Annotated in this window: 70 protein-coding genes (2 of these 70 cut by a window edge); 14 read left to right on the forward strand and 56 right to left on the reverse strand. The window is 41.8% G+C overall.

The features are described from left to right. The 3 genes from dapF to ACY8D0_RS18065 all read right to left on the reverse strand — a co-directional run. Positions 1–394 carry the beginning of a diaminopimelate epimerase gene (dapF, locus tag ACY8D0_RS18055; protein WP_462411889.1) on the reverse strand. Its footprint begins 590 nt before the window's first position, so 394 of the gene's 984 nt are visible here — the first part of the coding sequence; its start codon is at positions 392–394; its stop codon lies beyond the left edge, outside the window. A 79-nt stretch (positions 395–473) separates the two neighbouring features. Next, positions 474–1,256 (reverse strand): hypothetical protein, encoded by a 783-nt coding sequence (locus ACY8D0_RS18060; protein ID WP_462411890.1) that lies wholly within the window; start codon positions 1,254–1,256, stop codon positions 474–476. 354 nt (positions 1,257–1,610) lie between these two features. Continuing rightward, positions 1,611–2,465 carry a patatin-like phospholipase family protein gene (locus ACY8D0_RS18065; protein ID WP_462411891.1) on the reverse strand — a complete coding sequence of 285 codons (855 nt, stop codon included), beginning with the start codon at positions 2,463–2,465 and terminating at the stop codon, positions 1,611–1,613. Positions 2,466–2,864: 399 nt separating this feature from the next. Between ACY8D0_RS18065 and ACY8D0_RS18070 the strand changes: the two genes are divergently transcribed. After that, a complete protein-coding gene (locus ACY8D0_RS18070) occupies positions 2,865–3,425 on the forward strand; it encodes a GNAT family N-acetyltransferase (protein ID WP_462411892.1) in 561 nt (186 codons plus the stop codon). Positions 3,426–3,467: 42 nt separating this feature from the next. Here ACY8D0_RS18070 and ACY8D0_RS18075 read toward each other — a convergent pair whose 3' ends face one another. Both ACY8D0_RS18075 and ACY8D0_RS18080 read right to left on the reverse strand, forming a co-directional pair. After that, positions 3,468–3,626 (reverse strand): hypothetical protein, encoded by a 159-nt coding sequence (locus ACY8D0_RS18075; protein ID WP_462411893.1) that lies wholly within the window; start codon positions 3,624–3,626, stop codon positions 3,468–3,470. Between the two features lie 103 nt (positions 3,627–3,729). Then, positions 3,730–4,503 (reverse strand): SDR family oxidoreductase, encoded by a 774-nt coding sequence (locus ACY8D0_RS18080; protein ID WP_462411894.1) that lies wholly within the window; start codon positions 4,501–4,503, stop codon positions 3,730–3,732. 183 nt (positions 4,504–4,686) lie between these two features. On the opposite strand from ACY8D0_RS18080, the gene ACY8D0_RS18085 reads away from it, so the two are divergent. The 5 genes from ACY8D0_RS18085 (at position 4,687) to ACY8D0_RS18105 (ending at position 6,615) form a co-directional block, all read left to right on the forward strand. Beyond that, positions 4,687–4,929, forward strand: coding sequence for a spore germination protein (locus tag ACY8D0_RS18085; protein WP_462411895.1), 243 nt, complete (start codon positions 4,687–4,689; stop codon positions 4,927–4,929). A gap of 18 nt (positions 4,930–4,947) precedes the next feature. Next, complete coding sequence (locus ACY8D0_RS18090; protein WP_462411896.1) at positions 4,948–5,190, forward strand: spore germination protein; 243 nt, start codon at positions 4,948–4,950, stop codon at positions 5,188–5,190. 21 nt (positions 5,191–5,211) lie between these two features. Continuing rightward, positions 5,212–5,688, forward strand: a complete 477-nt coding sequence (locus ACY8D0_RS18095) for an Hsp20/alpha crystallin family protein (RefSeq protein WP_462411897.1) — start codon at positions 5,212–5,214, stop codon at positions 5,686–5,688. Between the two features lie 75 nt (positions 5,689–5,763). Then, positions 5,764–6,225 carry an Hsp20/alpha crystallin family protein gene (locus ACY8D0_RS18100; RefSeq protein ID WP_462411898.1) on the forward strand — a complete coding sequence of 154 codons (462 nt, stop codon included), beginning with the start codon at positions 5,764–5,766 and terminating at the stop codon, positions 6,223–6,225. A 9-nt stretch (positions 6,226–6,234) separates the two neighbouring features. After that, the gene (locus ACY8D0_RS18105; protein WP_462411899.1) at positions 6,235–6,615 is read left to right on the forward strand and encodes a hypothetical protein; all 381 of its coding nucleotides are present in this window, start codon (positions 6,235–6,237) and stop codon (positions 6,613–6,615) included. A gap of 92 nt (positions 6,616–6,707) precedes the next feature. On the opposite strand, the gene ACY8D0_RS18110 is transcribed toward ACY8D0_RS18105, so the two are convergent. Continuing rightward, positions 6,708–7,154, reverse strand: coding sequence for a FixH family protein (locus ACY8D0_RS18110; RefSeq protein ID WP_462411900.1), 447 nt, complete (start codon positions 7,152–7,154; stop codon positions 6,708–6,710). A 144-nt stretch (positions 7,155–7,298) separates the two neighbouring features. Here ACY8D0_RS18110 and ACY8D0_RS18115 point away from each other — a divergent pair, with 144 nt between their 5' ends. After that, positions 7,299–7,544, forward strand: coding sequence for a DNA alkylation repair protein (locus ACY8D0_RS18115; protein WP_462411901.1), 246 nt, complete (start codon positions 7,299–7,301; stop codon positions 7,542–7,544). A gap of 169 nt (positions 7,545–7,713) precedes the next feature. Here the strand turns inward: ACY8D0_RS18115 and ACY8D0_RS18120 are convergent, their stop codons facing one another. The 3 genes from ACY8D0_RS18120 to deoD form a co-directional block, all read right to left on the reverse strand. After that, positions 7,714–8,535, reverse strand: coding sequence for a hypothetical protein (locus ACY8D0_RS18120; RefSeq protein WP_462411902.1), 822 nt, complete (start codon positions 8,533–8,535; stop codon positions 7,714–7,716). Between the two features lie 153 nt (positions 8,536–8,688). Continuing rightward, complete coding sequence (locus ACY8D0_RS18125; protein ID WP_462412497.1) at positions 8,689–10,152, reverse strand: lmo1851 family serine protease; 1,464 nt, start codon at positions 10,150–10,152, stop codon at positions 8,689–8,691. A gap of 214 nt (positions 10,153–10,366) precedes the next feature. After that, positions 10,367–11,074, reverse strand: a complete 708-nt coding sequence (deoD, locus tag ACY8D0_RS18130; RefSeq protein WP_462411903.1) for a purine-nucleoside phosphorylase — start codon at positions 11,072–11,074, stop codon at positions 10,367–10,369. Between the two features lie 226 nt (positions 11,075–11,300). Between deoD and ACY8D0_RS18135 the strand changes: the two genes are divergently transcribed. Beyond that, entirely contained in the window at positions 11,301–11,429 is a 129-nt protein-coding gene (locus ACY8D0_RS18135) for a hypothetical protein (RefSeq protein WP_462411904.1), read from the forward strand. A gap of 84 nt (positions 11,430–11,513) precedes the next feature. On the opposite strand, the gene ACY8D0_RS18140 is transcribed toward ACY8D0_RS18135, so the two are convergent. From ACY8D0_RS18140 to ACY8D0_RS18160, 5 genes are all read right to left on the reverse strand, one after another. Then, positions 11,514–11,834 (reverse strand): YodL domain-containing protein, encoded by a 321-nt coding sequence (locus ACY8D0_RS18140; protein WP_462411905.1) that lies wholly within the window; start codon positions 11,832–11,834, stop codon positions 11,514–11,516. A gap of 117 nt (positions 11,835–11,951) precedes the next feature. Then, entirely contained in the window at positions 11,952–12,722 is a 771-nt protein-coding gene (locus ACY8D0_RS18145) for a sporulation protein (protein ID WP_462411906.1), read from the reverse strand. After that, complete coding sequence (locus tag ACY8D0_RS18150) at positions 12,709–13,530, reverse strand: serine/threonine protein kinase (RefSeq protein WP_462411907.1); 822 nt, start codon at positions 13,528–13,530, stop codon at positions 12,709–12,711. The genes ACY8D0_RS18145 and ACY8D0_RS18150 overlap by 14 nt, the downstream gene beginning before the upstream one ends. Before the next feature lie 11 nt (positions 13,531–13,541). Further along, positions 13,542–13,724 carry a hypothetical protein gene (locus ACY8D0_RS18155; protein ID WP_462411908.1) on the reverse strand — a complete coding sequence of 61 codons (183 nt, stop codon included), beginning with the start codon at positions 13,722–13,724 and terminating at the stop codon, positions 13,542–13,544. Between the two features lie 155 nt (positions 13,725–13,879). Next, positions 13,880–14,053: a YozD family protein gene (locus ACY8D0_RS18160; RefSeq protein ID WP_462411909.1), complete on the reverse strand. Its 174-nt coding sequence runs from the start codon at positions 14,051–14,053 to the stop codon at positions 13,880–13,882. 163 nt (positions 14,054–14,216) lie between these two features. On the opposite strand from ACY8D0_RS18160, the gene ACY8D0_RS18165 reads away from it, so the two are divergent. Beyond that, positions 14,217–14,384, forward strand: a complete 168-nt coding sequence (locus ACY8D0_RS18165) for a hypothetical protein (protein ID WP_462411910.1) — start codon at positions 14,217–14,219, stop codon at positions 14,382–14,384. Between the two features lie 2 nt (positions 14,385–14,386). On the opposite strand, the gene ACY8D0_RS18170 is transcribed toward ACY8D0_RS18165, so the two are convergent. The 10 genes from ACY8D0_RS18170 to ACY8D0_RS18215 all read right to left on the reverse strand — a co-directional run bounded on the left by ACY8D0_RS18170 (position 14,387) and on the right by ACY8D0_RS18215 (position 23,754). After that, positions 14,387–15,082, reverse strand: a complete 696-nt coding sequence (locus ACY8D0_RS18170) for a hypothetical protein (RefSeq protein ID WP_462411911.1) — start codon at positions 15,080–15,082, stop codon at positions 14,387–14,389. 127 nt (positions 15,083–15,209) lie between these two features. Continuing rightward, positions 15,210–15,437 carry a YozE family protein gene (locus ACY8D0_RS18175; protein ID WP_462411912.1) on the reverse strand — a complete coding sequence of 76 codons (228 nt, stop codon included), beginning with the start codon at positions 15,435–15,437 and terminating at the stop codon, positions 15,210–15,212. Between the two features lie 101 nt (positions 15,438–15,538). Continuing rightward, on the reverse strand, positions 15,539–15,823 hold the full coding sequence (locus ACY8D0_RS18180) for a YokU family protein (protein WP_462411913.1): 285 nt from the start codon (positions 15,821–15,823) through the stop codon (positions 15,539–15,541). Between the two features lies 1 nt (position 15,824). Then, the gene (gene kamA, locus ACY8D0_RS18185) at positions 15,825–17,240 is read right to left on the reverse strand and encodes a lysine 2,3-aminomutase (RefSeq protein ID WP_462411914.1); all 1,416 of its coding nucleotides are present in this window, start codon (positions 17,238–17,240) and stop codon (positions 15,825–15,827) included. A 147-nt stretch (positions 17,241–17,387) separates the two neighbouring features. Continuing rightward, entirely contained in the window at positions 17,388–18,776 is a 1,389-nt protein-coding gene (locus ACY8D0_RS18190) for a sigma-54 interaction domain-containing protein (protein ID WP_462411915.1), read from the reverse strand. Between the two features lie 60 nt (positions 18,777–18,836). After that, complete coding sequence (ablB, locus tag ACY8D0_RS18195) at positions 18,837–19,688, reverse strand: putative beta-lysine N-acetyltransferase (RefSeq protein WP_462411916.1); 852 nt, start codon at positions 19,686–19,688, stop codon at positions 18,837–18,839. A gap of 68 nt (positions 19,689–19,756) precedes the next feature. Further along, a complete protein-coding gene (locus ACY8D0_RS18200) occupies positions 19,757–21,022 on the reverse strand; it encodes a peptidase (RefSeq protein ID WP_462411917.1) in 1,266 nt (421 codons plus the stop codon). A 33-nt stretch (positions 21,023–21,055) separates the two neighbouring features. After that, complete coding sequence (locus ACY8D0_RS18205) at positions 21,056–21,721, reverse strand: 3-oxoacid CoA-transferase subunit B (protein WP_462411918.1); 666 nt, start codon at positions 21,719–21,721, stop codon at positions 21,056–21,058. Continuing rightward, positions 21,706–22,398, reverse strand: coding sequence for a CoA transferase subunit A (locus tag ACY8D0_RS18210; RefSeq protein ID WP_462411919.1), 693 nt, complete (start codon positions 22,396–22,398; stop codon positions 21,706–21,708). The genes ACY8D0_RS18205 and ACY8D0_RS18210 overlap by 16 nt, the downstream gene beginning before the upstream one ends. Next, the gene (locus ACY8D0_RS18215; RefSeq protein WP_462411920.1) at positions 22,399–23,754 is read right to left on the reverse strand and encodes an aspartate aminotransferase family protein; all 1,356 of its coding nucleotides are present in this window, start codon (positions 23,752–23,754) and stop codon (positions 22,399–22,401) included. Positions 23,755–23,952: 198 nt separating this feature from the next. Between ACY8D0_RS18215 and ACY8D0_RS18220 the strand changes: the two genes are divergently transcribed. After that, positions 23,953–25,314 carry a TrkH family potassium uptake protein gene (locus tag ACY8D0_RS18220; RefSeq protein WP_462411921.1) on the forward strand — a complete coding sequence of 454 codons (1,362 nt, stop codon included), beginning with the start codon at positions 23,953–23,955 and terminating at the stop codon, positions 25,312–25,314. Between the two features lie 35 nt (positions 25,315–25,349). On the opposite strand, the gene ACY8D0_RS18225 is transcribed toward ACY8D0_RS18220, so the two are convergent. Continuing rightward, positions 25,350–25,523 carry a YjcZ family sporulation protein gene (locus ACY8D0_RS18225; protein ID WP_462411922.1) on the reverse strand — a complete coding sequence of 58 codons (174 nt, stop codon included), beginning with the start codon at positions 25,521–25,523 and terminating at the stop codon, positions 25,350–25,352. A 121-nt stretch (positions 25,524–25,644) separates the two neighbouring features. On the opposite strand from ACY8D0_RS18225, the gene ACY8D0_RS18230 reads away from it, so the two are divergent. Further along, positions 25,645–26,256, forward strand: coding sequence for a DUF502 domain-containing protein (locus ACY8D0_RS18230; RefSeq protein WP_462411923.1), 612 nt, complete (start codon positions 25,645–25,647; stop codon positions 26,254–26,256). Between the two features lie 8 nt (positions 26,257–26,264). Here the strand turns inward: ACY8D0_RS18230 and msrB are convergent, their stop codons facing one another. The 5 genes from msrB to ACY8D0_RS18255 form a co-directional block, all read right to left on the reverse strand. After that, on the reverse strand, positions 26,265–26,705 hold the full coding sequence (msrB, locus tag ACY8D0_RS18235; RefSeq protein ID WP_462411924.1) for a peptide-methionine (R)-S-oxide reductase MsrB: 441 nt from the start codon (positions 26,703–26,705) through the stop codon (positions 26,265–26,267). After that, the gene (msrA, locus tag ACY8D0_RS18240) at positions 26,695–27,240 is read right to left on the reverse strand and encodes a peptide-methionine (S)-S-oxide reductase MsrA (protein WP_462411925.1); all 546 of its coding nucleotides are present in this window, start codon (positions 27,238–27,240) and stop codon (positions 26,695–26,697) included. Before msrA ends, msrB begins: the two co-directional genes overlap by 11 nt. Positions 27,241–27,387: 147 nt before the next feature. Then, entirely contained in the window at positions 27,388–27,966 is a 579-nt protein-coding gene (locus ACY8D0_RS18245; RefSeq protein ID WP_462411926.1) for a YpmS family protein, read from the reverse strand. Positions 27,967–27,971: 5 nt separating this feature from the next. After that, positions 27,972–28,796 (reverse strand): SGNH/GDSL hydrolase family protein, encoded by an 825-nt coding sequence (locus ACY8D0_RS18250; protein WP_462411927.1) that lies wholly within the window; start codon positions 28,794–28,796, stop codon positions 27,972–27,974. Between the two features lie 110 nt (positions 28,797–28,906). After that, positions 28,907–29,485 (reverse strand): SCO family protein, encoded by a 579-nt coding sequence (locus ACY8D0_RS18255; RefSeq protein ID WP_462411928.1) that lies wholly within the window; start codon positions 29,483–29,485, stop codon positions 28,907–28,909. A 165-nt stretch (positions 29,486–29,650) separates the two neighbouring features. On the opposite strand from ACY8D0_RS18255, the gene ACY8D0_RS18260 reads away from it, so the two are divergent. After that, the gene (locus tag ACY8D0_RS18260; protein ID WP_462411929.1) at positions 29,651–30,544 is read left to right on the forward strand and encodes an MBL fold metallo-hydrolase; all 894 of its coding nucleotides are present in this window, start codon (positions 29,651–29,653) and stop codon (positions 30,542–30,544) included. A gap of 37 nt (positions 30,545–30,581) precedes the next feature. Here ACY8D0_RS18260 and hypE read toward each other — a convergent pair whose 3' ends face one another. From hypE to tatA, 13 genes are all read right to left on the reverse strand, one after another. Next, positions 30,582–31,583, reverse strand: coding sequence for a hydrogenase expression/formation protein HypE (hypE, locus tag ACY8D0_RS18265; protein ID WP_462411930.1), 1,002 nt, complete (start codon positions 31,581–31,583; stop codon positions 30,582–30,584). Further along, entirely contained in the window at positions 31,583–32,695 is a 1,113-nt protein-coding gene (gene hypD / locus ACY8D0_RS18270) for a hydrogenase formation protein HypD (RefSeq protein ID WP_462412498.1), read from the reverse strand. The genes hypE and hypD overlap by 1 nt, the downstream gene beginning before the upstream one ends. Next, positions 32,667–32,903 (reverse strand): HypC/HybG/HupF family hydrogenase formation chaperone, encoded by a 237-nt coding sequence (locus ACY8D0_RS18275; RefSeq protein WP_462411931.1) that lies wholly within the window; start codon positions 32,901–32,903, stop codon positions 32,667–32,669. The genes hypD and ACY8D0_RS18275 overlap by 29 nt, the downstream gene beginning before the upstream one ends. Beyond that, positions 32,894–35,185, reverse strand: a complete 2,292-nt coding sequence (hypF, locus tag ACY8D0_RS18280; RefSeq protein ID WP_462411932.1) for a carbamoyltransferase HypF — start codon at positions 35,183–35,185, stop codon at positions 32,894–32,896. The genes ACY8D0_RS18275 and hypF overlap by 10 nt, the downstream gene beginning before the upstream one ends. After that, the gene (gene hypB, locus ACY8D0_RS18285; RefSeq protein WP_462411933.1) at positions 35,170–35,829 is read right to left on the reverse strand and encodes a hydrogenase nickel incorporation protein HypB; all 660 of its coding nucleotides are present in this window, start codon (positions 35,827–35,829) and stop codon (positions 35,170–35,172) included. Before hypB ends, hypF begins: the two co-directional genes overlap by 16 nt. Beyond that, entirely contained in the window at positions 35,826–36,185 is a 360-nt protein-coding gene (locus tag ACY8D0_RS18290; protein WP_462411934.1) for a hydrogenase maturation nickel metallochaperone HypA/HybF, read from the reverse strand. Before ACY8D0_RS18290 ends, hypB begins: the two co-directional genes overlap by 4 nt. Continuing rightward, positions 36,178–36,621, reverse strand: coding sequence for a hypothetical protein (locus ACY8D0_RS18295; protein ID WP_462411935.1), 444 nt, complete (start codon positions 36,619–36,621; stop codon positions 36,178–36,180). The genes ACY8D0_RS18290 and ACY8D0_RS18295 overlap by 8 nt, the downstream gene beginning before the upstream one ends. Then, positions 36,618–37,106: a HyaD/HybD family hydrogenase maturation endopeptidase gene (locus ACY8D0_RS18300; RefSeq protein WP_462411936.1), complete on the reverse strand. Its 489-nt coding sequence runs from the start codon at positions 37,104–37,106 to the stop codon at positions 36,618–36,620. Before ACY8D0_RS18300 ends, ACY8D0_RS18295 begins: the two co-directional genes overlap by 4 nt. Further along, the gene (gene cybH / locus ACY8D0_RS18305) at positions 37,096–37,779 is read right to left on the reverse strand and encodes a Ni/Fe-hydrogenase, b-type cytochrome subunit (protein WP_462412499.1); all 684 of its coding nucleotides are present in this window, start codon (positions 37,777–37,779) and stop codon (positions 37,096–37,098) included. Before cybH ends, ACY8D0_RS18300 begins: the two co-directional genes overlap by 11 nt. Positions 37,780–37,901: 122 nt before the next feature. Further along, the gene (locus tag ACY8D0_RS18310) at positions 37,902–39,623 is read right to left on the reverse strand and encodes a nickel-dependent hydrogenase large subunit (RefSeq protein WP_462411937.1); all 1,722 of its coding nucleotides are present in this window, start codon (positions 39,621–39,623) and stop codon (positions 37,902–37,904) included. Continuing rightward, the gene (locus ACY8D0_RS18315) at positions 39,620–40,696 is read right to left on the reverse strand and encodes a hydrogenase small subunit (protein WP_462411938.1); all 1,077 of its coding nucleotides are present in this window, start codon (positions 40,694–40,696) and stop codon (positions 39,620–39,622) included. Before ACY8D0_RS18315 ends, ACY8D0_RS18310 begins: the two co-directional genes overlap by 4 nt. Before the next feature lie 193 nt (positions 40,697–40,889). Continuing rightward, complete coding sequence (gene tatC / locus ACY8D0_RS18320) at positions 40,890–41,627, reverse strand: twin-arginine translocase subunit TatC (protein WP_462411939.1); 738 nt, start codon at positions 41,625–41,627, stop codon at positions 40,890–40,892. Between the two features lie 200 nt (positions 41,628–41,827). Then, the gene (gene tatA / locus ACY8D0_RS18325; protein WP_462411940.1) at positions 41,828–42,022 is read right to left on the reverse strand and encodes a twin-arginine translocase TatA/TatE family subunit; all 195 of its coding nucleotides are present in this window, start codon (positions 42,020–42,022) and stop codon (positions 41,828–41,830) included. Between the two features lie 322 nt (positions 42,023–42,344). Between tatA and ACY8D0_RS18330 the strand changes: the two genes are divergently transcribed. Continuing rightward, entirely contained in the window at positions 42,345–42,566 is a 222-nt protein-coding gene (locus ACY8D0_RS18330; protein ID WP_462411941.1) for a hypothetical protein, read from the forward strand. Positions 42,567–42,613: 47 nt separating this feature from the next. Here ACY8D0_RS18330 and ACY8D0_RS18335 read toward each other — a convergent pair whose 3' ends face one another. The 6 genes from ACY8D0_RS18335 to ACY8D0_RS18360 all read right to left on the reverse strand — a co-directional run bounded on the left by ACY8D0_RS18335 (position 42,614) and on the right by ACY8D0_RS18360 (position 48,120). Continuing rightward, the gene (locus tag ACY8D0_RS18335) at positions 42,614–43,117 is read right to left on the reverse strand and encodes a dihydrofolate reductase (protein ID WP_462411942.1); all 504 of its coding nucleotides are present in this window, start codon (positions 43,115–43,117) and stop codon (positions 42,614–42,616) included. Next, the gene (locus ACY8D0_RS18340) at positions 43,114–43,908 is read right to left on the reverse strand and encodes a thymidylate synthase (protein ID WP_462411943.1); all 795 of its coding nucleotides are present in this window, start codon (positions 43,906–43,908) and stop codon (positions 43,114–43,116) included. The genes ACY8D0_RS18335 and ACY8D0_RS18340 overlap by 4 nt, the downstream gene beginning before the upstream one ends. Positions 43,909–44,075: 167 nt before the next feature. Next, complete coding sequence (locus ACY8D0_RS18345) at positions 44,076–44,654, reverse strand: TerD family protein (protein WP_462411944.1); 579 nt, start codon at positions 44,652–44,654, stop codon at positions 44,076–44,078. 66 nt (positions 44,655–44,720) lie between these two features. Then, positions 44,721–45,332, reverse strand: a complete 612-nt coding sequence (locus ACY8D0_RS18350) for a TerD family protein (RefSeq protein WP_462411945.1) — start codon at positions 45,330–45,332, stop codon at positions 44,721–44,723. 40 nt (positions 45,333–45,372) lie between these two features. Continuing rightward, positions 45,373–46,473 carry a toxic anion resistance protein gene (locus ACY8D0_RS18355; RefSeq protein ID WP_462411946.1) on the reverse strand — a complete coding sequence of 367 codons (1,101 nt, stop codon included), beginning with the start codon at positions 46,471–46,473 and terminating at the stop codon, positions 45,373–45,375. A gap of 3 nt (positions 46,474–46,476) precedes the next feature. Further along, the gene (locus tag ACY8D0_RS18360) at positions 46,477–48,120 is read right to left on the reverse strand and encodes a YceG family protein (RefSeq protein WP_462411947.1); all 1,644 of its coding nucleotides are present in this window, start codon (positions 48,118–48,120) and stop codon (positions 46,477–46,479) included. Between the two features lie 215 nt (positions 48,121–48,335). On the opposite strand from ACY8D0_RS18360, the gene ACY8D0_RS18365 reads away from it, so the two are divergent. After that, positions 48,336–48,581 (forward strand): hypothetical protein, encoded by a 246-nt coding sequence (locus tag ACY8D0_RS18365; RefSeq protein ID WP_462411948.1) that lies wholly within the window; start codon positions 48,336–48,338, stop codon positions 48,579–48,581. On the opposite strand, the gene ACY8D0_RS18370 is transcribed toward ACY8D0_RS18365, so the two are convergent. The 7 genes from ACY8D0_RS18370 to ACY8D0_RS18400 all read right to left on the reverse strand — a co-directional run. Continuing rightward, on the reverse strand, positions 48,578–49,378 hold the full coding sequence (locus ACY8D0_RS18370; RefSeq protein WP_462411949.1) for an HAD family hydrolase: 801 nt from the start codon (positions 49,376–49,378) through the stop codon (positions 48,578–48,580). The genes ACY8D0_RS18365 and ACY8D0_RS18370 overlap by 4 nt on opposite strands. After that, positions 49,375–50,496, reverse strand: coding sequence for a cysteine protease StiP family protein (locus tag ACY8D0_RS18375; RefSeq protein ID WP_462411950.1), 1,122 nt, complete (start codon positions 50,494–50,496; stop codon positions 49,375–49,377). The genes ACY8D0_RS18370 and ACY8D0_RS18375 overlap by 4 nt, the downstream gene beginning before the upstream one ends. Before the next feature lie 6 nt (positions 50,497–50,502). Next, positions 50,503–51,852, reverse strand: coding sequence for a phosphoribosyltransferase family protein (locus tag ACY8D0_RS18380; RefSeq protein WP_462411951.1), 1,350 nt, complete (start codon positions 51,850–51,852; stop codon positions 50,503–50,505). After that, on the reverse strand, positions 51,794–52,990 hold the full coding sequence (locus ACY8D0_RS18385; RefSeq protein WP_462411952.1) for an HpcH/HpaI aldolase/citrate lyase family protein: 1,197 nt from the start codon (positions 52,988–52,990) through the stop codon (positions 51,794–51,796). The genes ACY8D0_RS18380 and ACY8D0_RS18385 overlap by 59 nt, the downstream gene beginning before the upstream one ends. 240 nt (positions 52,991–53,230) lie before the next feature. Next, positions 53,231–54,004, reverse strand: coding sequence for a TerC family protein (locus tag ACY8D0_RS18390; protein WP_462411953.1), 774 nt, complete (start codon positions 54,002–54,004; stop codon positions 53,231–53,233). 76 nt (positions 54,005–54,080) lie between these two features. After that, the gene (locus ACY8D0_RS18395; RefSeq protein WP_462411954.1) at positions 54,081–54,662 is read right to left on the reverse strand and encodes a TerD family protein; all 582 of its coding nucleotides are present in this window, start codon (positions 54,660–54,662) and stop codon (positions 54,081–54,083) included. Between the two features lie 96 nt (positions 54,663–54,758). Next, positions 54,759–55,036, reverse strand: the final stretch of a protein-coding gene (locus ACY8D0_RS18400; protein ID WP_462411955.1) for a YpjP family protein. The gene runs 316 nt beyond the window's last position; 278 of the gene's 594 nt are visible here — the last part of the coding sequence; its start codon lies off the right edge, out of view — the gene reads right to left on this strand; its stop codon occupies positions 54,759–54,761.

Raw genomic sequence — 55,036 nt, forward strand, 5'->3', positions numbered from 1 at the left:
GTTCGAACAACACCGGGGATATTTCCACCTGATAGGTTTGGATATTCGGGTAAAGCTCCTGATACCTGCTCACTTTTAAGTCAGCTTTCATGGTTTCAACCACTGCATGGTCAAGCCCTTTCCATTCACAAATATAGCGGGCAGCCAACCGCAGTCCGTTTCCGCACATTGAGGCTTCCGATCCGTCCGCATTAAATACACGCATTTTTCCGTCTGCCCGTCCACTGTTCATAATAAATAAAACTCCATCCGCCCCCAAGGAAGTTTCCCGGTTACAGATTAGTTTTGCGAGTTCCGCCCTTTCTGTTTCCGTAAATGTATAGCCAGTTGTGATTTCATCTACTAAAAAGAAATCATTTCCTGATCCATGTCCCTTAATGATGTCAAGTTTCACCCTAAAAACCTCCGAACCGTATTTTAAATAGTCTAGTTAATGATACCAAACAAACAGGCTTTGGGAAACAAATTTAGCCCTATCTTTCGACAAAATACTCTTGAATTAAAAAAGCCATTCCCAGCAGCTTTTCAGACTCAGATAAATCGCCACTTAAGGAAAGGACCGGCGTATTCGGTTCCGGAAACAACGGACTCCATTCCAATGGCATCCATCCCCGTCTCAACCTGGCAACTTCCCGATTGTTTTCATTTAACACTTGTTCATCCATAAACATGGTTGAACCTTCCACAGAACCAATCACTTTACGATCTTGGTCCACCAGCTGCCCCCTTACCTTTTTCCGTAATTTTTTTTTCTTAAAGGAACCACGGAAAACCATATTCCTGTCATAGACTTTAATATCGCCAGCCTGAAGTTGAAACAAACCAATGGATTCTTCCTGGTTGTTGAAAAGTGCATAGGTTTTCGGTGTCCTCCATTTCATGAACCTCTTTAGCTGAATTTTCTTTATTGAACCGGCTAATACCCCGTCAGGGAAATACAGCTGCAGTTTAGGGTACTGGCAATTTTGATATAAAACCAAAAGCTGCTGTGCCTCAAATAAAGAGCGTTCCGTTTCTTCCGGGATCATGTTTTTTTTGATATTCCTGACAATTCGTATCGACTGCCTTATGCGAAAAAGATAGATATGAAAACAGAATATGCTATAAAAGAGAAATGGGATCGCAAGCTTCATAATATCCGGTTCGTTAAAAAAAGCGAAATTGCCTCCTACTATTAATAGGGAGGGAAATAACGCCGCGATACTATCATTCAGACTTATTTTGGCTGCATCCCTATAAAAGTCGTTTATTTTCATCTGGAAATCTCCTTATCAATTCCTCTTATATTACTCTATTAACTTTTAGTTTAAAAAATGATAGAAGTTTACTTAAAATAATGGCTCTGTTTAAACTGGCTGTTGATTTTCACTCCAGCACTCAGCAAACCCGGAGGCGTGCCGGGATCCTCCTCGAAGCTAGAAGCACCAGGGGGGTCTTCCCCTCCCCTACTTTCGCAGGACACAGAAAACACTACCTCGAATCCGCCCACGCACGAAGAAAAAGCGAAAATGTTTTTGAGGAGACGAGCTTATCCGCTCCAATCAATAGAGTGAAAAAGTATCAACATTATCTTAAAAAAAGCCAAAAAAAAAGAAGAGTCTCCTCTTCTTTTAAGAATGAATAAAATTAACTATCTTGTCCTTTATTGCCTGGGCATCTTTATAGCCTTGATTATACAAATCCTCCAACTTCTCAGGATTTCTCTCCATTCTTCCCACCATCAACGGCTCAGTCGGGCGAATGATCAGAACATGCCCTTTTCGTTCTTCTTCCTCAAGGTAGGCGAGTGTTTGATTATACACCTGATAACGTTGCTTCAAAGCTTCTTGCAGTCCTTTATATTCTGGATATTTACGTCTGACAAGAAAGTGGAATTTAGATGGTTTTTTCCGATAATCCATATTTCTAGTCAGGATTACTATATTTTTGGAAAAGCCATCCTGTTGTGCTTTTTTGATGGGGATTGGATCACTGATGCCGCCGTCAAGCAAGATTCTATTTTGGAACCGAACCTCAGGGGCAATAAACGGAAGTGAACTGGAAGCGCGCAATACTGCCAATAAATCGTTGTTGTAATCCTTCTTTTTGAAGTATACTGGCTGTCCTGTCAGGCAGTCGGTAGTACCAACCACAAACTCAGTCGTATTATGGTAAAAAGCATCATAATCATAAGGAACATGCTGATTCGGGATTTCATCAAAAATAAAATCCATGCCAAAAAATTGCCGCTGTTTGAAATAGTTCTTCCATGATATATATCTGGGGTCAGATGCATATTTTATATTAACCGTTTTATTTCTCCCTTTTTGCTTGGATAAATACGATGCGGCGTTGCAGGCTCCTGCAGAAACACCAATGACATAAGGGAAAAAAAGTTCTTCTTCTAAGAAGAATTCGAGAATGCCTGCAGTGTAAACCCCACGCATCCCTCCTCCTTCTAAAACCAGTCCGATTTGTCCTGCCATTCCTTTCCGTCCTTCCTTTTGATTCTTGATAATAGACAATTATAGGCTATTTCTGATACCTTTGAAAACTAAATTGATTTTAGGAATGGAATTGTTGAATGATGTTGAAAAATGGAAAAAACTTTACTGAAAACTTCACGAAATAACTATTTTCTTTTTTGCTTTTTTCTTGTATGATACTTTAGGTAACTATATTTCAAGCGTTCTTTTGGAGGTTTACAACTGTATAACCGTGATAGATAAAAAATAAATAGGGAAGGCAAATGGTGCGCCACCAGGTTACCTGGTTCTAGTGGGTTCGATTCCCACCCCGAAATTTTTTTCGACTTTCAAAAAAAATTTCGAGGGTGGGCCGTTTCTCTTTATGTGGAATGGTATGCCCTAAATGGAGGGATATTCATGCTCAAGAAACGGGACCTATATGACAGCCGTGAATTGTACGAACTAATGACGCATCCAGATGTCTTCCCTTTTGTACGTCAAAAAGCTTATTCCATTGAAGAGTTTTTCTTTATTACTAAGCAGACGATTGAAGCAGAAGAACAAGGACAATTAATTTCCCGGACGATTCTTGATGAGTGGGGTGCACCAATTGGCACCATCAGTTTATTTGATATCGTCGACAATGCTGGCTTTTTAGGAACCTGGCTTGGTAAACCATATCATGGCAAAGGGTACAATCAAGCGGCGAAAGCAGCTTTTTTCCAAGAGCTGTTTTACGAAATCGGGATTGAAACGGTGTTTATGCGGATTCGGAAGGAAAACATTCGGTCAATAAAAGCAGCTGAAAAATTGCCTTATGCAATTAAAGCCAATGAATCTAGGAAATCACTTTATGAACAATTAAATGCAAATGAAGAGATATATGATTTATATGAAATTCCTAAAGATTTATATACTTTACACTTGCAGTGGAATGCCTCTGGGGATGCAGCTGAAACACATCGATTAGAAGCATAAAAGCAATCGGTCAACCTCCGATTGCTTTTTTAATGTCTATTTTTATTCGATTGGGCTTTGTTCACCCATTTCTCCAACCCCACTTGTTCCCATTTGGAGCAAAAATTCATCCAGTTCATCATTGGTCAGAGTTTCAAAGCGGCCATCATGAAAAAATACTTGGGTTTGATTGGGATTAATCCGATTGAGGTTAAAACTCATATTATTTGCTCCTTTCCTTCATGTTTACTTCATATTATCAACGGAAAGAAGTGAATTCATACAAGTAAATTTAACAGTTCAAAAATTTAAAAAAGATTAAAAACTAGATTTTAAAAACCTTTCCCAATACATCGGTTCCGCCAGTACAAGGGATAACGCTTCCGGTAATCAAATCAGAACGCTCATCTATTAAAAAGGCAATGATCCGGGCAATGTCCTCGCCAGTTCCCTCTCTGTTTACGGCCGAATTGTCTTTTAAGGCCATCACAGCTTCTTTTATATTTTTCTCCTTCCAGTCATTTGTAATATCACCTGGACACACCATATTGGCTGTGATACCATATTGTGCTTCCTCGATTGCAATGGTCCTTGTCAACGAGACCAACCCTGTCTTCGCTGCGGCAAACGCCGACCGGTATACCCAACCGGGAGAGGTCTCCACCCGGTCATAGCCCATGGTGATAATCCTTCCCCATTTTTGCCGCCGCATCTCAGGAATAACAAGCTTTGACAAATAAAAAACAGCACTTAAATTCCCTTGAATCAGATAATTCCATTCCTCAAAAGTATAATCAGCCATCATTTTTCTTTCATGTATGTATGGTCCTGCATTGTGAATTAGCACATCTATCGTTTTATATGCAGTAAGGGTTTCATTTACAATTCGGATACAATCGTCCTGATTGGCCACATCCCCTTGGATGGCAATGTTTTGGGTGCCGTAGCAGTTTGATAATTCTTTTGCCAACGAAATGGCCTCGGATTCGCTATGACGATAATTAATCACAAGTTGATAGCCTTTTTCCGCTAGATACATGGCCGTTTTTTTTCCAAGCCCTGAGGCTCCCCCTGTCACCAGCGCCGTTTTGAGTTTCATAGCCATCACCTCTCAATTTAAAATTAAGCCTTTGATTTCTATGTTAAAAACTTTCGAATCTATATGCAAACATTTTCATTCTACTCAAATCGACACTTTGTCCGACTGACTGCCTTATAATTAATTAACCTATGGGCCGTTATTTGCATAGTATGAGTTAACAAACGAAAAGGATGTGACAGGATGCAGACTGTAATAAATATTTTCTGCTTGAAAATTAACAGCGTATCTAATAATGGGTCTGTCAACATCGGAGAAGCACTTCATAATGCTCATACTGCCAACTCCAAATCGCAAGGACAAAATTCTTCTTACGGCGATTTTGCTCCACCAACTGCCGCCATGGAAAATGTCTTTATAGATCCGGATATGAATGATATGGGTGATATCGCCAATCCGTCGAATGTCCTTTCCAATACTGTTTAGAAGGGACCGAGTAAAGAGATGCCTTTTCAAATAAATATTTTTAATATCAAAACCAACGCTATAAGCAATAATGCCAATATATCCTTGGGTCCTTCTGTACAGAATAGCCATACTGCGAATCAAAAATGGATCGGAACAAATTTAGCATTTGGGGACTTGGCACCAAGTGCAGCAGGATCTTTGAATACCTACACCGATTTAGATATTAGTGATCAAGACCAAATCGCAAACCCATCCTCTCCAATTGCCAATCAATTTTAGCTTCTAGAAAGGGTGAAGCAAGTGTTCCCATGGAATCTGTTTCCTTTTAATAAAGATATGAAGGAAACTTTACAGAAAATGAAGCCGGATGAAATTGATAAATATGTTCAGGACATTATAGGCAAAGTGCTCCCGTCCAATATGGGCGGCATGATGAACCCACAGGAAGTATTCCGAGGCTTCGCATCCCAGCCAGATCAAGCTTCAACCGGTTCTGGCAAGTTACATTCCGCTGCTTTTGAAACACATGATTATGTATATGTTCGAACCTCCATTAAAGATGAATCATGGATTAAAAAGCTAAAGCTTTACCATACTTCCAATCAGCTGATTCTCGAACATATTCCAGAGGAAGGGGATAAGCACACGATTACACTGCCGGCGATTGTTAAAAAGAAAGGAGCCACAGCCAATTTTAAAGACGGAGTTTTGGAAGTAAAGATCCCCAAAAACATCGATATGCAATATTCCCAAATTGACGTAACAGAAATCCTCTGAACGTCATTTTTTTTGCATTTTTTTCCATGCGGATAATATGATGAACTAACGGTTGATGAAAGAGGAGTGAACAAGATGGACCTCGATAAATATAAAAAGTGGATGGAAGCTGCCCAGCAGTTCCAATCGGATACTTTTTGGAATAACATTTTCGATAGTCCCAATGTGAAAAACCCGCCTTTAGCCCCCCTAAAAATGTCTGACATAATTCCAAAATGCGATTTATATGAAAGTGGGGATGTACTAATTGCCGAGATTGAGCTCCCGGGGGCAGCCAAAGAGTCTCTCCACATTTCCGTTCAAACGCAGCTTCTCACAGTCAACGGTGAATTCAAATCTCTTCAGTTGAATCATAAGTATCATTTAAAGGAGCGGCCTAATCACCAATTTAAGAAACAACTGACACTCCCCTATCCGATTGATGCCCAAAACGTTAAGTCAGAACTTCGCAATGGTATTTTAACTGTTGTCATGCCAATTAGATTGGACGACGCTGAAACGATTCCAATTCAGTTCGATAACTCAACAACAGAATAGAGGGGTTATATGCGTGTTTGGTTTCGATTTTTCACCAGGAACAACGTCCTTGGAACAAAAATGGCAGAGCTGGAAAAAAAACTGGCGGTTCTCGAAACAAAGGTTAACACCCTTAAAAAAGAGGAAGCCCAGCCACCCGTCAAGGACCCAGACCCCATCCCCTCGATTCACGTGAATAATTTAACGGTTGAAAAAATCATTATTGAACACTTGGATTATGCCAATAACTTTGGGCAATTAGGAATAAAGGAACTGACAGGTAAATTAAATATCGGCTCAAGCTATGAAGGTGATTTTTCCAAGGAATTTGATAAAAAAGTGAATGAATTGGTTCAGAATAAGCTGGGCAATGAGCCGAAAGTAAACTTGAAGCCAAAGAAAGAATCATGAAGAGGCTGACTCCTCTCCTAGCAACTTCCCCCTTAGGAGTCAGTCTCTTTTTCAATTTCACTATTTAGAGGCAGGTTTTATTGCCCGTGTCCCTACATATCCATGTCATCCATGGAATCATTTGATTGATTATCTTCAGGTTCGCTCGGCGCCCCTATCGTAAACTCTTTTTTCGGCATGGTATGCATATCCCTTGCTGTGACATGTGAAATGATATAATAGGTTCCATCTTGCGGGAAGGACTTCTCAAGCCGGTATAATCCATTTTTAGCATGCGCCACTTTTATTTTTTCATGGTTTTCATCCTTCGACCGCCAAATTTCAAATACAACCTCATCCGCATCGGTAACGGCCTCGTTTCCTTGGGTGACTTTTGCCTCAAATGTAACCGTTTCGTTTGCATGCGCTTTGTCAGGGGTAATTGACAGTTCCACATTCACTATATCAGGAATGTCGTTTTTTGGGTCTTCATTCTTGCTGCAGGCAGCCATTAGGCAAAACAATAATAGAGTCATAATACTCAAAAGTACTTTCTTCACTTCTCTCAACCCCTTGCTTTATTTTTCTTTCTTCATATACGAGGCTACTAAATCCATAAATTAGCTGTTCTCATATGCATTGTTACATAATTAGCATCACTATTGCAAAAGATATATTTTACTAATATAAGAAAGGAGATTACTATGTCTACCCCCTATAGATGTCCCAACTGTAAGACCAATCGAAGCCGTTTTAATCTAATCCAACAAGTATCCCATTCAGTGAAGCTTGACCCCCGGTCAGGAGAAGTCATCCGGGAGTATGCCGGGAACGATTTAGAACCCTTTCACCTGCCATACCAAGGTCCTGAATACCGCATCCAATGCGGCGCATGCGGATTAATTGAAGATGAGCGAACGTTTATCAAGTTTGGCGAACAGCCAATTTGAAATTCCTTCCCTCCATATAAAGAAAACTCGCCGATTGGCGAGCCAAAAGAGGCGAAGACTAAGGCGTAGCGACACTTATGTCGGATAGAAAGGTTTTATGCTTTCCAATCGGTCCCAAAAATAACACCTTTACTTGGAGACAGTCTCTAGTAAAGGTGTTTTCATATGCCTAAGGCCATTGATTTTCTTTTAAAAAGGAAAGCGAATCTATTTTCCATGCACCCCAAGGTGAAAATCGCACTAAATGCATGTTTCCCTTATACGAAGTGGGACCTTTATTTTTTATATACCAATCGACTTCCACAGGAACATCAAGAGATAGTTCGGATGACAGGTCTTCAGGTGGGAGGTACTCCATTCTTGTGATACGGACATTGTCCACTTTCTTTAAAATGGGCTTCCAGTTTATCTTTTGTAACGATGCCTCTGAAGTAATTTGAAGGTCCTGTTGTTTAAAGCCGGCAATATAGGCATGAATAACTTCATATGGATCGGCCTTGCTAAAATAATCACCCAATTTTCCAGAGGCTTTATAGATCATCAGCATATGGGAAAGATCCATCTTATTCGTCCGATGAGTAGTACTGCCATAGAAATGAATACAAAAGTGACCGGGAAAATTATTCTTTAGAGCTCCTGCGCCGTGTGGCATCCCGTGCATAGAAGCGGCAATTCTCTGTTTTTTGTGGATGACAAGGATAGCTCTTCGCTTCCAGCTCCATTTTCCACCGTATATTTCCTTCATGATTTTTGTATCTTGTGCCGTAATTGGCTGAACATCAGCATGATGACTGCCCGCGCGCCGCTGTACATTAAATTTTTTCCCTGTTTCAAGGTCTTTTACAATAAACTTCGTATACTTAGGCAAAATTTGATCGACCCGATTCCAATCAAGCATTTCAATCTTATAGCGGTAATCTGCTTGCACTTGTAAGGAATGGCCATTCAGGAGGAAAAAGAAGAGCAACAGTAAAGGCAGCGTTTTTTTCACGTGAATTCCTCCAGTAAGTAAAATTGCCACATCAATAATTAAAGATTTACCTTTACCCAGGAAATTCATGCAACGAACAACGATTTTTCCCCATGAAAAGGCCCGATTCATTTGGAATCGGGCCTAATATTTCCCATCCGTTGAAGAGGATGCTTATTTCATTTCTTCTTTCAGAACCTCAACTGCTTTTTGCAGCTGGGTATCATTTGATTGTATTTTTTCTCTTAAAAGTTCCATTAATTTCATAGTGCTATCGCCTTTTAATATACCATCTGCCGGAAGCCCATTGGCCGTTTGAAAGGCCATAACAGCCTCTTTTGTTTTATCATCGAAGAATCCATCTTCACGTCCAGGGTCATACCCTATGGCTTTCAGCATTTTTTGGGCCGTCTGTACCTCTGTAGAGGAACTGGACAAGGTGAGTTCCTTATCCGGATTAATGATGGAAAGTGTTGCATACTCTGGCAACGCTACCTCCACATCCGGCTTGATTCCTTTTTTATGAATCCAATTGCTATTCGGTGTCAGCCACTTGGCGATTGTGAATTTGAGATTTGACCCATCGGAAAAGTTCGATGCTGTTTGAACAGTTCCTTTTCCAAACGACTTTTCACCTATCAGCTTCACACCGGCTGATTCCCTTAACGCCGCCGCAGTGATTTCCGATGCACTGGCACTGCCTTTATCAATCAATACAACCAACGGCAAATTGGGATTTCCTTCATTACTCGAGGCAATTTCCTTGATCTTCCCATTCCGGTCTTCTTCTTTTACAATGACCTTTCCTTTAGGGACAAACATACTGGAAATGCTGACTGCCTGATCCAATAATCCGCCTGGATTTTGTCTCAAGTCTAAAACAAGCCCTTTCATCCCTTGATTTTGCATGTCGTTTAACGTTTTGACCAATTCTTTTGCTGTATTAGTAGAAAAGCTGGTGATTTGTACCTTGGCAATCCCGTCTTCCACCATTTCCCCATAAACCGTCTCAATCGGAATTTCATCCCGAACGATGGGCACTGTTAGCGGCGCACTTGTGCCCGCCCGTTGAATTGATAGTTCAACTTTTGTCCCCTTTTTGCCGCGAATGATGGTTACAGCCTCCGTCGAGGTCATTCCCTGTAAGCTCTTGCCATCCACGGAAAGAATGATATCATCCGGTTTTAAGCCTGCCTTTTCAGCAGGGGAACCTTTGATGGGCGATACAATCACAATATGTCCATCTTTTTCTTGTATTTCTGCGCCAATTCCTTCAAATGAAGAGGATATGGTGCTGTTGAAGCTCTTTGCCTCATCTACGCTCATATAATCAGAATACGGGTCATCCAAAGATTCCACCATACCATTGATGGCCCCGTTAATAAGCTTCTTATCGTTAACCTTCTTGAAATAATCGTTATTGAGCGTATCATACGCCTCGTATAATTTTTTAAATTCACTGCGTTCACCACTTACAGTGACTACCTTTTCGTCCCCAAAAGACAGAGCGACTGCCGTAATCCCGGCAGATAAGAAAACAATTAGAAACAGAAGCATAATAAAGTGGAATTTTTTCAACCGTATATAACTGGACTTAGCTTCTGTCGTTTGTTCTTGAGCTCGTTTTTCCTGTTCCATTTTCTCTTCTTCCAACGCCTTCACCACTTTCATTCACAAAAAAATTAAGATAAGAGCCTGCTGTATTGTGTGGTCATAGTAAAAGCAACACAAGTTTTATTACAAGCCATTTATTGCCCTTAGTGTTTAGAATAACATCTTTTTAATAAAATTAACAAAGAAAAGTTAACAGAAACGAAAAGTAAAAAAAACCACTTCCAAATGGAAGAGGTTCTCATGATTCCTTTACAGCAGCCTCCAATGCCACCTTAATCATGTCATTAAAGGTTGACTGGCGCTCCTCGGCAGTTGTTTCTTCCCCAGTGAGGATGTGGTCACTGACGGTCAAAACGGTTAACGCCTTCCTGCCAAATTTAGCAGCCAGAGTATATAAAGCGGCCGTCTCCATTTCAACTGCAAGAATTTGATATTTGGCCCATTTTTCAAGTTCGGCATTATCATTATAAAAAGAGTCTGCTGTAAACACGTTCCCTACTTTTAAATTGAGGCCCTTGGCAACTCCGGCCTCATAGGCTTTTCTTAGCAATTCAAAGTTAGCGATTGGAGCATAATCAACATGTCCAAAAGTCAATCGGTTCATATTGGAATCTGTCGAACTTGCCATGGCCAAAATGACATCACGAACTTTGACATCCTTTTGAATCGCACCGCATGTCCCTACACGAATCAAGGTTTGCGCATTGTAACTATTGATCAATTCATTGACATAAATTGAGATGGAAGGAACACCCATCCCAGTTCCTTGGACGGAAATCCTTTTTCCTTTATACGTACCAGTGAATCCGTACATATTACGGATCTCGTTATAACAGTAGGCTTCCTCTAAAAAGTTCTCAGCAATATATTTAGCGCGTAATGGATCTCCAGGAAGAAGGACCGTTTCTGCTATTTCATTGTCTTTTGCGCCAATATGTACACTCATTTCATAAATCCCCCCATATCATATGTACTTTTACTATTTTGTACCATAGCCACTATACCATAAACATTTTTTTGCGCCAAACTGTTAATCAAAAAAGACATGTTATTTTTAAATTGTGGGACTCTATATTTAAACTCAATTGGTTTCATGAGTTGCCGTAAATTTAGCTGAAAATAATTTGTCACTTACCATAAAGGACAAGTATATAGTTGAGGAGGAGTTAAACATGGGAAAAAAACATCGCAGTCGTATTAATGCACCAAAGAAGAATAATCACATACCACCTGAGGCGATTATTGCGGAACAGGAAGCCCATGGAAAAGAATATTCAGCAAGCGGCGGACGCAAACGTTAGTCAGGAGTAGCATAGCATTATTTCAAAAAAAAGAAGTCTGGCCCATCCCAATGGGTGCCAGACTTCTTTGTATCATGATTCTAATTACTTATGGTTAGGAAAAAGGACAATCCGATTTATTTGGACCCATCCGCCTGGCTGCAGTTGGTAATAATACTGGCCTCCCCTGCCCTCATCGATCAATACAATATCCCCTGTCGAAAGGAACCGTCCTTTGTAACTAACCGGGATTCTATCCGTAACATTAAACCGACTGAAGGTTTCCCGCAAGCAATGTTCACGGTTGGACGCTTGAACCATTGTCCGGTAAACCTGTTTATGCCCTTTCTTTTCGCGCTGTTTTGGAGTTTGGAAGATCGTCACATCATATTGAATGGCACTTTTTCTAGTTATCGCTTTGATCATAAAAACCCTCCAATTAGTAGAATTAATTGTCTATTCTAATAATTGGAGACAGACATTGTCGAATCCTCCAAAGAAATAACACTATTTTTGTCGAAACTTAAAAATGTTGAAAAATGGTTAGGAATACCTTTGGATGAGACTATGAATTTTTTGCTGCATGGCAGGAATATCGGCACTGGATACGGTCATCCTTACATTTGTCTCATCAACACCCAATGCTTCAGAGAATAGACCGGCTAACCCTCTTGCTCTGCGGTCCACTTGCACCATCAAGTCTAGCGTACCTGTTCCCGCCGGGAAAAACACGACTTCCAGCTCATCCAGACGGCCGCGAAATGGGCCGGAAACCGGAACGAATTCAAATTCCTGGACAAATGGCAGCCTGCCGCGAAGACGTCTGGGAGCCTCCTCGCAATCTGCCTCACGCATCCTGAAGCCAAGGCTGTCGATTGCATGAAACACAGCAGACATTAACGGATTGGGCATTACTTTTATATAATCCTTATCACTCGGATCAGCACCGCCTTTAATATCAAGACCAGTGGTAATCCACACCTTAGACCTTCCAATCGATAAAGGGGTATCATAGGGAAGTCCAAAAGTAAACGGAATTTCCTTTGCTTCATTGGTGCGAATGACAAATGGCGTTGTCAACCTAAACCGGTCAATGACAGTATTTACTGAGTATTTTCGATCATCAGACTCCCTTAAGTAGGTGGTGTTAAGGTTCAGATAAATTTCATCGACTTGCTGGTCCACTTTACCGCCTCTTATCGACACCAAACCCTTAACAATCTCGCCGGGCATATACGAATCCTTTTCGAGTTTCGTATCCACTTTAGCAGCTCCAATTCCAACGCTTGCAAAAACTTTGTTAAAAAACGACATTATATTTCCCCCTTACTAGTGATATAACCTTTTCAATATCGGCTTTGACCTCGAGAAAATCTGGATAGGCCGGTTCGATTTGCAATAGGCGCCTGATTATCCGCTTTGCTTCCGGACAGATTTCCAACTCTTCTTCCCAACTCATTTTCTGCTTGTGAGCAGGAATTTCGAAGTTAGAATAGAGTAAAAACAATAAAAAATGCCCTAGCCCATAAAAGTCTGCCTGGTAGTTTATTTGTTTGCGTATATGGTTTTGCCGTTTCTTCGTTATATGCTTATCGTTCATACTTCTGGCAAGACCCAAATCAATCAAGCGGATTTGCGAATTGCTTAACAGGACATTGGGAATCCTGATATCTCTATGAATGATGTTACGTTCATGTAGAAATCCAATTAAATCTATCAATTCATTGGCAATCAAAAACACGTCCAACTCCGAGATTTTCCATCCATCGTCAAAAATAAGCTGCTCAAAGTTCTTTCCGTCAATAAATTCCATCGTAAAATAAGGGATTTTTTGGTGAACTCCTCCCTCAAAATACTTGGGGAGTCCAGGATGGTTAAATAGTTTTAACAGGAACTGCTCCATTGAAAACCCTTTTCTGCCGGATTTGGTTATTCTCTTATGAAGCCGCAGTGCCTTTAGTACCAAATTTTGACCGCTTAGGCGGTCAAAAACCAAGTAACTGAATCCGTAACCTCCCGCTCCCAGCAGATGTAATACCTGGTAACGGCCGTTTATTAATTCCCCCTTTTTAAAGGGTTGTTCAAACAAATGGCAAAAAAATAGAAGCAGCCTATTAATCATGGCGATGAAAATTAACTGCTAAAAAAGCTGGAAATAAAACTGCTGCTTTTATGTTTCTTTTTATAATGATGATGTCCAAGATGATTGTACTTATGGGAATGATGTTTCTTCCAAGCATCACTCGATGATCCATAATGATGGTTGTGGTGAAGCTTGCTCTTAATAATGGATTTTAAAAATTTTTTTAACATCATATAGCCCCTTTCTTCTTTGTTCATATATACGAAGGGGTGAACGAAAGGTTTCTCCTTTAGGGAAAAATATTTTCAAAAAACATAAAAAAACGAGCCGTTGCCCGTTTTTTAACCCATCTATGGAAGGAGACGACAATTTCCAAGTTAGCAAAGTGTTAGTCTTCCTCAACTTCCTCATCAATGATGCATTTTTCAATTAAATATTCGAAAGTGATGTCTGCCAGTTCCTCCAATTCTTCTTCACTAGGAACGTAACCCCTTTTTACCAACTCATGAAAGAAAAATTCCGCAATCTCTTCGGTATCAATAAATACTTCAATTTCTCTCAAGTAATCGCCCCCTTTATACAGAATGTATGAGCGGCATTCATTTTTCATGCCAGTTTCTTTGACATGCCGCTCATTGTGCAAACTTTTTATTTTTCCTATAGAACAAGGTTATTTTTGTTTTCAGACAAGCATAGGATGATAAAAAAATATTCCCTGAGGTGAAATGATGTCTAATTTGCATTTAAAATTTGAGGCATGGGTCGAAGATGTTAATAAGGAAAATAGCGTAACCATCCAAATCTTTGAAAATATCATCAATAAAATGTTTATCTTGATAAAATGGGCTGGAGTTCCCTATCTTTTTTACTTGCTGCTTCAACTGTTCAATTGAACCTATACATGACTTTTGCCATCATTGCTGGTAAGCCTTTCCAGTTTCTTAAGTATGACCCGCATGACTTGATAATATTCTTGATCATGAAATAATTCATATAGAATTCGATAGTCATTGAAAATATCCAATAAATGGTCGATTAGCTGCTTCTTTTCTTTAATCCGATTTATTTCTTCCATTTCTACTTTTTTAAGCATGTTATTGTGCTTTGGGCTTACTTTGTTTGTGTCTTGTTTGTTTACTAAGTATAACAAACCGAGCTTTTGTATAAATGTGTCGGCACTCTCGGCATCCGCCACGAGTGTCAGCTCTTCCTCGCCAACTTCAAGCCATTCCCCGTCACTAACCCGTGACAGTTCATAAATAACGTCTTCCCATGCATCTTCTTTGTACCGCCAAATCTCCGTACGATACCCAATCACCTTAAATAGGTCTGCCCCATATCCACTTACTTGGACAAGGTCACCTATAAAAAATTTATATTCAATATCGATTTGTTCCTGTTCCATTACTTTACCTTCATATTCAGATAACAATTGTAATGCTGATTCATTAAATAAACCTTGGCCCTTATTGACTTCATACACATAATCTGACTCAAGCCACTTTACATCGGTGACCTTACCAACTGTCCCATATATGGTAATGACGACCGTATCGCCAATATTATATTTAGGTTTTTTCCTTCCTGCCATGTCCTCCCCTCCTTTAATTTTAGTCAGGATAATTGATTACAATAGTATATGCGGGGAGTTCATTTAAGCGCACGGCATTTTACCAAAAGAAAAATCGCCTCTGTTAAGAGACGATTTCCCTTTTTGTTTATTCTCCTGATTCTGACTGAATGTATAACTGCCATGCTTCATCAAAAATGGTCATAGACTCTAGATAATCACCGTTAAGTTCAAGGTAGGAACTCAGTCCATGATAGTCATCTGAATACTTTGGAAAACTGTGATCCTCATAGGCATGGTTGGCAAAGACACTAATGGCATCTTTTGGCTCGGGATGCCGATATTTCATTAAAAAGTGGTAGAATGATTTTCTCAATTACTAGCGCCTCACTAAGAACAATTCTATTAATGTTTCTACTATAGACGATATGGATGCAATCGTCCAGCCTAACCGTTGTGTTGGATGGAGCCAAATAATCACGTTGAAAAGTCAAAATAATTTTTCTTCAATAATCTTGGTATGGCCATCAGTTCAGGAAAGCTAATGGCTTTGCCAATTTTCCTGCAATCTATCAGGAACAATTGATCCTCTATTTCCTTTACAATCTTCTCACTTTGATACACCATCGAACAATCAGAACATGTCAATGTGGGCGTATCCGTTATTTCGATGGCACGGAGTCCATCCGGCAATTCCCAAAAGACAGCACCCGTTCCCATGGTAATATTTTTACTATTGCACCATTCGCAGTTCTGGTTCAACTCAACTCCCCCCATCCTTTGATTCCTCTTTCGTTTGTTTTTGAACAAGCGCCTGGTATTTCTTTTCCTTTAATTCGTCCCGCTTGCTTCGTTTATCCTTTAACGTTTGATGCTCTGGATTTTGATTATATTCCTTGCGGCGGTTTAGCCGTGTTAATCCCTCTGGAACCAGGTTAAACTGCTGGTCATTCATAATACCGGCGATCCCGTTTACCGATTTGTGACGGTCCATGTCAGGATAAACTTCTTTAAAATAGTCCTCTGCCCTTCCAGGAACATAATTTTCCGGCTCAGGATAGGAAGTGATGACTCCTTCGAAATTTCTCAACACCACTTTTTCGGGACTTTGAGAAATGAGATAGTTCGGCTGCAGGGCAATTTTTCCGCCGCCTCCCGGTGCGTCCACCACAAATGTCGGGACAGCATAGCCGCTCGTATGTCCGCGCAGTCCTTCGATAATTTCTAGGCCTTTTGAGACTGGCGCACGGAAATGGCCAATTCCCTCAGACAAATCACATTGGTAGATATAATAAGGGCGGACACGAATCTTGACCAAATCGTGCATTAGTTGTTTCATAATCGGGACACTATCATTAATGCCGGCTAAAATAACTGACTGGTTGCCCACCGGAACCCCGGCATTGGCCAACATTTCACAGGCACGTTTCGAATCCTCCGTGATCTCAATTGAAGTATTGAAATGGGTATTTAGCCAAATGGGATGGTATTTCTTTAGGATATTGCAAAGGTTTTCTGTGATTCTCTGCGGGAATACAACTGGGGCTCTTGTCCCGATTCGGATGATTTCCACATGGTCAATTTCCCTGAGATTTTTTAAAATATACTCTAAAATGCTATCATTGATTAACAGACCGTCCCCGCCCGAAATCAGGACATCCCTTACCTGCGGCGTTTGGCGGATATAGGCAATGGCCGCATCGAGCTGTTTTTTCGGCACCCCCATGCCGATTTGCCCGGAAAATCGTCTCCTCGTGCAGTATCGGCAATACATCGAACATTGGTTGGTCACCAGAAACAAGACACGGTCCGGGTAGCGGTGGGTAAGACCGGGGACCGGGGAATCTTCATCTTCATGCAAAGGGTCTTCCAAGTCATATTTAGTTTTATAGATTTCTTTTGAAACCGGCACAGACTGCATTCGAATCGGACAGCGCGGATCATCAGGGTTCATTAATGATGCATAGTATGGAGTAATATTTAATGGAATGGTTTTAGTGGAGATAAGGACGCCTTCTTCCTCATCCGGTGTGAGATTAATAACTTTTTTTAGGTCCTCCACCGTACGAACCGTATTGGTTAACTGCCATAACCAATCATTCCATTGCTCCTCTGTTACATCCTTCCAAAGTTCTATGTCTTTCCAATGCCTTGACGGCTTATATAAAAACTGCTTCATTTTGACTCCTCCTAACATGCTTTACTAAATATTATGCAAGAATCGTGCCAAAGGAGAGAAGTGCAGGGGCACTGCCAACAGCTTAAGGAACCGTACCATGCCCAGAAATCCATTAAACAATAAAAAGTGCCGAATAATCGGCACTTTTTAAGTCATTTTTTTCAGCTTATATTGCAATGTTTGCCTAGGAATCTCCAAAACCTTGGCGGCTTGATTGATATTCCCCGTGCACAGCATCATGGCATCCATTATCAATTTACGCTCCAGATTCATTAAGTTTTTTCTTAAAGCCAAGCTCTCTGGAAGGATATCATCCATTTTTGGACTCGTCTGGTGCCTTAACATCATCGGTAAGTCGGCAATGGTCAACTGTTCGTGCTCACAAACATTAATCATATACTCAATTGTATGTTTCAGCTCACGGACATTACCGGGCCAAGTGTACCCTTTTAAAAACCTCTCCAGTTTTTTCTCCATTGTTTTTACTTGTTTCTGCAATTTTTGATTATATTCCTTTACGAATAAGGCGGCTAAGAATAAGATATCCTCCTTTCTTTCCCTTAAGGGAAGAAGTGAAAAGGTAAACACATTCAACCGATAATACAAATCGGAACGAAGCAATTTTTCTTGAAGTGCCTGTGCAGGAGGAACATTTATTGCAGCGATTACACGTACATCCACAGTAGAACTTTCCAGGCTTCCTACCCGGCGAATTTGGCCATCTTCCAACACTCTTAGGAGCTTGGCCTGTAGTTCAGTGGGCATCGCATGGAGTTCATCAAGGAATAAAGTGCCGCCATCAGCCAACTCAAATAGCCCTTTTCGGTCAACAGCCCCTGTATAACTTCCCTTAGCCGTTCCAAACAGGATGCTTTCAAGAAGAGTTTCAGGTATAGCCGCGCAGTTTTGGGCAATAAAGGGGCCGGGGCTTCTACGTGATTCGTGGTGGATGCCTTGAACCAATAATTCTTTTCCTGTACCGGACTCTCCGTATACGAGAATTGCAGAATCGGAATTTGCCAGTTTTTTGGCTTCCTGTAACAGGCTAATAAAATCCGGATTAATTGTCTTCAAGTCATCCAGTGTATAATTTACCTGTTTTGAAGGCTTTTTTCTTTTTCCCCTGTTCACTTCTTTTTGTAAGTCGAGCAATCTTTCCGCGAGCAGCTTCATTCTCGAATAATCCTTGGCGATTTCAACAGCGCCGACAATTTGCTTGTCAATAAAAATAGGTAAGGTTGTATTGATGGTGTCGATTCGGGCACCATGCAAATTGACATAAACCTGTGCTTCGTTATAGATCGGCCGTCTTGTGGCAATCACTTTTAACAAGGTGCTTGATTGCTTAGATAAGGAAGGGAAGGCCTCAAATAAATGTTTTCCGAGTACTTCCTCTACCTCCATGCCGTCGTGTTTGGCAGCCACTGCATTATAAAAAACCGTCATGCCCTCGGTGTCTACTACGTGAATTCCCTCATCAATACTGCTTAATATCGCTGTCAACACTTCTTTGGTCAAAGCGTTTTGCCTTTCCAATGACCTCACCCCCTTTGTAGTTGTAAGGGTGCCGAAATTTCTTGTTAAAGCGCTGAAATTTCAGCAGCTTATAAGATCTTTTACCCACATATTCATATCTTCTAGCTTGTCAAAAATATAGCAATTGTTCATTAACCGGCCTCGATAGGAATAACCTAATTGGAAAAGGGCCGCATTCATACCGAAAGATAAGGCCCGAGCAATGGAATATGCACAGAAAATTCCGTTTTGTATCAGTTCCTGCTCCAGTGCCTCCAATAGATATTTCATTAACCCGTACTTTCTATGTTCAGGAAGTGTGGCACAATCTGTCAGTTCCGCATTTTTATAAAAGGAATTGACTTCTGCCGAAGCGGCACTGACCAGTTTATTCTCATGGTAGAAAGCAAAATATACTGTTCCATCCTGCATAGTTTTTCTAATATAGTCGGGGTCATCAAGAGGAGTCGGATATATCTGAAATACTTGGCTGTAAAGGCCGGACAGTTCGGCTGCGCAGCTTTCATCCGCACGTTTTAACACATAGTCTTTCGGAACCAAAGGTCTTGCTTTAGCAGTGCCTAACTGATACACACTGTGAATAATTTGATCTTCAGTAACCCAATCATCATTTTTCTTCCTGTCAGACGAAAAAAACTTCGAGAAAATATAAGCGTGGGAACCGAGAAAATAACGGTCAATCATGGCCTCTGGCTGAAGCCCATGTTCAAAGAAGCTCTTTGCATCCTCCTTACGGACTTTCACAATCAGTTTTTCGGCCATATGATTTGCTGCCAATTCCTCTGCTTTTTTTATTACAGCTTTTTGGTTTCCCCTATAATCATCAATGCGAATCCGCTTATTGAATGAATCCAAATAGAAATCTGCTGTGAAGTCATTTCCTTGAAGGCAGATGGTCTTTGCCGTTTGCATCCTTTCTTCCCCCCTTTATATCACCTATACAAAATATGCCTGGCCATGTGCATGCCAGGCATATTCCGCTACTGTTCACACCCGCACCAAGTTAGGAGTGTACGGGCAATGACTTCGCTTGCGGAAAACATATCCTCCAAATTAATATGCTCATTTGCATCGTGGGCTACCTCGGTAATCCCCGGTCCAAACACCACAACAGGTGTGTTCCCGACTGTTGATAGAATTCCCCCATCCGTTCCCCAAGGGCTTGCTTCAATTACTGGATTTTTACCTGTTACTTGCTTAAAGCTCTCCGAAAGCTCGTGCATTAAGGGGTGGTCCGTTTCTAGCGTTCCGGGTTGCCAACGTCCCCCAAACCATTCAAGTGTCAGCGGATGCCGGCTAAACCATTCCTCCTGTTCATCAAGCTCCCGCAAGCAGGTTTCCATCTCTTGCTGTGCTGAAGTGATTGTTTCATCCGGGGCCACTCCCATTCTCCCTTCGATGATGGCTTTATCCGGGACGGATGAAGGCCATTCGCCACTTTGGATTTTTCCGATATTAATCGGTATCGGTATCGGTATGTTTTCATAGAGGGCATCAGTAACTCTGGCATTTCTATCCTTCTCCAACTGCAGCAGTCTCTGAATCACCAACTGGGCTTTTTCAATCGCATTGACCCCTTCGTACCTTGTTCCGCCGTGGGCCGCCTTTCCCGATACCGTGATTCTAAACCACATCGATCCTTGTTGTTTGGGAAATAGCTTCATATTTGTCGGCTCCGGAATGAGAGCTCCATCCGCCGCATACCCTCTCAATACTGCGGCAAGTGTACCGGCACCCCCGCTTTCTTCCTCAATCACACTTTGAAAAATAACGTCACCCTTTAACTTGACCCCCGTAGCTATAATGGATTCCAATGCCAATAATAATGCAACGGTTCCTCCCTTCATATCTGTGGCCCCCCGGCCATAAAGTTTTCCGTCTTCAATCCAGCCGCTGAATGGATCCTGTTTCCAGTTTTTCACATCTCCAACCGGCACGACGTCAATATGCCCGTTTAGGATGATGGATTTTCCGCCGCCGGTCCCTTTTAGCACCGCCACAAGATTGGGATTCCCCGCAAAACTGGTCCGGTCACAACAATAGGCTGGATGTCCAGTCAACTCTTCCCCGCCAATTTCCCAAATATCAACGGTTAATCCTAGCTGGCGGCATTTCTCAATAATGATTGCTTGGGCACTGCTTTCATTCCCTCTGGTACTATCTTCCCTTACAAGTAATTGTAAAAGCCTTGCTCCCTTGGCCCGATTTTCCTTCAGCCAATGCCTGATCCGGCCTTCTTCCATCATTAAGTAGTCCACTCCTTTTGGGATATTGGGCAGTTAATAATTGATAATCCGCAAATCTTTACTCACCAGAAAGGCAGCATCTGTCTTTGATTGAACAGTCTTAATATTATAGGGTGCAAAAATTTCAGTTAGCACCAGCCCGGAATCGGTTACCTTGAAGACCGCCATCTCCGTCACAATCAGGTTGACTGATCCCGAGGATGTTAAAGGTAACGTGCACTTTTTTACGATTTTTGGCTTTCCGTGCTTATCGCAGTGATTCATTAGGACAATGACCTTTTTTGCTTTTTGGGCCAGCTCCATCGCTCCGCCCATCCCAGGCACTTTTTTTCCCGGAACAATCCAATTTGCCAGATCTCCTGTTTGACTGACCTGTAGGGAGCCTAAAATGGTTAAATCAATCCTGCCGCTTCGGATGATTCCAAACGCAATGGAACTGTCACAATAAGACCCTCCAGTGTTTAAGGTAACAGGAAAGCCGCCAGCATTGCATAAATTGCCGTCTTCTTCGCCCTCTTTGGGACTTGAACCCATTCCGACAATACCATTTTCTGCGTGGAACATCACCCTAATATCCTTGGGTAAGTGATTGGGAACGAGGGACGGGATGCCTATGCCGAGATTGACTACCATGCCTGTTTGGATTTCTTCGGCCGCTCTTTTTGCCAATCGATGGCGAATCTCTACTCCCAAGCCCATTTCCAATTGACTCCCTTCGATGGAATAACATAGTCGACAAATATACCAGGCGTCACAATTACTTCCGGACTTAATGCTCCCATGGGCACAATTTCATCGGCCTCTGCTATAGTTATTTTGCCGGCCATCGCCACAAGTGGATTTGTATTGCGGGCGCTTTTGTCATAAATTAAATTTCCATATTCATCTGCCATTTTTGCATATACAATCGAAACATCGGCTGTTAATGCCGTTTCCACCACATAGTTTTTTCCGTTTATGTCAACCATCGGCTTGTTTTTGGTCACAATCTCATTGTCTATAGCGATATCGGACAGAATCCCTGGAAGCCCCACCCCTCCGGCACGAATTCTCTCGACAAGGATACCTTGAGGGGAAAATTCCACCTCCAGTTTCCCTTCATGCATCAGCCGGCCGGCTACCGGGTTAGAACCAATGTGGGAAGCTATGATCTTATCGGCTCTCCCATTACTTACTAACTTTCCAATGCCAATTTCCGGAAAACCAGTATCGTTTCCAATCAAGGTCAGGTGCGCTACTCCTTTTTTAAGGATGCCATCTATAAGCCCCGGAGGTGAGCCGACACCACCAAAGCCTCCAAACATCAAGGTCATGCCGTCGTGAAATAAACCCAACACATGGTCCAGTGCAGTAATTTTATTAAATGGATTTTCCATTCACCCTTCACCAGCCATTTCTTCGCCGCTTAGATTTGCAAATGCTTTAAGGGTTTTCGATAGTAGACCAATTAGTTCGTCTATTTCTGTCTGTGAAATGGTTAATGGCGGTGAGATGATGATGGCATCACCGTTCACTCCGTCAATTCCGGAACCAGCCGGGTAAACAAGCAGCCCTTGATCTTTAGCCAGATTGATGATTTTTTGGGTTACCGAGGCCTTTCTCGCAAATGGCTGCTTTGTTTGCCGATCCCGAACAAATTCAATACCGAGAAGGAGCCCTTTACCGCGAATATCACCTATAAAAGAAAACTGATCCTTCAACGCTGTCAATGATTTCATCATGTAATCAGACTTAGTTTTCACTTGATTCATAAGGTCATTTTTTTGTAGATATTCCAATACAGATAAGGAAACTGCACATGATAATGGATTGGCACTTAAAGTATGGCCGCTCATGACCGATTTTGACCCGTTCATGATCGGTTTCATTACTTCCTCACTGGCAATGGCCGCTGCAATCGGCGTATAACCCGCCCCCAGCCCTTTACCAAGGGCCACGATATCAGGAAGCACCTTCCAATGTTCGCAGGCAAGCATGGCCCCGGTTCGCCCGGCACCTGTCATCACTTCATCGGCAATAAACAGAATCCCATAATCATCACAAATTTTCCTGATGGTTTTAAAGTAGTCTTTTGGGGGAACAATAGCACCTCCAGCCGCACCGATTACCGGTTCTGCGATAAACGCGGCGATTTGGTCGGCACCGATTCTTTGAATAGCCGTTTCCAATTCTCTGGCACATAAATAATCACAGGAAGGGGCTTGTAGTTGATAAGGACAGCGGTAACAATAGGGGGGATGAATAGTTGGAAAATCTTCAAGCAGCGGAACGAACCGTGCTCTTCTGCCCGGATGTCCGGACATGGATAGTGCACCTAGTGTAATCCCATGGTAGCTAACCCACCTGGACAAAATCTTTGTTTTTGTATATATCCCCTGTTCCTGCCAATATTGAATGGCGATTTTCATCGCCGTTTCCGTGGCTTCCGAACCGCTGTTAACAAAAAAGCTCCAGTTGAGCTCTCCAGGGGTCAGACTGGCGATTTTTTCTGCTAAGCGTTCTGCTGCTTCACTAGTAAACTGCGAGCGATAAACAAATGAAACTTTTTCTGCCTGTTCGTTCATCGCTTCCAAAATTTCCGTTGCTCCATGGCCAATATTGGCGGTAACAGCACCAGAGGACGCGTCCAAGTATTTCTTTCCATTTTGATCATAAAGATAAATCCCTTTCCCATAAGCAATGACAGGGTAATCCTCGTCAAGCATCGGTTTTATTAAAAAAGAATGTGCCACATGGAACACCGCTTTCTTTTTAAATAATCAGTGGTCATAGAAAGTGTATGATGGATATTTTTGTTTCTTTCATGTTATTGACAGTTCACTAAAGAAAAATGCCGCAAGCGGCTGTCCGCTCCATCCCCTTACCAATCTTTTACTTTTTGCTGTAATTATTATAGAATAACAGGGAGATTTAGATAAGGAAGGGAAGAAATGAAAACAGGGAAATCACGGCAGACAAAATCCAAGGAATTATCAGCTATTCAATTAATAGTGATTTTTTATATGTCAGCATTAATCGTATCCACTTTAATGTTATTAATACCATGGGGGCATCGCCCCGGTGCCAGTTTAAGTTTTATTGATGCTTTGTTTACATCCGCAAGCGCCATCAGTGTGACCGGTTTAAGCGTTGTATCCATAAATGATACCTTTAATAATTTTGGTATCTTTTTATTATGCGTAATTCTCCAATTGGGCGGATTAGGTCTTATGTCTTTAAGCACCTTCCTATGGATTGTCGTCGGAAAAAAAGTGGGTCTTAGGGAGCGGCAACTGATCATGATTGACCAAAATCAATCCAACTTGTCCGGGTTGGTTCACCTAGCAAAGAGAATTCTAATCATGATGTTCTCAATTGAATTGATTGGCGGCATAATTTTAACGTTTGCCTATATGGATTATTATGAAAGTTTTGCTACTGCCTTAAAGCATGGGTTTTTTTCTTCCATCAGTGCGACCACAAATGCCGGCTTTGATATTACCAATGCATCGCTCATTCCTTTTGGAAGTGATTATTTTATCCAAACGATCATCATGTTTTTAATCATTTTTGGCGCCATTGGGTTTCCTGTCATTATTGAATTTTATGAGTTTTTATTAAACCTTAGGGAAAAGAAGAAATTTCATTTTACATTATTTACAAAACTGACCACTACCACCTTTGTTATACTGACCCTATTAGGCGCCGTGAACATCTTTCTTTTGGATATCAACCATTTCTTTAGAAATAAAGACTGGCAGGAATCTTTCTTTTTTTCTCTATTTCATTCGGTAACCACCAAAAGTGCAGGGCTGGCAACAACGGATATTAATAAATTTACACCAGCCAATCAGCTGTTCATGGCGATACTAATGTTTATTGGTGGGTCGCCTAGCAGTGCCAGCGGTGGAATTCGAACCACTACTTTTGCCATTTCCATCTTAGCTGTTTTCTTTTTTGCGCAAGGAAAAGGCTCTATCAAAGTATTTAAGCGGGAAATTCATAGTGATGATGTACTTAAATCTTTTATCGTCATCATAACAGGAGCTTTTCTATGTTTGTCTTCCATTATCGTTCTTTCCGTAACTGAGAAAGGCTCTATGATGGCAATAATCTTTGAAGTGGCCTCCGCGTTTGGAACAAACGGGTTATCAATGGGCTTGACCCCTAATCTGACGACCTTCGGAAAAATGGTGATTATCCTGTTAATGTTTATAGGAAGAGTGGGGATTATTACTTGTTTGTTGCTGTTAAGGGGAAAAGGCACTAAAGAAAACTTCCACTTCCCGAAAGAAAAAGTAATTATTGGATAAAAAAAGCTGTCTCACTTTGAGACAGCTTTTTTATATTAATATGCCCAGCTTGCGCCAATGATAATTAATAAGATAAACAGAACAACAATTAACGCAAACCCGCCAAATCCGGCACCAAATCCGAAGCCTCCATAGCCAAAACCGCCTACTGGAGCACCGAAACCGCACCCACAGCCATCATGGCCATATCCATAACCATATCCATACATTTGCATTCACTCCTCTAAATATTTGTTTCATTTCCCTGTTAGATTATGTAATAGGTGCTTGACCTGTATGTGCATACGCCTATATTATTTTATAGACGAACAGAAAGAAGCAGGTGAAATTATGAAAACAATTATTAAAAGCTTTCTCAATGGAATTCTAACCATTGTTCCCATCATCCTTGTAATTTTTGTGATTTACAAAACGTTTTTATTTTTGGATGGCTTGCTTGGAAACACATTGAGGCATTATTTCAGAAATGATTATATACCTGGGATTGGGCTGCTAACTACGCTCATTTTAATAACTGTGCTAGGCTGGATGTCCACGAAGTACTTTACAGGAAAAGCGATTAACCTAATTGATTATTTACTTGACAGAATCCCAGTGGTAAAAACAATCTATTCTGTCATCAAAGACACCATCCAATCTTTTCTTGGGGATAAAAAGGCTTTTTCTAAGGTAGCACTTGTCGTGATTCCCGGTACTGACATGCGCAGTCTTGGTTTTATTACGTCTGAACAGCTGGAGGATTTTTATAGTCCGTTAAAAGACTATATTGCCGTTTACGTGCCGCAAACCTTTCAAATGGCCGGCTTCACGTTTCTGATCCCAAAAGAACAGGTCGAACTCATTGATGTGAAACCGGAGGATGCGATGAAATTTATCCTGTCTGGTGGAATGACCTCCACTTCCGAACAGAAAAGTGAAAAGGACAAAATAAAAAGCCGCTAATGCGGCTCTTATTTTCCTTCAAATACTTTCAAATATTCCTTATAGCCTTCTTGTTCCAGTTTTTCTTTTGGAATAAACCTAAGCGCAGCGGAATTAATGCAATATCTTAAACCTGTGGGATGTGGACCATCATTAAAGACATGGCCGAGATGGGAATCGGCAGACTTGCTTCTGACTTCGGTCCGGACCATAAAATGGCTGAAGTCATCTTTTTCTAGGATTTCATCCTCTTCAATCGGTTTGGTAAAACTTGGCCAGCCACAGCCGGCATCAAATTTGTCCAAAGAGCTAAACAGGGGTTTTCCTGAAACAATGTCCACGTATATCCCTTCTCTTGACTCATTCCAATATTCGTTTCGGAACGGCGGCTCAGTCGCGTTATTCTGCGTCACTTCAAATTGAATCCCTGTTAAATTCTTTTTAAGTTCCGCTGTATCTTTATTTGCCATGATTTTGTCCCCCCCAGTGTGCTTGAATGAACCCTGCACGGCCTGAGCCAATTTGGTATCTTGAATAGTGAGCAGGGTTTTTCTTATAGTAGTGCTGATGATATTCCTCCGCTGGATAAAACAGTTTTGCCGGAAGGATGGGCGTGATAATTGGTTTATCAAATTTGCCGCTTTCCTCCAACTTCTGCTTTGATTCTTCCGCCAGTTTCTTTTGAGTTTCGTTATGGTAAAAAATCGCCGTTTGATACGACTGGCCCCGATCATAGAATTGGCCGCCTGAGTCAGTAGGATCAATTTGCTGCCAGAACAATTCCAATAATCTTTCATAAGGAAACATATCGGGTTCGTATGTAATTTGAACCGCTTCGTAATGCCCAGTTGTGTCTGTACACACCTGTTCGTACGTTGGATTCTCAACGGTTCCGCCCGTATATCCTGAAATCACACTGATTATACCTGGCTGTTCATCAAAAGGTTTTACCATGCACCAAAAACATCCACCTGCAAATGTAGCTAATTGTTTATTAGTTTCCATATTACCACCTCTTCCATAGTGATAACCCATCTAATTTGAGTATACAGAATAGGGGAACAAAAATAAAATCTTCAGGCTTGCAGAAACTATAAACAAAGAAAAAGCCGGACGCCTCTTTGCCCGGCTTTTCATATAAAGTATCTTATGCTACTGAACTGGAACCATTATAGTAAAAGCTATATCATCTTTTTTCAAGTCGAACTTATCCGCCTTAATTTTCATATCACTTTTGAGCTTTAATTGCTGCATATGAACGTAAATCGCCTGGTCATTTGGCCTGATGTCTACCCCGCTTGGCAGTTTATTATTTTCACTAATAAACCTTAGCACATAAGAGACGGGAAGCGGCAGCCTGCCAATCGACATTGATTTTTGTTTTAACTTTAGATCTCCATTATCAAGCGCTTCAGGTTCGAAGGTTAGTTTCATATTGACTTTATCATCGAATACCGGAATAGATCCATATAACTCGACATCATCCCCTAGGATTACACGATAATTAATTGGCGACTCTGAGGCTTCTTCCTGAAGATAATGGTTAATCAATTTGTTTAAGTCAGACTTATTTGAATTAACATGAAATGAGACATATTCACCGGACTGTGATGATGATTGATTACTTTTCAGTTCCTTAGGCGGAATAAATGCTAATGAGATGATGATAATTACGAATAAAAGAATCACTCCCAGCAAGGCAAGGAATCCAATTTTCCATTTGTTGTTCATTACATCTAATTCCCTTCTGTACTAACCATGAACGGCTTATTCTCTAAAGTTGGCAAGACCTGTTCCTCCATTGTCTTGCCAAGTCGGCCGGCTATCAATTCATAGCCTTTATCATTCGGATGAAAATTATCGGTGTAAAAAAGGTCCTCGTTTGTCTTTTCAAACAAATCCTCAATTCCAACGAAATAGGCGTTGGGATAGTTGGCGATTACCGACTGGCCCGTTTGATTCCATTCCGATACAATTTCATCCAATTCCTTAATGTCTGAGAACCACTTAGAAAAAGGATTATACAGACCGACCAACACAATGGAGGCATTGGGGTTCTCCTCTTCAACTGTGTCGACAATTTGTGTTAGATGCTCACGATAATCTTCTCTTTCCTCCATAAAATCGGCTAACTTAAGGTTTGAAATATTATCCCTTACGACTTTCATAATATCATTGCCGCCTATAGTCAGTATAACCAAGTCCGCCTTTTGTATGGCCAATTTCATTTCTGCAGACTGAAGGCGTTTAAGCAACTGGGTGGTACGGTTACCTTTCACACCATAGTTAAAAAAGTCAACTTCATTAATCCCTTTGGATTTTTCAAGCGTTGATTTTAGATATGGCAAGTAGCCACCTTTCCCGGTGCTATCACCAATTCCTTCTGTTAAAGAATCGCCGGCTGATACGATCGTTAAGTGGCGTGGAAAAAAATCAGCAGGTATTGGGGCAAACGTTTTGAGCGCCGACTGTTTCTCATTGTGGAGCAAAACTGGCTTGGACTCACTGCAGGAGCTAAGGATGAAGATGGAGAGAATCAGAATGGTGATTATTTTTTTCATGTTATCCACCTTCCTTGTAAACTATTTTTATTATAACACGTATGATTTCATACAAAGTAATTGTGTGATATATCCTATTCTTGGCAAAAAAAATAGACCGATTAAACGGTCTATTGCAATGCTTTTATATCATGGATAATTTCATCATAAGGCACATTTTTATACAAGTCATAACTTTTTTTAATAGTTCCATCGGCATTGACAAGATAAACAAAGGTCTGATGTATGACTTGGTTGCCTTCTTCTGGTTTTTTCACTATGGTTTTAAAATTTCCCCTTGCAAAAGATTCAATAAACTCCTGTGAGTAACCAGTTAGAAACGTCCAATTGTTTAAGTCTGCTTGGAATTGACCTGCGTAACGGGTCAGGGCCTCAGGTGTATCCACAGTCGGATCAACACTGAAGGAGACGAATTCCACATTCTTCAGCCCTTCATCTTTTACCTTTTTTTGTAGATTGGCCATGTTTGCTGTCATGGGGGGGCAAACGTCGGCACAGCTGGTAAATATAAAATCCGCTATCCAAACCTTACCCTTTAAATCTTTTAAATCCAAAGACTTATTTTCCTGTGTAGTGGCTGAAAAATCCTTAACCGGCCAATCCACCTCATTTTCTATCTTTTTTTGTCCGCAGGAAACCAAGAATAAAGAAGCCATAATAACCATTATTATAGAAATTCGTATTTTCATACCTTCACCTACAGCTTGTTGGAATTTACCAAAACTAGTTTACCAAAGTTTTTCTAAAGATGAAAGAAAAACAGCCAAAAGAGAGGTTTTCGAAAAAAAGCAATTATGGTATAATGAATGAGCATTCAGTCATATTCAACTTACTAAACTGATAGAGAGGTGTTAATGATGCAACGTATTGGTCCACTTTTGATTATTGAAGGCCCAAACGGAAGTAAGGTCCCTTTTTCTCGCAGCCTGTATATTGATTGTTCTGAAAAAGTATTGCTAGACACGGGGGCCGACCAGCAAGCTCTCTTGGACCTTGACCATGAATACGGGGTCGAATTAATCGTTAACACCCATTATCATCCCGATCATACCCTTCATAATCACCTATTTAAGGATACGATTAAATTAATTAACCCACAAGAATATGAAACAACACGTACAGTGGAAGGTGTCGCCCGATTAAATGGGGTTTTTCAGGAATGGGGGGAAAAAGGAGTTGACCAGTGGAAGGCGAGCCTGCCGGAGGAATGGTCCAAAAATCTGGATGGGATAACAGGAGCTTATGAATACGAGATAGAATATGTCTTCGGGGATATCAAGATTCATTTTTTACATACCCCTGGGCATACAAGCGGCTTCTCCTGCCCTTACTTTCCGGAATTGGGCGTGGCCTTTGTCGGGGACTATGATATGACCACGTTTGGTCCATGGTATAATGGCAGCGATGGCAGTATTGAGGATTTTTTACGTTCAGGGAAACAATTACTTGAACTGGATTGCGATACCTATATTACCGGACATCAAAAGGGCATCTTCACGAAGCAAGAATTTAAGCAGGCCATGGAAAAATTTCTGTCCGTGATCGACCGTCGGGACCAAGCAATCGAACAATTTGTTCTAAAAGGGCAAAATTTTAATGAATTAACTAGCATTGGGATCTTTTATCCGAAGAATATGCTAGAGGTTCCAATCTTAAAAACGTGGGAACGAAGCGGTATACGCAAGCATCTACAGCGGCTGGGATATACAGTTTCGGAAACCACGCAAGAATTGGTGAAAACAAAATAGGATGGGGAGCCCCCCATCCTTCAATGACTAGACTTGCTTAACAAATTCGCGGGAACATGGTTCCTGTTAATCTGGTTAGTCCCCTGGTTGAACCAAGAGGTGTTTCTAATAATAGTTGTCCCTGTTTTTTTTCGATTACTAACCCGATTACGGCTGCTTGTTTGCCTTCAGGGTGTTCCTGTAAAATATCCAGCACCTTCTGCTTGTCTTTATCCGGGCAGATAATGATGGCTTTTCCTTCATTGGCAAGGTAAAGCGGATCAAAACCCAGCAGGTCGCAAACACCATGGACCTCTCGTTTCACCGGTAATTGAAGTTCATGTATTTTTATCGTTAAATGAAAATCTTCGGCAATTTCAACCAAAGTTGTCGCCAATCCGCCTCTTGTCGGGTCACGCATAATTCGAATGTCACTTACCTCGGTTAAAACATCCCACAGCATCCGATTGAGCGAGGCACAGTCACTGGTGATTGGTGATGAGATTCCTAATTCCTCCCTTGCGGCGAAAACAGCGATCCCGTGATCACCTATCGAACCTGTAACAATTATGGCATCTCCCTCTTCAAATTTAAGACTGCAGCCAACGTCTGGTTCGTAGACGCCAATCCCTGTTGTGTTAATATAAACTCCATCAGCACTGCCGCGTTCCACTACTTTGGTATCCCCTGCAATAATTTGAACACCAGTTTTTTTCGCCTCGTGAGCCATATCTTGAACGATTTTCTCTAAATCTGCGATAGGAAATCCTTCCTCAATAATAAAACCGCAGGTAAGAAACGCAGGTCTTGCTCCGCTGACGGCCAAGTCATTGACTGTGCCCGCCACTGCCAATTTACCAATCGAACCGCCCGGAAAGAAGAGAGGTTTGATGACAAACGAGTCAGTCGTAACAGCTATTTGTCGGGAGGACATGGTAAGTGCCGCTGCATCAAATAAAGCCGCCTTCTCATCCTCGAAAGCATTCACAAACACATCACGAATCAAACGATGACTTAATTCTCCGCCGTCACCATGCGCTAAACTGATTAATTTTTCCATTAAAAGCTCTCCCTCATGTATTGATAATACGTTGCACAGCTTCCTTCTGCCGAAACCATGCAAGGGCCAATCGGGTTCATGGGGTGGCATGCCTTGGCAAACAAAGGACATCCATTGGGTGCAATCAAACCGCGGATGACTTCGCCACAGCGGCATTTGGTTTTGTGGGGTTCGTTCACGTCAACAGTGAATCGCTTCTTGGCATTATATTGATCATATTCCGCCTTAAGGTCCAGTCCGCTGTCCTTGATGATGCCAATCCCTCTCCAAGCTTCATCGCATTTTTTTAAATATTTATCCAGCCACTTCTGGATCTGTTGATTTCCGGTCTTAGTGACCACAGCCGGGTGGTTATTTTGGATCTCGGGCCGTTCTGCAAAAGCGAGTTCAATAAGTTTGTAGATCCCTGACAGCAGCTCAGCCGTTTCAAACCCCGTAATTACCCCTGAAATTTCATATTCGTCCACTAAAAACGAATAGGATTCTTCCCCCAATACAATGGAAACATGCCCGGGAAGAATAAACCCATCCATCTGAATATCACCAGCATCAAGCAAATTCCGCAGAACTGGCTCCAGTAATTTGGTCGCCATCCAAATGGAGAAGTTATTTATTCCACGCTTCTCGGCTTCCCCTACCATCAGGGTGAGGATTGGTATCGTCGTTTCGAATCCGATACCTAGAAAAATCACTTCCTTGTCACAATTTGCTTCGGCAATGGAGATTGCTTCTATTGGTGAATAAAGAACACGTATATCTTTTCCGGCAATCTTGGAATCGTGCAAGGTCTTGTCAGAACCGGGCACCCGCATCATATCGCCAAAGGTACATATAATCCGATTTTCACCTTCAGCAAGTGCTATCATACTATCAATGGATCGCTGGTCAGTTACGCAAACCGGGCATCCCGGCCCAGAAATGAGTTCAACATAGTCCTTTAACAGCGGCTTAACCCCAGTACGGGCAAGCGCCATCGTATGAGACCCGCAAACCTCCATAAAAACTGGTTTTCTCCCAAACTTTTTTCGGAATTCAACTGCTTTTTCGATTACCGCCTCTGCCATGGGTTTGCAAAGTTCCGGATTACTGGACTGTTTTAGAATTTCGAGCATCGACAAGTTTTCTCCACTCCTCCACACTTTGCCTTGCATATATTTCATCCACGATACTCATGGCCTGGCCGGCATGGACAATGACATAATCCCCAACATCCGCTTCCGGTACAAATATAATTCCTACCGTTGTAGAGGAGCCCATTACATCTACCACCGCTGTAAACTCCTGCCTACTAATAATCCTAGCCGGTACACCTACACACATATCGCTGACCTCCTTTTGGCAGCTGCCGCCACTAATTGGCCATATGATAATCCGCCATCGCTGCACGGAACTCTTTCAGGCACAAATACTTGATATCCTTGCTCCTGCAGTTTTTCAGTAAGTTTTTTTCTTATATATCGATTATGAAAGCTGCCACCGGATAAAACCGCTATCCGTTCCAAGTTTGGCTGGTCCCTTCTTAACCTCACAAGAGCTGCCATAATGGCTTGAACCACCGTCTCATGGAACCGGCCGCTTATTTGCTCCTGACTCGTATCAGCTAACACTTCTAAGGCAATTTCTTTTAACATGGATGAAAAGTCAATCGTTAACACTTCTTTATCTAGTAAACGGAAGGAATACGGCAGATAGGTCAACCCTTCATCCGCCAGCTCAGCCAATTGGATGGCTGCCTCCCCATCATAGGTGGAGACTCTGGTAATGCCGCAAATGGCGCTGACCGCATCAAACAACCTGCCGCAAGTCCCCGCATAAACCGTGTTGATATTCCTGTTAATCATCATTTGTAACAGATCGATCTCTTGGGTCTTATCTGGGAAAATGGACTTGGCAAGCTGAAGTCCTTCTTCTCCACGAAGTGAGAGAAGCATGCTCGCGGCGTTTCTCCAGGGCTCCCTGATACACTTTTCACCCCCAGGAAGAGGGGTATAGTGTAAATGCGCCATCCGTTTTGATTCAGCCGCATTTCCATACAAAATCTCAAACCCCCACACATGGCCATCCAACCCGTAGCCTGTGCCATCCAGAATAATTCCAAAGGCCCTTCCAGTTACATGATGTTCATCTAAACAGGCGGCCATGTGGGCATGGTGATGCTGAATTTCCATGACATCGTTAAAAGAATATTGGTTTACTAATTTCCTAGTTTCATAATCAGGATGAGCATCAATGACAGCGGTTGATATGGGTGTATCAATCCATTTTAATAGATGCTTCAACTCTTGATGAAAATGGTTAATCGTTTCCATATTCTCTAGGTCTCCAATATGGGGGCCAACAAAAATTTGCTGCAGCTTGCCGATGGTAAAAGCAGTTTTTTGCTGGCCGCCAAACGCCACAATTCCCGTTACATCCTGTTCCGTCGGAAACGGATCTGGAACAAACCCTCTTGACCGTCTGAGAAAGTCCAATTTTCCGGCATTGATTTGCACTACCGAATCATCAACAGGATGAATGATTTCCCGGTTATATACTAAAAAGGAATCGGCGATCCCGGTTAAATATTGAAATACATCTTCATCCTTAAATAGAATTGGCAAGCCTGAAGGATTGGCACTTGTCATCACTAAACAGGTCAAGTCGTTATTCCAAAATAACAAATGATGCAATGGTGAATAGGGAAGCATGACACCAATTGTTTTCATGTGTGGCGCTACAAAATCGGCCAGATTATAACTTTCATGTTTCTTTAAAATGACAATTGGCGCTTCTGGGCTTTCTAATAAACTTTTTTCATCCTCACTTATTTTGGCAAACTCCATTGCCTTGGATACGGATGCCGCCATAACGGCCAGCGGTCGGTTTGGCCGGTTTTTCCTTTTACGCAGCAAGGACACTGTCTGTTCATTGTGGGCATCACAGCAAAGATGATAGCCGCCAATTCCTTTAACGGCAATGATTTTTCCTGCCTTAATTAGATTTATAGTATCCTGGATTGGATTTTCTGAATCAATTTCTTTACCCTCACTGTTTACCATCCGTACCTTCGGACCACATTTCGGGCAGGCAATCGGCTGCGCGTGATGCCTCCTGTTTGTCGGATCTTCATATTCCCGGCGGCAGTCCTCGCACATTTGAAATGCTTTCATGGTAGTGTAGGACCGGTCATAGGGCAATTCATCTATGATTGTGTAACGGGGCCCACACTGGGTACAATTAATGAACGGATATCGGTAGCGAAAATCATCGGGATCATTCATTTCCCTTAAACAATCCTCACAAACCGCTGAATCAATAGGGATTACAAGCCTTGACGCCCCGCTGCGTTCGCTTTCGATAATGGTAAAATGGCCAGAATGACGGGCATCAGCTTCCTCTACATTGACCTCTTCAATTTTTGACAATCTGGGCGCTTTGTTCTGTAAGTCTGCAGCGAACCGCTTTAGCTCCTCTGTTTTTCCTTCTGCAAAAATCTTGACCCCATCCATGTTGTTTTGCACTGTCCCTGTTAGATGATGGGTGTTAGCCAGTTGGAAGACAAAAGGCCGGAAACCGACACCCTGTACCCTGCCTCGGACAGCAATTTTTACGGCTGTATGCATTTTTGGTATGCCCCTTCAATCCATTGGAACCACTCCTGAAGGCCTTCTTTTGATCGGGCTGACAATGGCATCAAACTTGACTTTGGATTGATTTCACTTAAGTCCTTTTTCGCTTCCTCCACGCTAAAATCAAGGAACGGCAGTAAATCCAATTTATTTAATAGCACCAACTCCGTCCGCATAAACATCTGCGGGTATTTTGGAATTTTATCGTTTCCCTCAGGAACACTTAATACCGCCACTTTATGATTTTGTCCAAGGTCGTAACCGGAGGGACACACGAGGTTACCGACATTCTCGATAAACAATAAATCGATTTCCTCTAAATCCAATTCCGCCAGTGCAGCTGCTACCATTCTCGCATCCAAGTGACAGCCGCCGTGAGTATTGATTTGAACAGCTTTTGCCCCCATCGCTCGAATCCTGTCCGCATCCCGTTCGGTTGCTAAATCTCCTTCGATTACGGCAATCCGATACTCTTTTGCCAATGCTCTTACAGTTTCCTCCAACAAGGTGGTCTTACCTGCGCCGGGTGAGCTCATAAGGTTTATCACCAATGTTTTGGTGCTTCGAAAAAGGTCTCGATTGAACTCTGCAGCCTTATCATTATTCGTTAGTATGTCTGTTCTCAATGTCACTTTCATGCTTCATTGCTCCCTTCGTATGATAAAACCTGTAATGTTTCTCCTGACAATACTTGGCCTGAAGGAACTTGGCAGTTTGGGCATACTGCGATTCTTTTTTCTGGCTTGTACTCCAAACCACAAAGTACACATTTGGCCTTGGATTCTTCCATATGAATGATTAGCTCAGCGGTTTCGGTAAAAATATCCGGATTTTGTTCTTGAAAAATCGTAAAAGCCATTCTTAACGCATCAGGCATGGCGTTGGAGATTTCCCCCACCGTCAGCTCAATTTTTTCAATCTTTTCAACCCCTCTTGACGCAGCATCTTCACAAACGAGCTGTATGATATTACCCATTAATGACATTTCATGCATGTAGACCACCTTGTTTTTTTGTGCTTTGTAACCCGATGTAATAAATATGATTCCGAAGCTTTATCGATAGAGGTTCAAGCTTTAATTCACCGGTATTTGTCTTAAAGTTGTATTCTTTTTGGCAATTCAAGCATTTTCCAGTTGAATATAGTGCTGTTAGGAAAATAATATTCGAACATACTGGACATACTCCATTCATGGCCTGTATGTTCGTTCCTTGTTTTGCGATAATGATTGGTGTTCCATTGAGATATTTCATTTCCAGTTCGGCAGTCGTTTCTGTTTCAGAGATAAACGGAACCCATTTGATACCGAGTATTAAGTCAGCGGCTGTTTCCACTTTTTCTAAATCGTCTTGAAGGAATGGTTCATAGGCAGACTTAATGGTATAAATGAGCCCTCCCGCCAATTCCTTAAAAAACTCTCCGCGCTTCATGATGCATTTCTCCAATTTATGACCTGTTCAACCACAAGACTTACCAAGTTTCCGAGCTGTCCTCGATTGGTTTCAGTCAGTTCAACTCCCAATCCAAGCGAAGAGGGCTGCATGCCAAGCATGACAATTCGTTTTGGATAGTGGTCCCGCCATTTAGCCGCCATTAACACCTCTTGGAATCCAAGCTGGTGAATGGACATTTTAATGCCGAAATAAGCAGGGATTTCTTCTCCTTCCAGCTTAATGAGGGTTCCTCCTGGTTTGCCGGCGTTAATGGCATCAATAATGATTAAATTATCCGCATCCTCTACAGGACCAAGCAGCTTCATACCGTCTGTTGAACCTTCGATAATCTCAATATTTCCATAGTCTTTGAGAGAAGCCTCCAACAAGGGCAAAAGGTGGATGGCAACCCCCTCATCAGAGAAGAGGGAGTTGCCAATGCCTAAAATCGTAATTTTTTGTTCGTCTAGTCTACTTTTCATGATCTTCACCAACGGCATGTTTCGGTTCTGTTTTATAGCCTGTAAACATAGAAGAAATCGAGCCACATCTTTCAAGATAGTCATCACGGAATGCCAAATAGACGTGAAGGACGATAAACAGCATGAATGCCCAAGCGACTAAGTGATGCCAGGATCGGAGTGTATAGCTGTCGCCAAAAATATATGGCACCCACGCAAACATTTTTCCCAAAACAGTTTCTTTCTGTGGTTCCACATACATATAGAAACCTGTAGCAATCACAATCGCGGATCCCAGATAATTAAAAATCCAGTAACTCAAGAAAGCGAGCGGATTGTGTCCCATAAAATGGGGTTTTTTATTTTTGAGAAACAGATAGAATTTGACTGTTTCCCATAAGTCCTTCCAAAAAACCCACCTAAAAGGATTGAATCTGGCAAATTTATTCCCCACAAAACACCAAAACATTCGATAGATAAATGCTGCTGTAAATACAAAAGCTGTAAAGAAATGGATATATCTTGTCCAGCCCATCAAATTAGAATAATAGGCTTCTTCAGGGATGCTGGCTGCAGCAAATGGCTTGCCAATATAAATTCCCGTCACCAATAAAATGACAATACACACCACATTAATCCAGTGATAAAGCCGCACCGGCAAATCCCATACATATACCTTTACATCCTTTTCCATCGTGGAATAAATGATTGGTTCCTCTGGGTGATAGGAATTCTCGCTGTTCAATCCTTCTGTTGGCACAAGAAGTGTGTCAGATTTTCTCCAAGGCAACTTTAGAGCCCCCATTAATCTCCCTCCTAACCTAAACGAATTTCTGTTGTATTGTTCGATTCCAAATCCGTTAAGTGAACAGCACAGGCTAGGCAAGGGTCAAAGGAATGGATAATCCGCAAGATTTCGAGCGGCTGTTCCTTGTCTAATAGTGGAGTGCCTTTAAGGGCTGCTTCATAGGCGCCTATTTTCTCTTTATTGTCACGTGGGGAGGCATTCCAAGTTGTTGGAACGACAGCTTGATAGTTTTTTGTTTTTCCGTCTTCAATATCAATCCAGTGTCCCAGCGCTCCCCGCGGCGCTTCCAGCCAGCCCACTCCTTGGGCACGAACTGGCCATGTATTCGGCTCCCATTTGGTCCGATCAAATGTGACTTGGTCACCACTCTTAATATTTTTTAATAAGGCATCCATGTCGTCTCTCATCCAGTCAGCGATTAATACGCTCTCAAGTCCCCTGGCAACCGTGCGTCCTAGTGCTGATTGTAATGCGCTAACTGGGAGGTCCAATTTCTTTAAGGTATCATCCACAAGCCCGACAATATCAGCCCTTCCTGATGCATAGCCCACCATCAATCTAGCTAACGGCCCTGTTTCCATTGGATGTCCTTTCCAGCGCGGTGACTTCAGCCAGCTATATTTCTTCTCCGTAGCCAACTGTTTATACGGCGCTTTTGGACCGGTATAATGAAGATCTGTTTCTCCATCAAACGGATGCTTGCCATTCCCGCCATCCTTTCCATCATATTGATACCATGAATGGTCGATAAATTCTTGAACCTGTTTCGGATCCTTTAAGTCTACATTTAATACTTCATTTAAATTGCCATTTAACACAACGCCGCGTGGCATCCGGTAAAGTTTGTAATCATAGATATCACCGGTAGAGAAATCCCCATAGCAAAGATAATTATTTAAACCGCCACCGTATGTCCAATCTTTGTAATATGATCCGATAGCAAGTAAATCAGGGATGTATACCTGATTGACAAATTCTTTTGCTTGGTCGATAATTTGCGAGACGTGCATGAGCCGTTCAGCGTGAATGCCATTGTCACTGTCAATATCCAGAGGGGTTGCCATTCCTCCGACTAGATAGTGAGGATGCGGGTTTTTTCCGCCAAAAATCGTATGAACCTTGACAATTTCCTTCTGCCAATCCAGTGCTTCCAAGTAATGGGCAACAGCAAGCAAGTTCACCTCAGGCGGCAATTTATATGCATTATGGCCCCAATATCCATTGGCAAATATTCCAAGCTGGCCGCTGGCAATTAGTTTCTTAATTTTATTTTGAACATCCGTGAAATAACCTGGTGAAGAATTTGGCCAACTTGAAATGGATTGAGCTATTCTTGAAGTTTCAGCAGGGTTGGCCTGGGTTGCACTCACCACATCGACCCAATCCAGGGCATGCAAATGATAAAAATGAACTACATGGTCATGAAGAAAAATAGCTTCGTTCATGATGTTACGAATCAAATGGGCATTTTTCGGAATGCTGATTTTCAAAGCATCCTCCACTGAACGAACGGCGGCTAGCGCATGTACCGTCGTACATACACCGCAGATTCTTTGCACATAGGCCCATACATCCCTAGGATCACGATCTCTGACAATTAGTTCCAATCCCCTTACAGCTGTTCCAGAACTAAATGCCTCATTAATGATACCGTTTTCATCTATATCTGCTTCAATCCGAAGATGCCCTTCAATTCTAGTAATTGGATCAACTACAATGCGTTCACTCATTCTTTTTCACCTTCTTTGTCATCTAGCTTTTTCTTGACTACGGTTCCTGCTGCGTGGACGGCAACTCCCGCTGTCGCCAATCCGACTACTCCCAAACCGATGGCATCCGGATTAATTGTCGTTTGGGTACCAGGGATTTTCGCTCTCCTTGTATAGAACGGACCATTATCCCAAAAGTCTTTTTCCGAACACCCAATACAGGGGTTCCCGGATTGGATCGGGTAACTGACCCCCCCGTTCCAGCGCATTTCCGCACAAGAGTTATATGTAGTCGGGCCCTTACAGCCCATTTTATATAAGCAGTATCCTTGTTTAGCTCCTTCGTCATTGAAGGATTCTACGAAAAGGCCCGCATCAAAATAGGCTCTTCTATTGCATTTATCATGTATCCGGTGACGGTAAAATGCTTTAGGCCTGCCAAACTGGTCAAGTTCTGGCAATTTGCCAAAGGTAATAATATGGGCAATTACTCCAGTCATCACTTCCGCAATCGGAGGGCACCCAGGAACAAGAATGACAGGAGTGCCCTTCACATAACTAGTAACCGGCTTGGCTCCTGTTGGATTCGGACTGGCACCTGCAATTCCACCCCATGAAGAACAAGAACCGTATGCGATAATGGCCATGGCATCTCCAGCCATTTCATCTAAGGTCTCTTTTGCCGATTTCCCTGCAACGGTCAAAAAAGCATCATCTTCTGGAATACTGCCTTCGATTGCAAGAACATATTTCCCTTTAAAATCTTTTAATACCTGTTTCATGTTAGCTTCCACTTGATGTCCAGAAGATGCAGATAAGACTTCCGAATATTCCAGTGAAATCATATCAAGTAAAACGTTTTCAGTCTTAGGTTGTGACGACCGTATAAATGATTCCGAACAGCCCGTGCAGTCCTGGAACTGCAGCCAAACGACAGGTACTCTTGACTCAGTTTCCATGGCTTTCACCACTTGCTCGGATTGTGAATAATCAAGCCCGAGTGCAGCAGCCAGCGCCGTACACATTTTCAAAAAATCACGTCGGCTTACACCATTTTCGACCGAAGTCTCATACACGGTTCTCTGCCTTTTCATCCGCTTTTCCCCCTTCAGTTTTTCTAGAAATAAGGAAGTACTTGATTTCAAGGCAATTGTAGTACAGTTTAGGTCTTTCGTCTTGAATTTTCATAAAAGTACACAAAGAATCCTTATATGTATTAATACAATATAATTAGTTAGCATGATGAAAATGTCAAAAAGACCTTAAGCCACGGCTTAAGGTCTTTTGTTATGCTTCTATTAATTCTTCTTCCTGCTGTTTCTTAAGTTTCTTTCGAAATACAACCTTGGATAAGTTAATGCTGATTTCATAAAGTAGTAATAGTGGTAAGGTAACCACAAAATCCGACATAAAATCAGGTGGTGTAATAACGATTGCTATGATAACTAAAACGAAATAGGCATATTTTCGAATTTTTGACAACACAATCGGGTTAATAATACCCAAGGAAGTCAAAAACATGACAACAACCGGCAATTCAAACAATACCCCGAATGGCAAGCTCATATGCATAATAAACCGGAAATACTTCTCCGCCGTGAAATTGGTGACGAACATTTCCCCGCCCATATTGACTAAGAACTTTAACACCATTGGATAAATAACGAAATATCCAAACGCCAAACCCAGGATGAATAGAAAAAATAACGCCGGAATATACGATAAGGTTAATCGCCTTTCATTAGGCTTTAGTGCCGGTTTTACAAACAGCCAGATTTCAATGGCTAAAACTGGAATGGTTCCGGCTATGGCAACTAAAGTGGCAATCATGAAATATACCCCAATGATATCGCTTGGTCCGAGCACAATCAACTTAACATCCAGATCCCTTACAAACCAATTGTATATATCTTGCACGTAAATAAAACCGACGATAAAGAAAATCACAAACGAAATGGCGGTAATGATTATCCGCTTGCGCAATTCTTCTAGATGATCGACTAATTGTAATTCTTTATCTTCCATGTATTTCCCCTGCCAATATTTTAAATAAAAGGTTCTACTTGAGTTGATTTCCACTCCAGCAGAGCGCCTATTAACGCTCCAATTCACAGAGATAAAAATCAAAAATATCATTTAACAGAGCCAGATAAAAACAACTTTTCTCGCATTAGTGTAGGATAAAAAGACCGAGAAGAAAAGGTGCAAGATGGGAATCTTACACCTTATTTTGTCAACTTTTTCTTTTCTTCTTCAACATCGCCCATAACATCTTCGGTTAATTCACGAGTCGATTTTTTAAACTCTTTTAGCGTTTGTCCAAAGGCACGGCCTATTTCAGGCAATTTTTTTGGTCCAAATATAATCAGGGCAAGAGTTAATATCAGTATCAAACCAGGAATTCCAATGTTAGAAAACATAGTTTACATCCCCTTACAATAGTGGTCAATGCTTCTACTACAATTATAATAGTGTTTATTGATTTTTGGTAATTTTTCTATGATAATTCATACTAAATTCACAATATCCAATAAGTATATGTTTATTGTGATATATCTCATATCCTAATTAAAATTTAATCACTCTCTAACAATTTATCAAGAACAGCAAGCTAAGTCAACGTCCAATTATATATAGAAATTTTAAAATATTTTGACAACTATTTTTATTTTGCATATAATTAAACCACTAGCGTACTATATACAAAAATAGGAAATTTTTCGTGGTTAGGAAGTGATTTGGATGGAATTTTCCCTCTTCAGTTTTGATGGTGCTCTACCAGTAGAGGTAACAGTAGATGAGGACAATGGCCGGTACACAATACGTAAAAGCGACACCAGTGGTGAATACTTTAATACTCCTAGGGAACTGATTACCTGGATCAAAACGCATTTCCGTGAGGAAGAATTTTGCCATCCAGACGAATTCCGGGGCATGCTGAAAAAACTGGCAGAATATGAATGATAGTGAACCTTCATCAGCGGGCTTATTGTTCCCGCTGATAAATTGAATCAACTAGAAATATCAATGGCTTTTCTATAATAAGTTCTAAACTCATAGTCATATGGGTTTTTTTCATCTTTTATTCCTTTTTCACACGAAACAAGCTGCCAATCTTTTATCTCCAATTTCGGGAAGAATGTATCTCCTTCGAATTGTTCGTTTATAAGGGTCATATATAAACGGTCCGCATAAGGAACCGTTTCTTTAAAAATTTCCGCCCCGCCAATCACAAAGATTTCCCCATCATATTTGCGGCTATATTGGACAAATTCTTCCACGGAGTAAAAAACCGTGCATCCTTCACATTGAAAGCCTGGTTGCCTTGTAATCACGATATTTTCCCTGCCTGGAAGGACACGTCCAATTGAAACATGGGTTTTCCTCCCCATGGCAATCGGGTGCCCCATTGTCATCCGCTTAAAAAATTTCAAGTCCTCCGGCAGATGCCACGGAAGCTGGTTTTCGTTTCCGATCACACCATTCTTGTCCATTGCCACGATAAACGAAATCATACACTCACTACTCCCTTAATGGCTGGGTGGGGATTATAATTTTCCAATGTAAAATCGTCATAAGAAAATGAAAACAACTCCTTCACATTTGGATTCAATGTCATTGTTGGCAACGGACGCGGCTCCCTTTGCAATTGGAGTTTGACCTGTTCCAGGTGATTTTTATAAATATGGACATCACCAAATGTATGGATAAATTCGCCTGGCTTTAGGTCGCACACTTGAGCAATCATCATTGTTAGTAAAGCGTACGATGCAATGTTAAAGGGAACTCCGAGAAATAAGTCGGCAGACCTTTGATATAATTGGCAGGACAATTTACCATCCGCCACATAAAATTGAAACATACAATGGCATGGCGGCAAGGCCATCTTATCAATCTCAGCTACGTTCCAAGCGTTGACCAACAGCCTTCTTGAATTTGGATTGGTTTTTATTTGATTAATTAATTCGCTTATTTGGTCGACAACGGTTCCGTCCGCACCTGTCCATGACCGCCATTGGTGGCCGTAAACTGGACCAAGGTCACCGTTTTCATCGGCCCATTCATTCCAAATCCGGACTCCGTTTTCCTGTAAATAACGGACATTGGTATCGCCCTTAAGGAACCATAGCAGTTCATGAATGATTGATTTTAAATGCAATTTTTTGGTGGTCAAAAGCGGAAAACCGTCCTCAAAGTTAAATCTCATTTGGTAGCCAAAAGTGCTGATTGTCCCGGTCCCAGTACGGTCATCCTTTACAACTCCATCTTTTAACACATGCTTGCATAAATCCAAATATTGCTTCAAGTTACGACACCCCTAAACTATTGATATCTTTATATTTTAACACAGATTAGCGGTAACGTTCGATAAATTTAAACGTTAGCAGTGCCTTTATATGGTACGTTAAAAAAGAGACTGGTACAATGCCAGCCTCTTTTGCAAGCCCCTGTTGTATTTGACGTGGGGCCTGATTAAACTTGCAATCCAAAATTGCGGCACAATGCAGCCAGACCGCCGGAAAAACCGCTGCCTACCGCATTGAATTTCCAATCTCCGTTATGGCGATATAACTCGCACACGACAACAGCCGTTTCTACCGAAAAGTCTTCTCCCAGGTCAAATCTTAATATTTCCTGGTTGGTCTCTTCATTGACGACACGCACAAATGAATTGCTGACTTGTCCAAAGTTTTGATTGCGTGCCTCAGCTTCATGAATGGTTACCGCAATCGCAATCCGGTGGACATGTGCCGGAACCTTGCTAAAATCGATTTTGATTTGCTCATCGTCACCGTCCCCTTCCCCGGTGCGATTGTCTCCCGTGTGTTCCACTGCACTGGACGGGTCCGTTAAGTTATTGTAAAAAACAAAATCTAAATCATTGTTGACCCGACTGTTGTCATCTGTTAAAAATGCGGAAGCATCCAAATCAAAATCAAAACCGCCCTGATAACGGTTGGTATCCCAGCCAAGACCGACGATCACCTTGGTCAATCCTGGGTTGGTTTTCGTCAAATCAATTCTTTGCCCCTTAGATAAATTGATACCCAATGGAATCACCTCATCACTTAAATAAAAACCAATTATATTTGCAAAAAGCACTAACTAAAGGTTGGTTTAACTATAGGAACGGACTACTTCACTAAGGCTTGCGGCATTTGTCCCACTGCCAATTGCCGCAAACTTCCAATCATTTGCGTGCCGATATATTTCGCCTGTCACCAAACAGGTCAGTCCGCTGTAATTATCGGATAAATTATAATGAATTAATTCTTGGCCAGTTTGAGGATTTACTACCCTGATAAATGCATTCCGTATCATGCCAAAATGTTGTTTACGCTTTACGCAGTCATAAATATTCACCACGAAAACAAGTTTTTGGATATATGATGGCACTCGGCTTAGATCGATCATGATTTGCTCGTCATCACCGTCACCGTCACCTGTTAAATTATCGCCTGAGTGCTGGACACTGCCGTCGTTGCTTCTTAAATTGCCAAAATAGATGACATCTTTATTATTGCGCAGCTTATCGTTTTCCCCAAGCATGATGACAGATGCGTCACAGTCAATGTTAGCAGACCCTCCGCCGCCAAACAGTGAGCCGAACAAACCGCCGCCTCCGCCTGATTGGATCGGATCCCAGCCAAGACCCACCATGATTTTTGTAAGTCCTGGATTGCTTTTAGTCAAATCGACACGTTGGCCTTTTTGTAAATTAATTGCCATTCCTATCACTCCATCCTAAAGTTTGTTTATGTTTTTACTATTACTGCTTCAGTTTTTTGAAGTTTTCCTGCAGCTGTTCCAATCGTTTAGTGCCCTCTTGGCGCAAGCGCCTGTTTTCGTCTTCAATCGCTTTTGTTTCCTGCAATCCTTTGATGATAATGTTCCAGGATTCTTCAATTGTTTCAATCTTTATGCTCGGGCCGCCGGCAAGCCTAGCGATATCCGCACTTTGCTGCGAAATATTTTGGGCATTCCGGAGCAGCATTTCATTGGTCCTGCGGTCCAGTTCACTCATGGAATCCGCAACCAGCTTTTGCCGTTTGGCTGCTACAGCCTGGATTAAACCATTTTTAAATATCGGAATCGTAGTCACAAAGGCCGAATTGATCTTTCCAATTAGCTTCGTGTTTCCGCGCTGAAGCATACGGATTTGCGGTGCAGTCTGCAGGGCTACCATTTTGGCCATTTCCAGGTCATACACGCGCTGCTCTAACAGCTCTATCGCGTTTCTTAACGAATCTAGCTGCATCGATGCTAACTGGTCGCCGGAAGCCGCTCTCGCCTCCAACTGGGGAAGCTGCTGGTTTTTCAAATCTTCGACTTTCATTTCTCCGGCAACAATATATTTTTCAAGAGTCAAATAAAATTGATAGTTTTGCTCGTACATTCCTTCAAGCATACTGGTCGAATCGACCATTTCCTCACGGTACTTGGAAATCTCCACATAAACCTTGTCGATTTCCGAACCCATGGTCTGATATTTGCCGAATATTTTTTCAACAATTTTTTCGCCTTTTTTGAAAAGTTTGCCGAACAATCCGCCGGAGGACTTTTGAAAGTCCTTTGGATCAAATTTATCCATAATCCGGCCAAGCTGCTTTAAGAGTTCACCGGAATCCTCTACCTTTGTGGTTCTCATGTTCGCTAGTATTTGATCGGAGAAACGTGAAACTTGAACAGCCGGTTCCTTACCAAATTCTAGAATCTGAATCTGGTCACGTTCATCAATGGAGCGGGCTAGATTTTGAATTTCAGGTTCCTTGCGAAGAGCAAGCTTGATGTCCGATACTTTCGCCTCGGAAAGGAGGTCTTCTGCTGGTGCCGGTGTTAAATTACTGGATGGATTAGGTGAAAAATTCACTGGTTAATCTCCCCTTAGATTTTTTAAAAAGCCTTGAAAAATCCCTTTTTTAAATATGGAATTGGACGGCTCTTTATAAGCCAAATCAAAAACAACATCTTCAAGCCAGTGGTTATCAAAAATTCCAGGTGCCAAGTAATTTTCAATGTCATTGTGGCCTGTCGGGTTGTAAAGTATGATATCAATGCCAAATTGATTGAGCAAAAGCAATAATGCGGCGTCGGAACGCGATAACATGCCAGTTGTTTCGTTATTAAAAACAATCAGTTTAGGTACATGCTGGGAATAATCAAACTTTTCCAGCATCTGAATGATGCTTTTTTGCATAAACATCGACTGGGTAAACAGGTAAATGGGTACTTCCTCCAAGCTTTCCATTGGCAATGGCTTTAATCCCGGATTATCACAGATATTGCGGATGGCAGCGGCTAACCCTTTTTGCAAACCTGCCGGCAAAAAAGAATATGGCCAATAATGGGATTTCATGATTTTATTTGGATCCACCAGCCCATCCTTCCCTAAGGCATTTCGATAATGAAAGCGAAAATCACTGGAACCCGTGGTGGTAAAAGGGAGCTGGCGAATTAACAAGCTGTTTTCTGCTTGGGTTAAGGAGTGAAGACGATCCCAATACCCTTTTCGATCTTTGCTGACTCCTTGGATTTTAGCGAAGATGGAGGGTATTTTCACTTCACCGTTCTTCACCTCAAATTCTGGACGAACCATGGCCATTTCTTTACAAAGGATGAACAGTTCATCATAGGTGGTTCTCAGTGTAAGCGACGAGGGCGTATAATCCCTTAACTGCCAAGGCTTATACAATCCCGAACCTTCCTGGTTCAAAATCGATTCAATTTCTCTGGAAGCCCTGTAAGCCACCGTCGTCTTCCTATTTCGCCTTTCAGTAGGAAAAGGTTCTGGCGGCATTTGATTAGGATAACGATGTCTAAAAATCGGATCATGGATGTACCCGTCTAAAATGTCCCGGCCTTCAGGATGAAAAATTATCATGTCACAGCCTAGCGATATTAAATAAAATAAAAAATACTGATGGCTTTTTTTAAAGTCACCGTACCACAAAAACTTTGGCATTTCCTTTTCTGGGTCAGCACTTTTTAACATCGGCTCCAAATGATTAAATGACCACTTGACGATGTCCACTAAAATTCGCCTTAGTTCATGATTTTTTAATCCGTCCCGCTCTATCTGGGTATACAATTCTAGTGTTTTAATCATTGCTTCTCTTATTTTGCGATGAATGACGGGAACATTGGATTTTAACAGGAGCTGCTCACCATCGAGAAAAGCCGTGAAGCGGTTGATGGACAACTTTTGCTCTTGGCTGATATTCAAAATTTTTTGTATAGCTTGGAAATGGTTGTTATTAATGGTCTTAATAAGAGTATCTTCACTCAATAAATGAAGATGAAGATCCTCGGAAGTAACATATTCATATAGTTGGTTGTAATACTCGTCAACATCAATTGGTAACCCTAGGAATTCACCTAATACTTGCCCAATTTGGATGGTCCCATTTTCCAATAAAAAATTAGGCCTTTCTGGCATTGGTTTTCTTAATATCCCCTGCCAATTTTCATTTGAAAGGGTTACAGGACGGATGTTTAATTGTTGTATAGGTGGATACATTTAAAATCCCTTCCTCTAAAAGCGCAAGCATATTCCGGTAAGGACACTCTAATCGAAATAAGCAAAATATGTAAGGTTTTTACCTTTCTATCTTATCATAGTTAGTTTAACCGTTCATTTGTTTATACGAAAACAAGGTGAAAAAGTTTTGCGCTTTCACCTTTTTTCCCGTCCCTACATATATTTGAATACGATAATAAAGTAGGTGACTTAAAATGAGATTTCTTTATAAACGCCCCAGGATGGAGTTTATCCAGGAGGAACTAAATACCGTGATGGAAGTAATGTCCTCCGATGTGTTTATTTATTTGGATTTGTTTGTCTTCAGTTTGATTTTTACATTGCTTCTTTCACCGGCCATAGCTTCTGTCAGTCATATGATTTTGTTCCTGGTGATCTGCTATAGTTTGTTCGCTTCTGTTTATTATTTTATAGTGAACCGGATAATGGGCAGCCATTAGATAGTCAGCGGCAATAGCTTTAAAAATTGCTGGAGGATTTCTTCCCCGGCTTTGACACCGGTTTGGCTCGTGACAGTCAACCCTAAGTCCAAGGCTTCCTTGGCAACTTCTCCGTGTTTCGGTACAAACCCGAGCTGGCAAAGAGTTAGGAAATCCAAGTCAAGCCGGGAATCTCCGGCCCCGGCAATCGCCTTTTGGCCTTCCCGCTTGCAAATAAAGTCAAGGGCAGCCCCTTTATTGATTGCGTTTGGGATAAAGTACAGCTTTCTGCCTTGCAGGGATATACGCCAGCCGTTTGTTTGGGCAAAAGTGGAAATTGCTTTGATGAAGGAATCAGGCGGTACCTCTTCCACTATGGAATAGAAAAATAAATCCTCCGCTTGCTTCCATTCCCCTTTCCATGCTAATCTGCTGTCCTTCATTAGGGATAGGAACTCTTTTGGAGAGACTGATTGTCCATCCATGCTTTTGGAAATATATTCAGTCCATTCTTCCAAAGGTTTTCCGTTCATTAGAATACGGGCCCCATTTGAGGTAATCGCATATTTAATAGGAATATCTCCTTCAAAAATAACAATTCGGTTGAACTGTTCTATGGTTCTGGTGGTAACCGGAATAAACAGACTGTTTTGTGCCAGCTCCCTTAATGCAGAAAGAGCAGTCCCGGTCATATGGGCAACCCAGCGGTTGCCTGTTTTTTCGACCGGTTTTAGGTCCGCTCCTTCCGGCAAGCCTAATGTATCAATGGCGCGGTCTGAATAAATTAAGGTACGGTCCAGGTCTGAGGCGAATATCATTTCTTAGACCCCTTAACCGTTTTGATGATTCCGCAGCACAGATAGTTAAGCTCTTCATACTCCACCACTTCCACATTCCTTTCAGCTGCAAGCAGGAGAATGTGCTGTACGAAGGGGCTCGTTTTGTCCCGCATTAGGATTCTCCATGGCACCCTTCTTAGTAAAACTCTTGTTGTCTCTCCCACACCCGGCTTTATAAAGTGAGAATTTTCCACAGAAAATTCGGCTTGGATCCTTTTAACATCCTGCATCCCTAAAAACACCGCTCCCGGCTCATCATCCTTTTTTAGTTCCGTGCTTATGAATGCTTGGTCGGCTATGTTTGGAAACTCACTTTCTATAATATTGATAAATTGATTGGAAACATCTTGGTCCGCCAGTTCTCTATAAAACTTTGCGCCATGGAAGTCAGCTTCACCAATATATTGGCCATTTAAAACGGTTCGGCTTACTAGTCCTGAAACGGTAGAATTTAAACAAGCACTGGGGATTAAAAAGTCCTCTCTTGTTCCATACAAAGTGGTGCAATAGCCTGGGTCTGCAATAACCGCTAAGGTATCATCTAGATAAACGCCATATTTCCGTTCATATTCCCTGCAGGCCTTGGTTAATTCGATGGATATGGCCCCTTTTCCTGTCCATCCGTCAATAAACTGGATTTTCCCATTCGGATGGGCTTTACGAATATAGTGTATAGCATTTTCATCAATGCCCCTGTCCCGAATAATCGAAACACTATAATGAGGCAATGTAATGTTAAAGCGGCTCTTCATATACCTTTTAATTAATATACCTGCAGGCGTACCTGCACGTGCTAGCGACACAAGAACCGTTTGCTCACCCTTCAGCCGAAATATTTGCTCTGAAACAATGCCAATGCACAATGCCACCTTTTGCTTATATTCATGTAAAGCTTTCCAAAATAAATCCACATATGGTTTTGGAGGCTGATACTCTATAGGCAATGATTCACTGTAATGCCCTCCTGTTTGAATCCTCCATTCCCGGTTATCGGTTGTATCTTCAAGCCGGATATCACTTAAATCCTTTAATAGAAACATGACGTCATCTTCAGAATACGTACTGATTTTAGCAGGTGTATTGATTAACTCACGCAAAGCGAATCACCTCTCTTTTGAACAGCTTACTAGTTTAATTGATTTGATTTGAGTTTTGCCAAGTTCCCGTAATAAGGGTTCAAGGGCCTTGCATGGAGGCTCTTTTTCAAAAAATAAAAACAGTTCATCATAGTGCCCGGCAGGAATATTATAGACAAAATGAGCTACCTCATGATCTTCTGGTGAAGGGAACGATAATCCATGTCTGGCCCCGTATCCCTCTTGGTTTACCACAAAGATGGGGCTCCTTGTGGTAGATTGAAAGTATGTGCCGTTGCCCATCTCCGCTGCAAGCTTCATAGGAAGATACATAAATTCACCTGTACCAAGGCAGAGTGTGTGTTCTCCTTGGCGATGGGCCGTTAAATATTCACCGGCCCTGCAAATTGTTTCATACAGCCTTTGATTTTCATCACTGGAAATGCCAAACCGGCCCGTTTCCTTAATATAGGGAGCGTTATTTTGCTGCTTAAGAGATGTGAATTGGGTTGGAGTAAAAAATGCTCCCAGATCCAAGGATTTAAGATCCATTGCTGTTCTTGCTGTCTTCAGGGTTTGCACGGCCCGGGTTGGCAGTTCTTTTAGCTCCCTGATATTGACATTTCCAGAAAGCAGATTGACTGCGTGAATAGTGATCCCCAATTTCTGCTCTATACGGGAAAATTCCTGGCGGTTTTGCCCGGAACGCCAATCCAATATGGAAACAACCGTATATTCCTTCCTGGGAAATCTGGCGTGTAACGATTGGATAATGTTGAGAGCCGTTTTTCCAGTTGTCATTTCATCATCCACGAGAATAATTTCCCGGTCGTTTTCCAACACTTCATGTGGAATATAGCAGCGGTGGGAAGTGGCATGGGAATGCTCTTCCTCAAATGTGATTTCAGGTTTCCTTTCGGCTGGCTCCTCCCTCGTCGTATGAAAATAGTCCGCAGCATGGAAGCAATCGAAGAAGGCATGCCCCAGGGCAGTCGCCGTTTCTGCAAAACCGATAATGACCGGGTTCACTGCAGGTGGAATAAATGGTATTTCTTGAATGGAGCCCCCGTTAAAAAAAATCGATAATAGTTCTTCTCTCTCAGGGCAGTCCATCCCCTTAACACTCTCTTGGTATCGTGCAGCAAGCAAGGCTGCCGCAGCCAGACCTTTATTGGGATTCACTGGCAAATGTTTCCCCAGTACCTTGCTCACGAATAAGAACGAACGTTTTTTGTTGATCCTTGCGGCCATGGTAAATAACTCATCCATTGCTAGATTATAAGGATTCTCCGTTATGCTAATTTCGGCTTCAATTGAATCAAGAATAGGAAAGGTATACTTCTTTTTTGATAAGGTCAAGATTTGTGACGTCTTCATGTAACACCCCGTAAAGCTTTGATTTTAATAACGTTTTTTGGGCCCAATATAAATGGGGCTTGATTTCATTCATCTTATTGGCAAAGTGGCTTTTCATTACGCCCACTTCACCAGTCGCTGCTTTTACAATATTTAGAGCATCAATATATTCTTCATATGTAACAACATTAAGGGCTTGAACCACTTTTATGTGTGTTGGATGTATAATTGTTTTTCCGGTTAATCCATTGGCAACGTCGAGCAACACCTCTTGAATTAACCCGTCCAAATGTTGGTTAATCAATTGTTTTCTCCACTTAACCCCTTCCTCGCCATAACGTTCCCGAAATGGCGTTTGTCTTAATTGCGGCTTAAGGATCCGGTCGCCTGAGGAGAAATACTCCCATACGGGTCCTGAAACAATATACGGGCTGTCAAATCTTTGAAAGATATTAATAATGTCTGAAATTGTATCCCGTAAAACGGCTATATCATACACCGTATTATCGGCACCCCGGCGGATTCCGTATAGTCCGCAAAAATCAGTCGCGCCTATCCGAATATTCAATACATTTTCCTTATATTGGTCCGTTAATGTTTTAATATTGATTAACTCTCTTAATCTCGTATCTTTTTGTATTACATTTGCGGTTTCTAAAATAGGCATGGCATAAAAAGGATGGTGAACAGAATGAAGGCGTTGGACTTCCTTTAGCAATGCTTCCCCTGTATCAGGACTAAACTTTGGCAAAACCACTCCTGTCAATACTCGTATGGATTCCTTCACTTGTGCCACGATTCGTTGTAATTGGCCGAGTGAACGAATTCTTACGAACATCAAAGGCAAATCCCCGATTGTGATAAACCCTTTATGAAGTTCCTCATCCAACTTAAGCAATTCGACAATCAATGATTGCTCCGCTGACTCCACCTCATGGTCACCAACAGCATCCTCCAGATCTATCACCAGGGATGTTAATCCCTCATGTTTTTTAGTAAGAATTTCCTGGTGGATATTCGGCCGGGTTGCGGGCATATACAGGGTCGCCCCCAACCCGTAGGCGAGGAGCTCCTGGTCAGTATATTTATTAAAGTCCTGCGGTTTTTGATAGAAATATTGCGCTAATTCATCATCATAAAAGTAGGAAAAAAACCTCATATTTATGCTCCTTATCTTAAGGTAAAGACTCTGTTAAACGATAATGTTGATTTTTTAACTCTGTTGAATGGAGCAGCAAGCGCACACGACTCCTGCGGGAATAAGGGGGTGGGGAGCTCGGCACGCTCGCAAAAAGTGAGCTTCTTTCTATGCAATCAACACCCATATTTAATAGAGCTTAGGTAAAAAAATAAAGGAGACAACTCTCGTCCTCTCCCTCTGTTAAACAGATTTCCATAATTAATTTTCCTTGCCCGCTTCCTTTTTCTTGTTCATAAAGTGAATAACAAACGTAATGACAAATGTTACAAGCAGAATGATAAAGAAGAGCACATGACTCATTTCAATATGGAACACGGTTAAGAACATTTTTACCGCAATGATTAAAATGAGGATATAGGCGGTGGTCTCCAGCTCAGGCACCCGGTCAATCAGCGTTAAAAAGATCCCGGCTACCCCCCGCATCATTAATACACCGAGCATACCGCCAATTAACAGTACCCATACTTCGTTGCTAATCCCAAATGCAGCTAGGACACTGTCAACTGAAAAGGCGATATCCATTAATTCGACAGAAGCGACAGTTCCCCAAAAGGTCCCGAACATCCTGATTAACAAACCGCCCTTGTTAATACCCTCTTCCGCTTCTTCCACATTCTCGTCAGACTCTTTACGCTTGTCCATGAAATATTTAATGGATAGCCAAGCAAGGTATGCGGCCCCGAGAATTTTTACCCACCAGAACTCAATGAGATATACCCCAATTCCAATGGCTATAAACCGGAATGTATATGCGCCTAACAACCCGTAAAATAAGGCTTTTTTCCGTTTATCTTTCGGAAGGTGCTTAACCATGACGGCTAAAACAAGCGCGTTGTCGGCTGATAGCAATCCTTCCAGAACAATTAGCGTCCCGATGAGTCCCCAAGCGACAGGGTCAGTTAACACTACCCCCCACATGTGCCAATCGAAAAATTGAGAATATGTATCCAAAATTCCTTGTAAAACTGACATAAACGATGTTCCTCCAAACGATGATGAAAAATTTGTAAAGAGACCCGAGCTCATCGCCGGGTCTCTGCCTTTTACCTTAACCTACCTGTAAGCCAAAATCAGTGGCAAGTGCTGCTAAACCGCCCTGATAGCCGCTTCCAATGGCGCTGAATTTCCATTCCCCGTTGTGGCGGTATAGTTCCCCAACAACAATGGCTGTTTCAATCGAGAAATCCTCACCTAAATCATACCGGATAAGTTCCTCTCCATTAGCTTCGTTAAAAATACGTGCATAAGCATTGGAAACTTGTCCAAAATTTTGATTTCTGCTGGCCGCATCGTGAATCGTAATCGTAAAGGCAATGCGTTGAATTGATGAAGGAATAGCTGTTAAATCAATATTGACCTGCTCATCATCACCATCGCCGTCACCTGTCCGGTTATCTCCTGTATGTACAACTGCGCCATTGGCTCCTTGTGGATTGTTATAGAAAACAAAATCGGTTTCCGTTGTCACTTTTCCATTTTCACCAAGCAAGAAAACAGAAGAATCCAGGTCAAAGTCATGGCCACCGTCATACTTATTGGTGTCCCATCCAAGTCCAACAACCACTTTAGTCAAACCAGGATTTGTTTTGGTTAAATCCACCTTTTGACCTTTTGATAAACTAATTGCCATGTTCATTCCTCCAATATTGGTTATAGATTATTTACGGATTTTCCTAAAAAAAGTTTCATCTATAATATAAAATTTTTTATCTTATATTCGCAAATATTAACACATCCACTTTGGCGGGGTATCTTTCGCCCAGTAGATGGATCCTAACTGATGGTGGGTTTGAAAGTCATCCTCGTAAGTATGGTAATGAAAGTTAAACCAGTATCCCTCTTGTGGCGGCTGATCTCTTCTAACATGGAATCGAAGAATATCTTTCCCAGATTCATGATTTTTTATATGAAAAATTTTTTCCGAATATCCGCTCCCCGGCTGTTCAGTAATCGCAAGGTTCTTTATCTGTTCATCAGGCAGCCGGCTGGCAGTTTCCTCAATTG

It is taken from the genome of Neobacillus camarae, from assembly GCF_054950115.1.

Bases quoted from the DNA above. Each gene is read 5' to 3' on its own strand.
- ACY8D0_RS18115 (WP_462411901.1), top strand. From the start codon at position 7,299: ATGTCTACCCCCTATAGATGTCCCAACTGTAAGACCAATCGAAGCCGT.
- ACY8D0_RS18225 (WP_462411922.1), bottom strand. From the start codon at position 25,523: ATGTATGGATATGGTTATGGATATGGCCATGATGGCTGTGGGTGCGGT.
- ablB (WP_462411916.1), bottom strand. From the start codon at position 19,688: ATGCAAACGGCAAAGACCATCTGCCTTCAAGGAAATGACTTCACAGCA.
- ACY8D0_RS18060 (WP_462411890.1), bottom strand. From the start codon at position 1,256: ATGAAAATAAACGACTTTTATAGGGATGCAGCCAAAATAAGTCTGAAT.
- ACY8D0_RS18150 (WP_462411907.1), bottom strand. From the start codon at position 13,530: ATGATTAATAGGCTGCTTCTATTTTTTTGCCATTTGTTTGAACAACCC.
- tatA (WP_462411940.1), bottom strand. From the start codon at position 42,022: ATGTTTTCTAACATTGGAATTCCTGGTTTGATACTGATATTAACTCTT.
- ACY8D0_RS18395 (WP_462411954.1), bottom strand. From the start codon at position 54,662: ATGGCAATTAGTTTATCAAAAGGTCAAAAGGTGGATTTAACCAAAACA.
- ACY8D0_RS18125 (WP_462412497.1), bottom strand. From the start codon at position 10,152: ATGGAACAGGAAAAACGAGCTCAAGAACAAACGACAGAAGCTAAGTCC.
- ACY8D0_RS18290 (WP_462411934.1), bottom strand. From the start codon at position 36,185: ATGCATGAAATGTCATTAATGGGTAATATCATACAGCTCGTTTGTGAA.
- ACY8D0_RS18335 (WP_462411942.1), bottom strand. From the start codon at position 43,117: ATGATTTCGTTTATCGTGGCAATGGACAAGAATGGTGTGATCGGAAAC.
- ACY8D0_RS18200 (WP_462411917.1), bottom strand. From the start codon at position 21,022: ATGATGGAAGAAGGCCGGATCAGGCATTGGCTGAAGGAAAATCGGGCC.
- cybH (WP_462412499.1), bottom strand. From the start codon at position 37,779: ATGGAAAAGGATGTAAAGGTATATGTATGGGATTTGCCGGTGCGGCTT.
- msrB (WP_462411924.1), bottom strand. From the start codon at position 26,705: ATGGCAAATAAAGATACAGCGGAACTTAAAAAGAATTTAACAGGGATT.
- hypD (WP_462412498.1), bottom strand. From the start codon at position 32,695: ATGCTCGAAATTCTAAAACAGTCCAGTAATCCGGAACTTTGCAAACCC.
- ACY8D0_RS18330 (WP_462411941.1), top strand. From the start codon at position 42,345: ATGGAATTTTCCCTCTTCAGTTTTGATGGTGCTCTACCAGTAGAGGTA.
- hypE (WP_462411930.1), bottom strand. From the start codon at position 31,583: ATGGAAAAATTAATCAGTTTAGCGCATGGTGACGGCGGAGAATTAAGT.
- ACY8D0_RS18360 (WP_462411947.1), bottom strand. From the start codon at position 48,120: ATGTATCCACCTATACAACAATTAAACATCCGTCCTGTAACCCTTTCA.
- hypB (WP_462411933.1), bottom strand. From the start codon at position 35,829: ATGAAAGTGACATTGAGAACAGACATACTAACGAATAATGATAAGGCT.
- ACY8D0_RS18255 (WP_462411928.1), bottom strand. From the start codon at position 29,485: ATGAAAATACGAATTTCTATAATAATGGTTATTATGGCTTCTTTATTC.
- ACY8D0_RS18205 (WP_462411918.1), bottom strand. From the start codon at position 21,721: ATGGGCTTGGGAGTAGAGATTCGCCATCGATTGGCAAAAAGAGCGGCC.
- ACY8D0_RS18295 (WP_462411935.1), bottom strand. From the start codon at position 36,621: ATGAAGCGCGGAGAGTTTTTTAAGGAATTGGCGGGAGGGCTCATTTAT.
- ACY8D0_RS18245 (WP_462411926.1), bottom strand. From the start codon at position 27,966: ATGAACAACAAATGGAAAATTGGATTCCTTGCCTTGCTGGGAGTGATT.
- ACY8D0_RS18275 (WP_462411931.1), bottom strand. From the start codon at position 32,903: ATGTGTGTAGGTGTACCGGCTAGGATTATTAGTAGGCAGGAGTTTACA.
- ACY8D0_RS18100 (WP_462411898.1), top strand. From the start codon at position 5,764: ATGGACCTCGATAAATATAAAAAGTGGATGGAAGCTGCCCAGCAGTTC.
- ACY8D0_RS18310 (WP_462411937.1), bottom strand. From the start codon at position 39,623: ATGAGTGAACGCATTGTAGTTGATCCAATTACTAGAATTGAAGGGCAT.
- ACY8D0_RS18365 (WP_462411948.1), top strand. From the start codon at position 48,336: ATGAGATTTCTTTATAAACGCCCCAGGATGGAGTTTATCCAGGAGGAA.
- ACY8D0_RS18155 (WP_462411908.1), bottom strand. From the start codon at position 13,724: ATGATGTTAAAAAAATTTTTAAAATCCATTATTAAGAGCAAGCTTCAC.
- ACY8D0_RS18085 (WP_462411895.1), top strand. From the start codon at position 4,687: ATGCAGACTGTAATAAATATTTTCTGCTTGAAAATTAACAGCGTATCT.
- ACY8D0_RS18210 (WP_462411919.1), bottom strand. From the start codon at position 22,398: ATGGAAAATCCATTTAATAAAATTACTGCACTGGACCATGTGTTGGGT.
- ACY8D0_RS18135 (WP_462411904.1), top strand. From the start codon at position 11,301: ATGGGAAAAAAACATCGCAGTCGTATTAATGCACCAAAGAAGAATAAT.
- ACY8D0_RS18145 (WP_462411906.1), bottom strand. From the start codon at position 12,722: ATGTCGTTTTTTAACAAAGTTTTTGCAAGCGTTGGAATTGGAGCTGCT.
- msrA (WP_462411925.1), bottom strand. From the start codon at position 27,240: ATGGAAACTAATAAACAATTAGCTACATTTGCAGGTGGATGTTTTTGG.
- ACY8D0_RS18250 (WP_462411927.1), bottom strand. From the start codon at position 28,796: ATGAAAAAAATAATCACCATTCTGATTCTCTCCATCTTCATCCTTAGC.
- ACY8D0_RS18165 (WP_462411910.1), top strand. From the start codon at position 14,217: ATGATGTCTAATTTGCATTTAAAATTTGAGGCATGGGTCGAAGATGTT.
- ACY8D0_RS18220 (WP_462411921.1), top strand. From the start codon at position 23,953: ATGAAAACAGGGAAATCACGGCAGACAAAATCCAAGGAATTATCAGCT.
- ACY8D0_RS18300 (WP_462411936.1), bottom strand. From the start codon at position 37,106: ATGAAAAGTAGACTAGACGAACAAAAAATTACGATTTTAGGCATTGGC.
- ACY8D0_RS18315 (WP_462411938.1), bottom strand. From the start codon at position 40,696: ATGAAAAGGCAGAGAACCGTGTATGAGACTTCGGTCGAAAATGGTGTA.
- ACY8D0_RS18140 (WP_462411905.1), bottom strand. From the start codon at position 11,834: ATGATCAAAGCGATAACTAGAAAAAGTGCCATTCAATATGATGTGACG.
- ACY8D0_RS18075 (WP_462411893.1), bottom strand. From the start codon at position 3,626: ATGAGTTTTAACCTCAATCGGATTAATCCCAATCAAACCCAAGTATTT.
- ACY8D0_RS18170 (WP_462411911.1), bottom strand. From the start codon at position 15,082: ATGGCAGGAAGGAAAAAACCTAAATATAATATTGGCGATACGGTCGTC.
- hypF (WP_462411932.1), bottom strand. From the start codon at position 35,185: ATGCATACAGCCGTAAAAATTGCTGTCCGAGGCAGGGTACAGGGTGTC.
- ACY8D0_RS18370 (WP_462411949.1), bottom strand. From the start codon at position 49,378: ATGATATTCGCCTCAGACCTGGACCGTACCTTAATTTATTCAGACCGC.
- ACY8D0_RS18260 (WP_462411929.1), top strand. From the start codon at position 29,651: ATGATGCAACGTATTGGTCCACTTTTGATTATTGAAGGCCCAAACGGA.
- ACY8D0_RS18380 (WP_462411951.1), bottom strand. From the start codon at position 51,852: ATGAAGACGTCACAAATCTTGACCTTATCAAAAAAGAAGTATACCTTT.
- tatC (WP_462411939.1), bottom strand. From the start codon at position 41,627: ATGGAAGATAAAGAATTACAATTAGTCGATCATCTAGAAGAATTGCGC.
- kamA (WP_462411914.1), bottom strand. From the start codon at position 17,240: ATGAAGCAGTTTTTATATAAGCCGTCAAGGCATTGGAAAGACATAGAA.
- ACY8D0_RS18230 (WP_462411923.1), top strand. From the start codon at position 25,645: ATGAAAACAATTATTAAAAGCTTTCTCAATGGAATTCTAACCATTGTT.
- ACY8D0_RS18090 (WP_462411896.1), top strand. From the start codon at position 4,948: ATGCCTTTTCAAATAAATATTTTTAATATCAAAACCAACGCTATAAGC.
- ACY8D0_RS18070 (WP_462411892.1), top strand. From the start codon at position 2,865: ATGCTCAAGAAACGGGACCTATATGACAGCCGTGAATTGTACGAACTA.
- ACY8D0_RS18080 (WP_462411894.1), bottom strand. From the start codon at position 4,503: ATGAAACTCAAAACGGCGCTGGTGACAGGGGGAGCCTCAGGGCTTGGA.
- ACY8D0_RS18390 (WP_462411953.1), bottom strand. From the start codon at position 54,004: ATGTCAGTTTTACAAGGAATTTTGGATACATATTCTCAATTTTTCGAT.
- ACY8D0_RS18350 (WP_462411945.1), bottom strand. From the start codon at position 45,332: ATGGCAATTAATTTACAAAAAGGCCAACGTGTCGATTTGACTAAAAGC.
- ACY8D0_RS18105 (WP_462411899.1), top strand. From the start codon at position 6,235: ATGCGTGTTTGGTTTCGATTTTTCACCAGGAACAACGTCCTTGGAACA.
- ACY8D0_RS18065 (WP_462411891.1), bottom strand. From the start codon at position 2,465: ATGGCAGGACAAATCGGACTGGTTTTAGAAGGAGGAGGGATGCGTGGG.
- deoD (WP_462411903.1), bottom strand. From the start codon at position 11,074: ATGAGTGTACATATTGGCGCAAAAGACAATGAAATAGCAGAAACGGTC.
- ACY8D0_RS18385 (WP_462411952.1), bottom strand. From the start codon at position 52,990: ATGAGGTTTTTTTCCTACTTTTATGATGATGAATTAGCGCAATATTTC.